At 67.8% G+C, this 57,671-nt stretch carries 46 protein-coding genes (2 of these 46 cut by a window edge); 25 read left to right on the top strand and 21 right to left on the bottom strand.

Features of this window, described 5'->3' with window-relative positions:
- The 11 genes from DKG74_RS16440 to DKG74_RS16390 form a co-directional block, all read left to right on the top strand.
- Window positions 1-29 carry the end of a DUF3576 domain-containing protein gene (locus tag DKG74_RS16440; protein ID WP_109907266.1) on the top strand. It extends 523 nt beyond the left edge of the window, so the window shows 29 of its 552 coding nt (coding positions 524-552); its start codon lies off the left edge, out of view; it ends in the stop codon at window positions 27-29.
- 156 nt (window positions 30-185) lie between these two features.
- Window positions 186-2,756: a leucine--tRNA ligase gene (gene leuS / locus DKG74_RS16435; RefSeq protein WP_109907265.1), complete on the top strand. Its 2,571-nt coding sequence runs from the start codon at window positions 186-188 to the stop codon at window positions 2,754-2,756.
- A gap of 4 nt (window positions 2,757-2,760) precedes the next feature.
- Window positions 2,761-3,309: an LPS assembly lipoprotein LptE gene (gene lptE, locus DKG74_RS16430; RefSeq protein ID WP_109907264.1), complete on the top strand. Its 549-nt coding sequence runs from the start codon at window positions 2,761-2,763 to the stop codon at window positions 3,307-3,309.
- Between the two features lie 9 nt (window positions 3,310-3,318).
- Complete coding sequence (holA, locus tag DKG74_RS16425; protein WP_109907263.1) at window positions 3,319-4,356, top strand: DNA polymerase III subunit delta; 1,038 nt, start codon at window positions 3,319-3,321, stop codon at window positions 4,354-4,356.
- A 229-nt stretch (window positions 4,357-4,585) separates the two neighbouring features.
- Window positions 4,586-6,517, top strand: coding sequence for a hydantoinase/oxoprolinase family protein (locus tag DKG74_RS16420; RefSeq protein ID WP_109907262.1), 1,932 nt, complete (start codon window positions 4,586-4,588; stop codon window positions 6,515-6,517).
- 11 nt (window positions 6,518-6,528) lie between these two features.
- Window positions 6,529-6,969, top strand: coding sequence for an acetone carboxylase subunit gamma (locus DKG74_RS16415; RefSeq protein WP_109907261.1), 441 nt, complete (start codon window positions 6,529-6,531; stop codon window positions 6,967-6,969).
- A 5-nt stretch (window positions 6,970-6,974) separates the two neighbouring features.
- Window positions 6,975-9,110 (top strand): hydantoinase/oxoprolinase family protein, encoded by a 2,136-nt coding sequence (locus tag DKG74_RS16410; protein WP_109907260.1) that lies wholly within the window; start codon window positions 6,975-6,977, stop codon window positions 9,108-9,110.
- An 18-nt stretch (window positions 9,111-9,128) separates the two neighbouring features.
- Window positions 9,129-11,399, top strand: coding sequence for a hydantoinase B/oxoprolinase family protein (locus DKG74_RS16405; protein WP_109907259.1), 2,271 nt, complete (start codon window positions 9,129-9,131; stop codon window positions 11,397-11,399).
- A gap of 4 nt (window positions 11,400-11,403) precedes the next feature.
- Window positions 11,404-12,216 carry a hypothetical protein gene (locus DKG74_RS16400; protein ID WP_133251613.1) on the top strand — a complete coding sequence of 271 codons (813 nt, stop codon included), beginning with the start codon at window positions 11,404-11,406 and terminating at the stop codon, window positions 12,214-12,216.
- Between the two features lie 14 nt (window positions 12,217-12,230).
- Window positions 12,231-14,237: an acetoacetate--CoA ligase gene (locus DKG74_RS16395; RefSeq protein WP_207779386.1), complete on the top strand. Its 2,007-nt coding sequence runs from the start codon at window positions 12,231-12,233 to the stop codon at window positions 14,235-14,237.
- 222 nt (window positions 14,238-14,459) lie between these two features.
- Window positions 14,460-17,186: a winged helix-turn-helix domain-containing protein gene (locus DKG74_RS16390; protein ID WP_165837726.1), complete on the top strand. Its 2,727-nt coding sequence runs from the start codon at window positions 14,460-14,462 to the stop codon at window positions 17,184-17,186.
- Between the two features lie 10 nt (window positions 17,187-17,196).
- On the opposite strand, the gene DKG74_RS16385 is transcribed toward DKG74_RS16390, so the two are convergent.
- Window positions 17,197-18,006 (bottom strand): glucose 1-dehydrogenase, encoded by an 810-nt coding sequence (locus DKG74_RS16385; protein ID WP_109907256.1) that lies wholly within the window; start codon window positions 18,004-18,006, stop codon window positions 17,197-17,199.
- Window positions 18,007-18,149: 143 nt separating this feature from the next.
- Between DKG74_RS16385 and DKG74_RS16380 the strand changes: the two genes are divergently transcribed.
- Window positions 18,150-18,614 carry a DUF3237 domain-containing protein gene (locus DKG74_RS16380; RefSeq protein WP_109907255.1) on the top strand — a complete coding sequence of 155 codons (465 nt, stop codon included), beginning with the start codon at window positions 18,150-18,152 and terminating at the stop codon, window positions 18,612-18,614.
- A 49-nt stretch (window positions 18,615-18,663) separates the two neighbouring features.
- On the opposite strand, the gene DKG74_RS16375 is transcribed toward DKG74_RS16380, so the two are convergent.
- The 3 genes from DKG74_RS16375 to DKG74_RS16365 form a co-directional block, all read right to left on the bottom strand.
- Complete coding sequence (locus DKG74_RS16375) at window positions 18,664-19,713, bottom strand: NADP-dependent oxidoreductase (RefSeq protein WP_109907254.1); 1,050 nt, start codon at window positions 19,711-19,713, stop codon at window positions 18,664-18,666.
- Window positions 19,714-19,813: 100 nt separating this feature from the next.
- Complete coding sequence (locus DKG74_RS16370) at window positions 19,814-21,094, bottom strand: HAMP domain-containing sensor histidine kinase (RefSeq protein ID WP_109907253.1); 1,281 nt, start codon at window positions 21,092-21,094, stop codon at window positions 19,814-19,816.
- The gene (locus DKG74_RS16365; RefSeq protein WP_109907252.1) at window positions 21,091-21,777 is read right to left on the bottom strand and encodes a response regulator transcription factor; all 687 of its coding nucleotides are present in this window, start codon (window positions 21,775-21,777) and stop codon (window positions 21,091-21,093) included. Before DKG74_RS16365 ends, DKG74_RS16370 begins: the two co-directional genes overlap by 4 nt.
- 168 nt (window positions 21,778-21,945) lie before the next feature.
- Between DKG74_RS16365 and DKG74_RS16360 the strand changes: the two genes are divergently transcribed.
- From DKG74_RS16360 to DKG74_RS16350, 3 genes are read left to right on the top strand one after another with little or no spacing between them, the layout of a single operon-like run.
- A complete protein-coding gene (locus tag DKG74_RS16360; RefSeq protein ID WP_109907251.1) occupies window positions 21,946-23,148 on the top strand; it encodes an efflux RND transporter periplasmic adaptor subunit in 1,203 nt (400 codons plus the stop codon).
- Between the two features lie 2 nt (window positions 23,149-23,150).
- A complete protein-coding gene (locus DKG74_RS16355; RefSeq protein ID WP_109907250.1) occupies window positions 23,151-25,130 on the top strand; it encodes a MacB family efflux pump subunit in 1,980 nt (659 codons plus the stop codon).
- Window positions 25,131-25,134: 4 nt separating this feature from the next.
- Window positions 25,135-26,487, top strand: coding sequence for an efflux transporter outer membrane subunit (locus DKG74_RS16350; protein WP_109907249.1), 1,353 nt, complete (start codon window positions 25,135-25,137; stop codon window positions 26,485-26,487).
- A 10-nt stretch (window positions 26,488-26,497) separates the two neighbouring features.
- On the opposite strand, the gene DKG74_RS16345 is transcribed toward DKG74_RS16350, so the two are convergent.
- Both DKG74_RS16345 and DKG74_RS16340 read right to left on the bottom strand, forming a co-directional pair.
- A complete protein-coding gene (locus tag DKG74_RS16345; protein ID WP_207779384.1) occupies window positions 26,498-27,304 on the bottom strand; it encodes a formylglycine-generating enzyme family protein in 807 nt (268 codons plus the stop codon).
- Window positions 27,301-29,697, bottom strand: a complete 2,397-nt coding sequence (locus DKG74_RS16340; protein ID WP_109907247.1) for an arylsulfatase — start codon at window positions 29,695-29,697, stop codon at window positions 27,301-27,303. The genes DKG74_RS16345 and DKG74_RS16340 overlap by 4 nt, the downstream gene beginning before the upstream one ends.
- A 106-nt stretch (window positions 29,698-29,803) precedes the next feature.
- On the opposite strand from DKG74_RS16340, the gene DKG74_RS16335 reads away from it, so the two are divergent.
- The gene (locus DKG74_RS16335) at window positions 29,804-30,901 is read left to right on the top strand and encodes a glutathione S-transferase C-terminal domain-containing protein (protein ID WP_109907246.1); all 1,098 of its coding nucleotides are present in this window, start codon (window positions 29,804-29,806) and stop codon (window positions 30,899-30,901) included.
- Here DKG74_RS16335 and DKG74_RS22080 read toward each other — a convergent pair whose 3' ends face one another.
- The 4 genes from DKG74_RS22080 to DKG74_RS16315 form a co-directional block, all read right to left on the bottom strand.
- Window positions 30,902-31,531, bottom strand: a complete 630-nt coding sequence (locus DKG74_RS22080; protein ID WP_109907245.1) for a TetR/AcrR family transcriptional regulator — start codon at window positions 31,529-31,531, stop codon at window positions 30,902-30,904.
- Window positions 31,532-31,632: 101 nt separating this feature from the next.
- Entirely contained in the window at window positions 31,633-31,971 is a 339-nt protein-coding gene (locus DKG74_RS16325) for an acyl-CoA thioesterase (protein WP_109907278.1), read from the bottom strand.
- A 147-nt stretch (window positions 31,972-32,118) separates the two neighbouring features.
- Complete coding sequence (olsA, locus tag DKG74_RS16320; protein WP_109907244.1) at window positions 32,119-33,051, bottom strand: lyso-ornithine lipid O-acyltransferase; 933 nt, start codon at window positions 33,049-33,051, stop codon at window positions 32,119-32,121.
- Complete coding sequence (locus DKG74_RS16315) at window positions 33,048-33,518, bottom strand: Fur family transcriptional regulator (RefSeq protein ID WP_109907243.1); 471 nt, start codon at window positions 33,516-33,518, stop codon at window positions 33,048-33,050. Before DKG74_RS16315 ends, olsA begins: the two co-directional genes overlap by 4 nt.
- A 248-nt stretch (window positions 33,519-33,766) precedes the next feature.
- On the opposite strand from DKG74_RS16315, the gene DKG74_RS16310 reads away from it, so the two are divergent.
- Window positions 33,767-34,936 (top strand): 2OG-Fe(II) oxygenase, encoded by a 1,170-nt coding sequence (locus tag DKG74_RS16310; RefSeq protein ID WP_109907242.1) that lies wholly within the window; start codon window positions 33,767-33,769, stop codon window positions 34,934-34,936.
- Window positions 34,937-35,009: 73 nt separating this feature from the next.
- Here the strand turns inward: DKG74_RS16310 and DKG74_RS16305 are convergent, their stop codons facing one another.
- From DKG74_RS16305 to DKG74_RS16285, 5 genes are all read right to left on the bottom strand, one after another.
- Complete coding sequence (locus tag DKG74_RS16305; RefSeq protein WP_109907241.1) at window positions 35,010-35,438, bottom strand: Ros/MucR family transcriptional regulator; 429 nt, start codon at window positions 35,436-35,438, stop codon at window positions 35,010-35,012.
- Window positions 35,439-35,842: 404 nt separating this feature from the next.
- Entirely contained in the window at window positions 35,843-36,295 is a 453-nt protein-coding gene (locus tag DKG74_RS16300) for a GNAT family N-acetyltransferase (RefSeq protein WP_109907240.1), read from the bottom strand.
- Between the two features lie 3 nt (window positions 36,296-36,298).
- The gene (tsaB, locus tag DKG74_RS16295; RefSeq protein ID WP_109907239.1) at window positions 36,299-36,955 is read right to left on the bottom strand and encodes a tRNA (adenosine(37)-N6)-threonylcarbamoyltransferase complex dimerization subunit type 1 TsaB; all 657 of its coding nucleotides are present in this window, start codon (window positions 36,953-36,955) and stop codon (window positions 36,299-36,301) included.
- Window positions 36,956-36,981: 26 nt separating this feature from the next.
- A complete protein-coding gene (locus DKG74_RS16290; RefSeq protein ID WP_109907238.1) occupies window positions 36,982-37,572 on the bottom strand; it encodes a malonic semialdehyde reductase in 591 nt (196 codons plus the stop codon).
- Between the two features lie 50 nt (window positions 37,573-37,622).
- Window positions 37,623-38,177: a NifU family protein gene (locus DKG74_RS16285; protein ID WP_109907237.1), complete on the bottom strand. Its 555-nt coding sequence runs from the start codon at window positions 38,175-38,177 to the stop codon at window positions 37,623-37,625.
- Window positions 38,178-38,290: 113 nt separating this feature from the next.
- On the opposite strand from DKG74_RS16285, the gene DKG74_RS16280 reads away from it, so the two are divergent.
- Window positions 38,291-39,592, top strand: a complete 1,302-nt coding sequence (locus DKG74_RS16280; RefSeq protein ID WP_109907236.1) for an adenylate/guanylate cyclase domain-containing protein — start codon at window positions 38,291-38,293, stop codon at window positions 39,590-39,592.
- A gap of 6 nt (window positions 39,593-39,598) precedes the next feature.
- Here the strand turns inward: DKG74_RS16280 and DKG74_RS16275 are convergent, their stop codons facing one another.
- Window positions 39,599-40,087 (bottom strand): universal stress protein, encoded by a 489-nt coding sequence (locus DKG74_RS16275; RefSeq protein ID WP_109907235.1) that lies wholly within the window; start codon window positions 40,085-40,087, stop codon window positions 39,599-39,601.
- A 64-nt stretch (window positions 40,088-40,151) separates the two neighbouring features.
- The gene (locus DKG74_RS16270) at window positions 40,152-41,126 is read right to left on the bottom strand and encodes a DUF2333 family protein (RefSeq protein ID WP_109907234.1); all 975 of its coding nucleotides are present in this window, start codon (window positions 41,124-41,126) and stop codon (window positions 40,152-40,154) included.
- Window positions 41,127-41,494: 368 nt separating this feature from the next.
- Between DKG74_RS16270 and DKG74_RS16265 the strand changes: the two genes are divergently transcribed.
- Complete coding sequence (locus DKG74_RS16265) at window positions 41,495-42,220, top strand: HigA family addiction module antitoxin (RefSeq protein WP_109907233.1); 726 nt, start codon at window positions 41,495-41,497, stop codon at window positions 42,218-42,220.
- A gap of 41 nt (window positions 42,221-42,261) precedes the next feature.
- Here DKG74_RS16265 and DKG74_RS16260 read toward each other — a convergent pair whose 3' ends face one another.
- The gene (locus tag DKG74_RS16260; RefSeq protein WP_109907232.1) at window positions 42,262-42,930 is read right to left on the bottom strand and encodes a sulfite oxidase-like oxidoreductase; all 669 of its coding nucleotides are present in this window, start codon (window positions 42,928-42,930) and stop codon (window positions 42,262-42,264) included.
- Window positions 42,931-43,394: 464 nt separating this feature from the next.
- On the opposite strand from DKG74_RS16260, the gene DKG74_RS16255 reads away from it, so the two are divergent.
- Window positions 43,395-46,901 (top strand): beta strand repeat-containing protein, encoded by a 3,507-nt coding sequence (locus tag DKG74_RS16255; protein ID WP_109907231.1) that lies wholly within the window; start codon window positions 43,395-43,397, stop codon window positions 46,899-46,901.
- A gap of 48 nt (window positions 46,902-46,949) precedes the next feature.
- On the opposite strand, the gene smpB is transcribed toward DKG74_RS16255, so the two are convergent.
- On the bottom strand, window positions 46,950-47,435 hold the full coding sequence (gene smpB, locus DKG74_RS16250; RefSeq protein ID WP_109907230.1) for an SsrA-binding protein SmpB: 486 nt from the start codon (window positions 47,433-47,435) through the stop codon (window positions 46,950-46,952).
- A 7-nt stretch (window positions 47,436-47,442) separates the two neighbouring features.
- Window positions 47,443-48,336 (bottom strand): 4-hydroxy-tetrahydrodipicolinate synthase, encoded by an 894-nt coding sequence (gene dapA / locus DKG74_RS16245; RefSeq protein WP_109907229.1) that lies wholly within the window; start codon window positions 48,334-48,336, stop codon window positions 47,443-47,445.
- Window positions 48,337-48,598: 262 nt separating this feature from the next.
- Here dapA and DKG74_RS16240 point away from each other — a divergent pair, with 262 nt between their 5' ends.
- From DKG74_RS16240 to DKG74_RS16220, 5 genes are all read left to right on the top strand, one after another.
- Window positions 48,599-49,804, top strand: coding sequence for an efflux RND transporter periplasmic adaptor subunit (locus tag DKG74_RS16240; RefSeq protein ID WP_109907228.1), 1,206 nt, complete (start codon window positions 48,599-48,601; stop codon window positions 49,802-49,804).
- A gap of 5 nt (window positions 49,805-49,809) precedes the next feature.
- Window positions 49,810-52,971 (top strand): efflux RND transporter permease subunit, encoded by a 3,162-nt coding sequence (locus DKG74_RS16235; protein ID WP_109907227.1) that lies wholly within the window; start codon window positions 49,810-49,812, stop codon window positions 52,969-52,971.
- 136 nt (window positions 52,972-53,107) lie between these two features.
- Window positions 53,108-55,147 (top strand): lytic transglycosylase domain-containing protein, encoded by a 2,040-nt coding sequence (locus tag DKG74_RS16230; RefSeq protein ID WP_165837725.1) that lies wholly within the window; start codon window positions 53,108-53,110, stop codon window positions 55,145-55,147.
- A gap of 151 nt (window positions 55,148-55,298) precedes the next feature.
- Window positions 55,299-56,159: an alpha/beta fold hydrolase gene (locus tag DKG74_RS16225; protein WP_109907225.1), complete on the top strand. Its 861-nt coding sequence runs from the start codon at window positions 55,299-55,301 to the stop codon at window positions 56,157-56,159.
- A 7-nt stretch (window positions 56,160-56,166) separates the two neighbouring features.
- A complete protein-coding gene (locus DKG74_RS16220) occupies window positions 56,167-56,922 on the top strand; it encodes a hypothetical protein (protein ID WP_109907224.1) in 756 nt (251 codons plus the stop codon).
- A 9-nt stretch (window positions 56,923-56,931) separates the two neighbouring features.
- Here DKG74_RS16220 and trpS read toward each other — a convergent pair whose 3' ends face one another.
- Window positions 56,932-57,671: the 3' portion of a tryptophan--tRNA ligase gene (gene trpS, locus DKG74_RS16215; RefSeq protein ID WP_109907223.1), read on the bottom strand. Its footprint extends 259 nt past the window's final position; the window shows 740 of its 999 coding nt (coding positions 260-999); its start codon lies beyond the right edge, outside the window; it ends in the stop codon at window positions 56,932-56,934.

Raw genomic sequence — 57,671 nt, 5'->3', positions numbered from 1 at the left:
AGCTCCGCGTGCAGAGCCTCGGCCAGTAACAGCGCCTTATAGATAAGGTATCGGCATCGTGGCGCCCGGCGGCATTCACGCCGCCGGGGACAGACCGCTTGCCAGCGGCGAAGCCCTCGCCCTATATCTCTGTCTCCCGCGAGACCACCGCTGCCCGGCAGCGCCAGAAAGCCGATAGTTTTCCCATGTCGAACGAGCGTTACAACCCGCGCGCCGCCGAGTCGAAATGGCAGGCCGCCTGGGCCGCGGCCGATGCCTTCCGCGCCGGGGAAGACCGGTCCCGCCCGAAATATTACGTCCTCGAGATGTTCCCCTATCCGTCGGGGCGCATCCACATGGGCCATGTGCGCAACTACGCCATGGGCGACGTCATCGCCCGCTACAAGCGCGCCGCCGGCTTCAACGTGCTGCACCCGATGGGCTGGGACGCCTTCGGGATGCCGGCGGAAAACGCCGCGATGGAGCGCCACGTCCACCCGGCCGACTGGACCTACAAGAATATCGACACGATGCGGGCCCAGCTGAAGTCCATGGGGCTGTCGCTGGACTGGAGCCGCGAGATCGCGACCTGCCATCCCGAATATTACCGCCATGAACAGAAGCTGTTCCTCGACTTCCTGCAGGCGGGCCTGGTCTACCGCAAGGAATCCCTCGTCAACTGGGATCCGGTCGACAACACGGTGCTGGCCAACGAACAGGTGATCGACGGCCGCGGCTGGCGCTCCGGCGCCCTCGTCGAGCGGCGCAAGCTGTCGCAGTGGTTCCTGAAGATCACCCATTTCGCCGATGACCTGATCAAGGGCCTCGACTCTCTGGACCGCTGGCCGTCCAAGGTCCGCCTGATGCAGGACAACTGGATCGGCCGCTCGGAAGGCGCGCGCCTGTCGTTCCGCTTCAAGGGCGGGGCGCCGGCCGAGGCGATCGACGTTTATACCACGCGGCCGGACACGCTGTTCGGCGCGGCTTTCGTCGCCATCGCCGCCGATCATCCAGTCGCCGCCGCCCTCGCCAAGGCCGATCCGGTACTGGCCGCCTTCTGCGACGAATGCCGCCGCGGCGGGACTTCCGAGGAAGAGATCGAGAAGGCGGAGAAGCTCGGTTTCGATACCGGCCTCGAAGTCCGCCATCCGTTCAAGCCGGACGAGACCCTGCCGGTCTATATCGCCAACTTCGTGCTGATGGATTACGGCACCGGCGCCGTCTTCGGCTGCCCGGCGCATGACCAGCGCGACCTCGACTTCGCCCGGAAATACGGCCTCGAAGTGACGCCGGTGGTGTTGCCGCCCGGCGCCGACCCGGCGACTTTCGCCGTCGGCACCGAAGCCTATACGGGCGACGGCAAGCTCTATCAGTCCGGCTTCCTCGACGGTCTCGGCACCGTCGACGGCAAGGCCGCGGCGATCGCGAAGATCAGGGAACTCGGCGCCGGCGAAGGCACCGTCACTTACCGCCTGCGCGACTGGGGCGTCTCGCGCCAGCGTTACTGGGGTGCGCCCATTCCGGTCATCCATTGCGAGGCCTGCGGCATCGTGCCGGTGCCGGCGGCCCAGCTGCCCGTGACCCTGCCCGAGGACGTGACCTTCGATCTGCCGGGCAATCCGCTCGACCGCCATCCGACCTGGAAGCATGTCGACTGTCCGACCTGCGGCAAGCCGGCCCGGCGCGAGACCGATACGTTCGACACCTTCATTGATTCGTCCTGGTATTTCGCCCGTTTCTGCTCGCCGCGCAGCGACGAGCCCTTCGAGCGCGAGGCGGTCGATTACTGGCTGCCGGTCGACCAGTATATCGGCGGCATCGAACACGCGATCCTGCATCTGCTCTATTCCCGCTTCTACACGCGGGCGATGGAGGCGACCGGCCACATCGGCATCGACGAGCCCTTCGCCGGCCTGTTCACGCAGGGCATGGTCAATCACGCCACCTATCGCGCGGCCAGCGGCGAATGGCTGAACCCCGCCGACGTGACCACCGACGCGGGTGGCGCCCTGGTGCGCAGCGGGACCGGCGAGCCGGTCACCGTCGGCCGGGTCGAGAAGATGTCGAAGTCCAAGAAGAACGTGGTGGACCCGGACGACATCATCGAGCGTTACGGCGCCGATACCGCGCGCTGGTTCATGCTGTCCGACAGCCCGCCGGAGCGCGATCTGGAATGGACCGAGGGCGGCATCGAAGGTGCCTGGCGCTTCACCCAGCGCCTGTGGCGCATGGTGTCCGAGGGGCTGGAGCGAATCGGCCCGGCGGGCGATTCGGCCTTCGGCGCCGAGGACGCGCCCTTGCGCCGCGCCACGCACAAGACCATCGCGGGCGTCACCGCCGACATCGAAGCCTTCCACTTCAACAAGGCGGTCGCCCGGCTCTACGAATATGCCAACGCGGTGCAGGATGCCGCCCTCGGCAAGACCGGGGCGAGCCCGGCGGCGACGCGCGAGGCGCTGGAAACCATCGTCCAGCTGGTCGCGCCGATGATGCCGCATCTTGCTGAAGAGCTGTGGTCGCGACTTGGTCAGGGCACCATGCTGGTCGCCACCGCCTGGCCGACGGCCGATGCCACCCTCGCCGCCGATGACGAGATCACCATCGCCGTCCAGGTGCAGGGCAAGCTGCGCGGCACGCTGGTCGTTCCGGCCGATATCGACCGCGCGGCACTGGAGGCCCAGGCCCTCGCGCTTGAAAGCGTGCAGAAAGCGATTGACGGCAGGCCCCTGCGCAAGGTCATCGTGGTGCCCGGCCGTATCGTCAATCTGGTGGTCTGATCCCATGCCGCGCACGCCGTCGACCCCCCTCGCCTCCGGGCTGCACCGTCTCGCGGCGGCCTGGGTGCTGGGCGCCGCGCTGGCGCTCGGCGGCTGCGGCTTCCAGCCGATGTACGGCAGCCATTCCACCTCGGCCGAGGCGGAAAATCTGCTCGGCTCGGTCGCCATCGGGCCGATCGGCAAGGATCGCACCGCCCAGATCCTGCGTAACGATCTGATCGACAAGATTTCCGCTGGCCGTTCGGCGCAGAATCCGCGCTTCCGCCTCGACGTCCAGCTCGAGACCATCGAACTGGGCGGCCTGATCCAGACCGATTCGTCGATCACCCGCTATACCGTGACCATGCGCGGCAAGATTTCGCTGGTCGATCTTGGCTCCGGCCAGATGGTGATGAACGAACTCGCCCGGGCGACCACGGCCTATAACGTGCCGCAGTCCGAATATGGCGCCATCGCCGCCCAGCAGGACGCCTATCGCCGGGCTTCGGGCCAGCTGGCGGACGAAATCCGCTCGCGCATCGCAAGCTATCTCGAAACCCGCCCGAGAAACTGAGCCCCGGCCGTGAAGCTGGCCGGCGCCGCCATCGACCGCTTCCTGGCGAAGCCCGATGCGGCCGTGCGCCTCGCGCTGATCTTCGGGCCCGACAACGGTCTGGTGCGCGAACGCGCGGCCCGGCTCGCCCGCAGTGTGGTCCCTGACCTGAACGATCCGTTCCGTGTCGCCGAATTGACCGGCGCCATGCTCGACGACGACCCGGCCCGCCTCGCGGACGAGGCGGCGGCCATTTCCATGATCGGCGGCCGCCGGGTGATTCGCCTGCGCGAGGTCGCGGACAAGCACGCCAAGCTGATCGCCGGCTTTCTCGAAGCCCCGGCGGGCGATGCCCTCGTCGTCGTCGAGGCGGGCGATTTGCCGAACAAGCGCAGCACCCTGCGCACGGCGGTCGAGGAGGCGGGCAACGGCGCCGCCATCGCCTGCTACCCGGACGATGCCGCCGGGGTCGACGACCTGATCGACGCCGTGCTGAAGAAGGCCGGTCTCGCCATCGAGCCGGCGGCGCAAAGCTGGCTGAGCGAGCGCCTTGGCGCCGACCGCGCCCTCTCGCGCGGGGAACTCGACAAGCTCGTCCTTTACATGGGGACCGAAGCGAAGACGGTCACGCTCGACGATGTGCGGGCGGTGGTCGGCGATGCCTCGGAAATCGGTATCGACGATGTCGTCTCCGCCTGTCTCGTCGGCGACATGTCCCGGCTGGAGCGCAGCCTGGAGCGCTGCCGCCAGGCCGGGGAAAACGCCATCACCATCCTGCGCGCCGTCAGCCGTCAGGTGCTGCAGCTGCAGGCCGCCCGCGCCCTGATGGACGAGGGGTTGCAGCTCGACCGTGCCCTCGCCGCCATGCGCCCGCCGATTCGCTTCCCCCGCGACCGCGCCTTCAAGGCCCAGCTGCCACGCTGGAGCGCGCAGCGCCTGCTCGACGCCGTCGACCTTCTGGTCGAGGCGGAACTCGACTGCAAGACCACCGGCAATCCGGCGGATGCCCTGACCGCCCGCGCCCTGATGCGCATCGCTGGCGTCGCCGCCCGCGCGGGCCGGCGCTAGGGGGGCTTCCCGCCCCCCTGACCGCCCCCTAACCCCCTCCCCCCGATCGGGGGGATATGGACCGGGGTCCCCCGCCGAAAATAGCGTCAACGAAAACGAGGAAACGTCAGGTTGAGCATGTCTTCCCCCGCGCGGGGCCGGGCCACAGGCCCCGGCGCCGGGCGACGGCGAAGCCTTGCCCGACGCCGGGGTCACCCACTGGCGCTTCCCCCAAGACGCGGGAGAGGGCATGGGTCTGCTCATCAATATCGACAACGGCGGCACGCTGACGGACATCTGCGTGATCGACGGGGCGAAGGTCCATCACACCAAGACCATCACGACGCCCTATGACTTGTCGAAATGCTTCTTCGAGGGTCTGAAGAAAGCCTCCGTCGCCGTTTACGGCGAGGAAAAGCTGCTCGACCTGCTGGTCGCCACCGACCACATCCGCTACTCGACGACGCAAGGCACCAACGCCATCGTCGAGAAGAAGGGACCGCGCCTCGGCCTGATCCAGTCGGCCGGTGACGATCCGGCCGCCCTCGCCGCCACGGCCGAGGCGAAGGCCATGTTCGACGTCCTCGTCGGCGACCGGGTCCAGGCGGTCGACCTTTCCCTCACCGGCGATGCCTTCGACGGCGCGCTGGTCTCGGCGATCAATGCCCTGACCAACAATGGTGCCAACCGCATCGTCATCAGCCTGGGCGGCGGCGATTACCGGGCCGATGAGAAGCGGCTGAAACAGGCGATCCTGCGCAAGTTCCCGCGTCACCTCCTTGGTGTCGTGCCCGTGCTCTGCGCTTCGGAGCTGGTCGACGACGGCGACGCGGCGCGGCGCGGCTGGTCGGCCCTGATCAACGCCTTCCTGCATCCGGCGATGGAAGGCTTCCTCTACAACGCGGAAGCGATCCTGCGCGAGTGGAAGCACCAGAACCCCCTGCTGATCTTCCGTAACGACGGCGACAGCGCCCGCGTCGCCCGCACCGTCGCGGTGAAGACCTATGGCTCCGGCCCGCAGGGCGGCATGGAAGGCGCCCGCGCCCTTGCCGCGCACTATGGCTTCAAGCGCCTGCTGACCATGGACATCGGCGGCACCACGACCGATATCGGCCTTGTCGAGAACGGCGCCCCCCGGGCGCTGCGCCGGGGCGAGATCGAGAATATCGAAATCTCCTTCCCGCTCTCGGACATCGTCTCGGTCGGCGTTGGCGGCTCTTCCATCCTCAAGGTCGAGAACGGCGCGATCGTGGTCGGGCCGGAATCGGCCGGCGGCGCGCCCGGGCCGGCGTGTTTCGGCCTCGGCGGCACCAGGCCGACCATCACCGATGTCTTCCTGCTGACGGGCCTGATCGACCCCGCGACCTATTTCGGCGGGGCGATGAACCTCGACCGCGCGCGGGCCGAGGCGGCGGTGCGTTCCGCCATCGCCGAACCCCTCGGCCTCGATCTGCCGGCGGCCCTCGCCGCGGCGGAAAAGGCCTGGGTCGGCAAGATCGCCGACAGCCTGAAGGCCTTCACGACGATCGACGCGGACACCACCCTCGCCGCCTTCGGCGGGGCCGGGCCCTTCGTCGTCTCGGCGGTGGCCGAGGCGGCCGGCATCGGCCAGGTGATCATCCCGGGCCTCGCCGCTGTCTTCTCGGCCTTCGGCATCGGTTTTTCCGATATCGCGCAAGGTTACAGCCGTAACGTCGGCGCGGGTTCGGCCGAAGCCCTCGAGGCGGCGGCGTCGGAGCTGGTCGACCGGGCGAAGCGCGACATGTTCGCCGAGGGCTTCGACCTCGCCGACTGCCGCCTCGACTGGTCGCTGACCAGGGACAGCGCGGGCGCGGGCGAAGCCATCGCCTGGAGCCGGGGCACCGCCCTGCCCGCTGCCCTCGCCGGGGCGGGCGACATCGTCGTCGAGCTGCGGGCGGTGCGCCCGATCAACCACGCCAAACTGGTGAACGGCGCGGCACCCGCCGCGTCCGCCGCCGGGATCGCCGGCCAGCGCCGCCTGTCGGTGCCGGGCGAAGGCGAGGTCAGCCTCGCCGTGCATCGGCTCGAAGACCAACCGGCGGGCGCGAGCGCGGCCGGTCCCTGCATTCTCGAAGAAGCCTTCTTCACGGCCCGCATCGGCCGGGGCTGGCGGTTCAGCGTGAATTCCAACCGCGACACCCTGCTCGCCCGCGACCATTGAGGAGACCTTACGTGAAAGTCCTCGTCACCGAATACCTCCGCCTCGACCTCACGCGCGAGACCTGGGAATGCCGCCGCTGCGATCACGAGATCGCCAGCGCCCGCGAGAATTACAAGACCGGCCTGCTGATCCACGACCGCGAGCCGTCCGAGATCCACAAGCCGATGCTGGACCCCAAGCGTTACGACTTCACCTTCGCGCCCAATCCGCGCTGGTGCCGCATCCTCGAATACTACTGCCCGTCCTGCGGCACGCTGGTCGAGACCGAATATACCGTGCCGGGCCATCCGCCCACCCATGACATCGAATTCGACATCGACGCCCTGAAGGCGCAATGGGCCAACCGCAAGCCGGTCGTGGAGCGCACCCCGGGCAAGGACCTGCCCCGGCCCGAGGGGCATCACCACCACCACCATCATCACCACCACGATCACGAAGCGACGAAGGGCTGAACCAGATGAAGCGCGTTTCTGTCGATATCGGCGGCACCTTCACCGATTGCTTCGTCATCTGGGGTGACCGCTACGTCCAGTCCAAGGCCCTGACCACCAAGCATAATCTCGCCCTCGGCTTCAACGAGGCGCTGGACTATGCCTGCCGCGAGGTCGGCACCTCGCGCGAGCAGATGCTGGCCGAGGTGGATTCGGTCCGCTACGCGACCACCCTCGGCACCAATGCCCTGATCGAGCGGCGGGGGCCGCGCATCGGCCTCATCACCACGGCGGGCTTCAAGTCGACCGTGCCGCTGTCGCGCGGCCGGGGTTACGGCGAAGGCCTCTCGATGGAGGAACAGCAGGATATCCCGAACGCCGCGCGGCCCGAGCCGATCGTGCCGATCGAGATGATCCGCATCGTCCGCGAGCGCATCGACTACAAGGGCGAAGTGCTGATCGAACTCGACGAGGACGATCTGCGCCGCCAGATCCGCGACCTCGTCGACGCGGGCGCCGAAGCCCTGGTCGTCGCCTTCGCCAATTCCGTGGTCAATCCGGCGCACGAGCTGCGCGTCCAGGAAATCTTCGTCGAGGATTATCCCGAACACATGCTGGGCGCGGTGCCCTTGCTGCTGTCGCATCAGGTCGCCGGGCGCAAGGGCGAATACGTCCGCTCCATGTCGACGATCATGGACGCCTTCCTGCACAAGGTGATGTATTTCGGCCTCTCCTCGCTGGAGCGCAATCTGCGCGCCTCGGGTTACGTGAAGCCGATGCTGGTCGTGCATAATTCGGGCGGCATGGCGCAGCTGAATTCGACCGACGCGCTGCAGACCGTGCACTCCGGCCCGGTCTCGGGCATCGCCGCGGCCGAGCATCTGGCGAAATGCGCCAAGCTCGGCAATGTCGTCGCCACCGACATGGGCGGCACCTCCTATGACATCGGCCTCGTCGTCGACGGCGGCGTGAAGTTCTACGACTTCCAGCCGACCATCGAACGCTGGCTCGTTTCCGTGCCCATGGTCCATCTGGCGACGCTCGGCTCGGGCGGCGGCTCCATCGCCCAGCACAACCGCATGTACGACACCGTGCAATGCGGCCCGACCAGCGCCGGCTCGGACCCCGGCCCCGCCTGCTACGACCGTGGCGGCATGAAGCCGACGGTGACCGATGCCGACCTGTTGCTCGGCTATCTCGATCCCGCCAATTACGCCAATGGTTACATCAAGCTGAATCCGCGCCGCGCCCGCCAGGTGATCGAGGACCAGCTGTGCGACCCGATGGATCTCGACCTCATCGAGGCCGCGAAGCTGATCAAGCGCACCGTCGACCTCGACATGGCCAACGGCGTCGCCACCGAACTGCGCACCTTCGGCTACGAGCCGAGCGAATTCACCCTGCTGACCTATGGCGGCAACGGCCCGCTGCACGCCTGCGGCATCGCCCGTGGCCTTGGTATCGGGCGCATTCTGGCGCCGCCCTTCGCCTCGGTGTTCTCGGCCTGCGGCGCGGGCAACCTGTCCCAGCTGCACATCCACGAAATGTCGACCTTCACCGTGCTGTTCGACAGCATGACGAAGCAGCTCTTCACCGATTTCGCCAAATTCAACGCGATGGTCGAGGAGCTGGAGCGCCGGGGTCGCGAGGATCTGCTGCGGCAGGGGATGCCGGTCGACAAGATCGGCTATCGCCTCGAACTCGACATGCGCTATGGCAACCAGCGGGTCCAGACCACGGTGGTCACCGACCTGACCCGGCTCGAGACGCTGGCCGACGTGGTGAAACTGATCAACCAGTTCCACACCTCCTATGGCGATCGCTTCGGCGAAGGCAGCCAGGCGGCGGAAGCGGGCGTGCGCATCAACACGATCCGCGTCTGCTCCTATGTCGAGATCGACGCGGTCGATTTCGCCGACATCCATCCGGGCCAGAAGCGCGTGCCCGCGCCCGCCCCGGTGGGCAGCCGCAAGTGCCATTTCGTCGATCACGACGGCGCCATCGAGACGGCGGTCTATGACGCCGCCGCGCTCGAGCACGGCGTCGTCATCGACGGGCCGGCGGTCATCACCACCAGTCACACCACCTATCTGGTCGAACCCGGCTGGCGCTTCGAGGCCGCGGCCCAGGGCGCGGCCTGGTTCACCCGCATCGACGCCTGACGAAAAAGGAACGCAACCATGAACGTCATGCCCGGGATTGCCACCCTCAGCGTCGGCGACCGCAAGCTGCTGCAGGATTTCGTCGACGAGCATCAGCTCTTCTACGGACCCGACCCCGCGATCATGCGCAACCACAAGCTGGAGCCGCGCACGGCCGCCGAAGACGCGGCGATGAAGAAACACGACGATCCGCATCTGCTGAACCAGGTGCGTGGCCGCGTCGTCTCGGCCCTGTCCGAGAGCTTCCGCATGGTCGAGCAGATGGGCGCCGCCCCCGGCGCCAAATGGGGCGACCTCGTCACCGCCATCTTCTCGGCCAGCGGCGACCTGTCGGAAATCTCCCCGGCCGGCATCGTCACTTTCGCCGGGGTCTGCCAGTATCCGATCAAGTTCGTGAACAAATACTGGACCAACGATCCGTCGGTGGGCGTCCGTCACGGTGACGGCTTCATCCATAACGACTCGCGTTACGGCGGCATCCACAACACCGACCAGTCGATGATGATGCCCGTGTTCCACGAGGGCGAACTGGTGTGCTGGGTGTCCTCGACCATTCACGAGGGCGAGAACGGCGCGATCGAGCCGGGCGGGATGCCCGCCAAGGCGGAATCCCGTTTCGACGAGGGGCTGAAGATGAGCCCCTTCCGCATCGTCGAGAATTTCCAGGTGAAGCGCGACATCCTCACCTTCCTGCAGAATTCGGTGCGCGATCCGAAGCTGCAGTTCGAGGACCTGAAGGTGAAGCTGCACGCCTGCCTGCGCCTGATGGACCGGGTGCGTTCGGTGATCGCGGAATTCGGCAAGGATGCGCTGATCGCCTATCTCCGCCGTAATCTTGAAGATACCGAAGCCGAGGTGCATCGCCGCATCGCCGAGCTGCCGGATGGCGTCGTCCGCTTCAACACCTGGATCGACTCGACCCTGCGCGAGCCGGCCCTGCTCAAGGTCGCCTGCGCCGCGCGGGTGAAGGGCGACCGCATGACCATGGACTTCCGGGGCACCTCGCCCCAGCTGTCCAACCGTTCGGTCAATGCCGTCATGGGCTCGACCAAGGTCTGCTTCCTCACCGGCGTTCTGCAGAACATCTGGCCGGACCTGCCGCATAACCAGGGCGTGCTCGCCGCCTTCGATTTCGAGTCCGACGCCAATTCCCTGCTCGACGCCAACAATGACGCGCCCTGCGCCATGAGCCTGCTGCCCATGTTCAGGACGATCACGGTGGCGACGGTGTCCTTCCCGAAGTTCATCTACGGCCTGCCCGATGGCGCCAAGGCGCGGGCGACCGTGACCCTTGCCGCGCAGTACAACCAGCCCGCCACCTTCGTTTACGGCGGCCTGACCCAGCACATGGAAGTGACGGGCAACTTCTGCGCCGACATCAACGGCAACGGCCAGGGTGCGCGCGAGAACAAGGACGGCGAACACGGTGTCTCGCCCCTGTTCGGTTTCATGTGCGACACCGGCGAATATGAACTCGCCGAGGAAGAACTGCCCATGGTCCGGCTGATCGCCCAGCATCTGGCGACCGACCGGGTGGGCTGGGGCAAGTATCGCGGCGGCCTCGGCTACGAGCAGATGGTGACGGCGCGCGGCACCTCGATGTGGGGCTTCATGACCGGCCAGTCCGGCTCGTGGTTCTGCTCCGCCCCCGGGCTCTTCGGCGGTTACAGCTGCCCGGCCTATCCGATCGCCAAGGTGAAGGACTCGAACGTCTTCGACTGGTTCAAGGAGAAGGGCAACGCCGCCCGCTTCCCCTATGACATCGTCGAGCTGATGAACGAGCAGCCGATCGAGGCCGGCCGCTATGTGACGGCGGACGCCGGCATGACCTTCGAGATGGTGCAGGAAGGCGAGATCTACATGATCTGCCAGGGTGCCGGCGGCGGTTACGGCGACGTCCTCGAGCGCGAGCCCTCGGCGGTGATGAAGGACCTGAGCGAGGGCCTGATCAGCCACGAGAATGCCTTCGACATCTATCGCGTCGTCTACGACCGGCGCACCCTGATCGTCGACGAGGCCGGCACCAGGGCGGCGCGCGACGCCGAACGGGCCGCCCGCAAGGCAAGGGGCAAGCCTTACGCCGATTTCGTCCGCGACTGGGTACGGGACGAACCGGACGCGGACCTGCCCTATTTCGGTTCGTGGGGCGACAACGGCCGGATCATCGCCGGCAGCGGCAAGACCCGGCAGATCATGGAGGCGGGCGCCCTCCAGCCGGTGTTCATGGCCGACCCGCGCGAGCTGCGCATCGCCGCGCTCGAGGCCCGCGTGGCCGAACTCGAGGGCTAAGGGCATGGGGGCGTTTCGCGATCTCCTGATGCGGGGCGGCCGGCGGCCGCGCTGGATCGACCACACGGACTATTGCGGGCGCCTCCTCGCGGCCGGCGACATTCCCTTCGGGGATGTCGCCCGCTTCATCGACTGGCACCGCAAGGCGCAGGGCCTGCTGCGGCCGGACGTGGCGGCCCTGCCGCTCGTGCCCCTGCTCGACTTCTGGCTGGCGGGACACGGCGATCTGGTGTCGGCCATGGCGGGGCGAAAGCGTCTGCTCTATCCGCTGAAGGTGCTGCTGGCCGACGAGGACCTGCGGGGTCACATCCGCGCCCTGCTCGAGGGTCTGCGCCTGACCTATGGCGGCCAGCCGCTCGCCTTCGTCATTCCCAGCCCGCGCGCCTTCATCCTCTATGCCGCGGCGAAGGCGGGCTTGCCGGATGACGACGAGGTGACGCTCGACGATGTCGACAGCGCCGCCATGTATATGGCCGACTTCCTGCGCGCCTTCGGCGACACCGGGATCGACGTCCTCCTGATGGAGGAAGTGCCGGGCATCGCCGCCGGCGACGACGACCTCGCCGCCTGTCAGGCGGTCCTCAACATCGCCGGGCACTATCGCTGGGATGTCGGCCTGCGTCTCGACGATGGCGCCGAGCTTTCCGCCGTCGATTTCGTCATCGCGCCCGCCGGCAAGGCTGCCGGCATTCAGCTGCCGCAGGCCTATTGGCGGGGCGAGGGTGCCGCCGCCGAGGGCGGACAATTCATTTACGCGCGCATTCCGCCGGATGCGGAGCCGGAGGCCGTGCTCGGCCGTCTGGCGGCCTTGCCTTGAAAGGATTTCGAGACGTGACCACCGTGAAGGAAGGCGAACTGCTCTGGACCCCGACGAAGGACTTCGTCGAGAAATCCAACGTCACCCAGTTTCTGACCTGGCTGCGCGACCGTCGGGGCCTGAACCTCGCCGATTACGATGCCCTGTGGCACTGGTCGGTGACCGAGATCGAAGCCTTCTGGGGTGCCCTGTGGGATTACTTCGAGGTTCAGTCCTCCACCCCCTACAGCCGGGTGGTCGACCGGCTGACCATGGGGCCGGGGGTGCGCTGGTTCGAGGGCTCCCGGGTCAATTTCGCCGAACACATGCTGCGCTATGAAGGCAATGTCGACGAGCCGGGTTTCTATCATCTGTCCGAGACGCGGCCGCTCGGCACCCTGTCGCGGCGTGAGCTCGGCGCCCAGGTGCGCATCCTCGCCACGCAACTGCGGGCGCTTGGCGTTGGCCCGGGCGACCGGGTCGTCTCCTACATGCCCAATATCGTCGAGACCGCCGTCGCCATGCTGGCGACGGTCGCCATCGGCGCGGTGTGGTCGAGCGCGGCGCCGGAATTCGGCGTGAAGACGGTGATCGAGCGTTTCTCGCAGATCGAGCCCAAGGTGCTGTTCGCGGCCGACGGCTATCGCTTCGGCGGCAAGGATTTCGACCGGCTGGAAGAGGCCCGCTCGATCATCGCCGCCCTGCCCTCGCTGAAGACCGTGGTCTGGCTGCCTTACCTGCGGCCGGGCGTGGAGGCGCCGCCGGTGCCCGATGCGGTGCTGTGGCGCGAGCTGATGGACCATTCGCCGGTCCCCGGCCACCTGTTCTCCTACGAACGGGTGCCGCACGACCATCCGCTGTGGGTTGTCTTCTCCTCCGGTACGACCGGCCTGCCCAAGGCCATCGTGCACAGCCATGTCGGCGCCCTGATGGAGATGATGAAGCTCGCGCATTTCCACCTGAACCTGAAGCCGGGCGGGGTCATCTTCTTCTATACGACGACGGGCTGGGTGATGTGGAACATCATCCTCGCCGGCCTTCTGATGGGCTCGGCCGTCGTGCTCTATGACGGCAGCCCGGTCCACCCCGGGCCGGATGTCCTGTGGAAGATGGCGGCGGATACCGGCGCCACCTGCTTCGGCGCCAGCCCGACCTATATCCAGATTCTGGAGCGGAACGGCATCGAGCCCGGGCGGGACTTCGACCTCTCGCGGCTGGAATCCATCCTGCTCGGCGGCTCACCATCGACGCCCGAGAATTTCGCCTGGTTCTACGACAAGGTGAAACGCGACCTCTGGGTCACCTCGCAGAGCGGCGGCACCGAGATCGCCTCGGGCTTCGTCGGGGCCTCACCCACGCTGCCGGTCCATGCCGGCGAGATCCAGACCCGGATGCTGGGCATGGATGTCCATGCCTGGACCGACGATGGCCGCGAGGTGACGGGGGAAGTTGGCGAACTCGTGGTAACCTCGCCCTTCCCGTCGATGCCCGCATTCTTCTGGAACGACAAGGGCGACAAGCGTTACCGCGAGTCCTATTTCGAGGTCTTCGACGGCGTCTGGCGCCATGGCGATTTCATCAAGATCAACGAGCGTGGCGGTTGCTACATCTACGGGCGCTCGGATTCGACGCTGAACCGCTATGGCGTGCGCATCGGCACGGCGGAAATCTATCGCGCGGTCGAACAGGTCGATGGCGTGCTGGACAGCATCATCGTCTGCTGCGAACTGCCGGGCGGCAATTTCTACATGCCGCTCTTCGTGAAACTCAAGCCGGGCCGCGTGCTCGACGAGGCGATGCGCAAGGCGATCAACGGCAAGCTGCGCCTCGACTGCAGCCCGCGCCATGTGCCGGATGAAATCCATCAGGTGCCGGACGTGCCCTATACGCTGACCGGCAAGAAGCTGGAAGTGCCCCTGCGCAAGATCCTGATGGGCTGGGCGCCCGAAAAGGCGGCGAGCCGGGACGCCATGGCCAATCCACCGGCGATCGACTGGTACATCGGCTTCGCCGAAGAGCGCAAGCAGACGGCTGTCGCCTGAATGTGAACGCGATTGGGAATAAGTTCTATGGCGAGCTGTCTCACATTTTGCATAATCGGGGGCGAACGGTAGGGAGGAATGTCGGTAAAACCGGCAAAAAGGCAACCAACAGGTGCCATACCGTTCAAGGCGCAATAATAACGAGAACCGAAGCTACTTCGGATTGGTGCCGCGATGCTGGTTAGAACCAAATTTCTGCCGCCAAGTTTGTTGACCAATCTTGTGCGTCGCAAAAACCTGGAAGATTACTTCGAGAATCTTCCGGCCCATACGGTGACGCTGGTCCGGGCGCCAGCCGGCTTCGGCAAGACGACCTTGCTGGCCGACTGGCGCAAACGCCTGCTGATGGACGGCGGCAAGATCGCCTGGCTCAGCCTCGACGAACACGACAACGAGCCGTCGCAATTCCTCTCCTACCTGCTCGGCGCCCTCGATCAGGCTTTCGAGGGCGACCGGCAGGGGGCCACGTCTTTCCTCTCGGCTTCCGGCAACCTCGCGCCCTTTCAGGTCGCGGGCTTCATCGTCAACGAGGTCCAGCAGCTCAGCGACGATATCTATATCTTCCTCGACGATGTGCACGAGCTGAACTCGGCGCCGGCCCTGTCGATCCTTTATGACCTGTTCCATTACGCCCCGCCCAACCTGCATTTCGTGCTGGCGGGGCGTCCGGCGACCTGGCTCGGCCTGTCGCGGCTGAAGGTGCAGGGCCGGGTACAGGAAACCGGCATCGGCGAGATGCGCTTCGACATCGCCGAAGCGATCGAATTCTTTCGCCTGCGTGGCCACGACCTCTTGCGCCTGACCGATATCGACACGCTGAACCAGGCGACGGAAGGCTGGGTCGCCGGTCTCTGTCTCGCCAGCCAGTCGCTGGCGCGCAAGCGCAATGTCTCGGAATTCGTCGAGACCTTTTGCGGTGAGACCAAGGAAATCACCGAATACATCCGCGAGACCGTGTTCCGCCCGATCGACGAGGACGACCGGCGCTGGCTGGTGCAGGTCTCGGTCGTCTCGCGCTTCTGTCCGGCGCTGTGCGACGAAATGCTGGCGACCACGGATTCGGCGACGCGCATAAGGCGCCTGGTCGAGGAAGTGCCCTTCATCATCCCGCTCGAAGGCACCGAGGGCTGGGCGCGCCTGCACCCTTTGCTGCGCGAATTTCTCGCGGGTGAGGTGCAGCAATTGCCGGCCGAGGAATTGACCGGCCTGCACCGCCGCGCCGCGCGCTGGTTCACCTCGCGCGGGGAAGTGTCGGAGGCGATCCACCACGCGATCGAGGAAGGCAACGCCGCCTGGGCGGTGGAACTGATCGCCAAGCAATCCCGCCGTCTGGTCGAGACGGCGCAGATCCTCCTCCTGATGAGCTGGTACGAGCGCCTGCCCAAGGCCCTGTTCGAGGAGAGGCTGGACCTGTCGGTCGATGTCGCCTGGGCGCTGACCCTGTCCATGCGCATGGACGAGGCGACCAAGACCATCGCCGATGTCGAGGCGGCGCTGGCCCGGCGCGACGTGCCCGATCGCAAGCTCGAACTCGAGCTTCAGGCGCTGAAGGCAGCGTTCTTCACCCTGAACGACCACACGGCCGAGGGCCTGCGCCAGGCCGAGCAATGGCTGGCGCAGGGTCCGCGCGACGACCAGTTCAAGATCGGCGCCCTCGCCAATGTCGTCACCTACAACAAGCTGCTGGCCGGGGAATATGATGCCGCGCTCGAGGCGCAGGTCATGGGCGAAAGCTGGGCCGCGCCCGAGCGCAGCCGCTTCACCATGATCTATGCCGCCTGCGTCACCGGGGCGGTGCACGAGCAGCGCGGCGATTTCGACAAGGCGATCGAGTCCTACGAGGAGGCGCTGCGCCTCGGCGAGGAGGCGGGCGGGCGCCGCTCGGTGCCGGCCAGCATGCCGGCCTCCTGCCTCGCCGGTCTGCTTTATGATCTCGATGATGCGCTCGGGGCGCAGAAGCTGCTGGCCGGGCGTTTCGACATCGTCTGTTCCCGGACGCCGCCGACCTTCTCGTGGCGGGGGCCGATCTCGCTCGTCCGGCTGCACGCCGCTGAAGGCGACATGAAACGGGCGATGGAACGGCTGGACCGGCTGGAGGCGGTGACCAACCGGCTGAACTTCACCAGGGTCGTTGCCGCCTGCGTGGTGCAGCGGTTGCATTTCGCCCTGCAATCCAACGACTGGCGTCAGGTGCGCCACCTGCTGAACCGGCTGGAGGGCCTGCGTCAGGCGGAAGACCCCGCCCACGGCCGGACCGCGACCACGGTCACCAACGAGATCATCCGCCTGGGCGAGGCGCGCGCCGACATCATGCTGGGCGAGGCGCGCCGCAGCCTCGACTATCTCGAAACCTATGTCGCCGACGCGGAGGCCATGGGCCGTTTCGGCGACACGATCAGCGGTCTCATCCTGCTGGCCGCCGCGCAATGGGCGACCGGCGATCATGGCGGTGCCATCGCCAGCTTCCGCCAGGCCCTCGCCTCCGCGCTGCCCCGACGGTACTTGCGGGTGTTCCGGGACCAGCGGCTGTATCTCCTGCCGTTGCTGAAGGGTCTGTCGGCCAGCCCCGCCCTCGTCGAGTTGCCGGTGGCGAAGCAGACGTTCATCGCCGAGTTGCTGACCGGCGCGCGCGAGCCGCAGGGCCAGCGCCGGGCGGAAGTGGTCAGCTTCGCCGACGCGGGCAAATCGCAGGCCCGGGCCCAGCCCACCCACATGCTGGCGACCCGGGAGGAAGACCCGCCGGATCAGACGCTGTACCAGCAGCTGACCGGGCGGGAGCGCGAAGTCCTCGCCTGCATGGCGGAAGGTCTGACCAACAAGGAAATCGCCGGTGCCCTGACCATCACGCCGGAGACGGTGAAATGGTATGTGAAGCAGATCTTCATCAAGCTGGGCGCCAACACGCGGACCCAGGCCGTGCGCCAGGCACGGCGGGCCCGCGTGCTGTAACCGCTGGGGGTCAGCCGTTGGCGAAGCCGCCGTCGACCGAAAGTTCGGCGCCGGTGACCCAGCCCGCCGCATCGCTGGCGAGATAGAGCACGGCCTCGGCGATATCCGACGGTTTGCCTTCGCCGTAAGGCTGGCGCGCCGCGAACATGGCGGCGACCGTCGCCTCGTCCGGTCCGAGGCCGGCGGCGACGAAATGGCCGAGCAGGGCGGTGCCCATGTCGGTCGCGATCAGCCCGGGGTGCAGCGAATTCACGCGGATGCCGTAACCGAGCGCCGCGCATTCCATGGCCACCGCCTTGGTCATCAGCCGCACCGCACCCTTCGAGGCGCAATAGGCGGTGACGCCCGGAAAGCCGCGCAGGCCCGCGATCGACGACAGGTTGACGATGGCGCCGCCCTTGCCGGCCGCCCCGCCCGGCTTCATCGCCGCGACCGCAGCCCGCATCCCGAGGAAGGTGCCGGTCGAATTCACCCGCATCACCCGCTCGAAAATCTCGGGCGTCGTGTCCTCGATCCTGTGGACGACCTCGATCCCGGCATTGTTGACGAGGATGTCGAGGCCGCCGGCCTCGGCGACGGTCGCGGCGACGGCGGCGTCCCAGTCGGCCTCGCTGGTCACGTCCTGACGGCGGAAGAAGGCCTTGAGGCCGGCGGCCTTCAGCGCCTCGGCGGTGGCGCGGCCCTCCGCCTCAAGGACGTCGGTCACCATGACGGTGGCGCCGGCCGCGCCCAGGACGCGGGCGGTTTCGGCGCCCAGGCCGCGCGCGGCCCCGGTGATCAGCGCGACCTTGCCGTCCAGTCGGTGCGGATTGGCGGTCATTCACTCTCTCCCTGAAAATTGTCGTGCCTTGTTTCCGGCCCCGCCATCTTCGCGGATTCCGTTGCCGCCCTTCCCCCCCGAGGACGGGGGGTGGCCCTGCTTTGCGAAAGGCCGACAGTCGGGCAAAACAAGGGGAGACGCGCATGGCACCGGAAACCGAATTCCTGTTCACCACCCACATCAATCTGCAACCGGCGATCGACGGCGGCCCGACGCCGGCCGGCCACATGCTGACGGTCTATGTCACCGGCGGCAGTTTCGAAGGGCCCGGGTTGCGCGGCAAGGTGCTGGCGGGCGGTGGTGACTGGCTGCGCCTGCGTGCCGACGGCTCGGGCGCCATCGACGTCCGCATCTGGCTGGAAACCGACGATGGCGCGCGCATCTACATGACCTATGGCGGCCGGCTGGTGGTGCCGCCCGATCTGCTGGCGCAGGCGATGGATTTCGACCATGCGCAGGCGGTCGATCCCTCGCTCTATTATTTCCGCACGCAGCCGCTGTTCGAGACCGGCCATCCGGCTTACCAGCACCTGAACAATCTGGTCGCCATCGCCACCGGCCGGGTCGGCCATGGCGGCGTGACCTATGACGTCTATGCCGTGAAGTGACGAGGGGCGATCCCGGCGGCGCTGCCCTGCCGCCGGGATCCGACGCGGATCAGGGCTCGGCGCCGATCCGCACCATCAGTTTGCCGGAATTGCCGCTGTGGTACATCGAGCGCAGGGCATCGACCGCGTGGTCCAGCCCCTCGGCGATATCGAGGCGGAATTTCAGCTGGCCCTGCTGCAGCCAGGGGATCAGCTCGGCCCAGGCCTCGGCATAGCGCGCGAAATAGTCGAGGACGACGAAACCCTCGATGCGCAGGCGCTTCATGATCACGTTGTGGAACATCTTCGGTCCCGCCGCGCCGATGCCGCCGTTATAGGTCGAGATCAGCCCGCAGACGACGACGGTGCCGTTCTGTGCCATGTGAGTCAGACTGGCGTCGAGGATGTCGCCGCCGACATTCTCGTAAAGCACATGGATGCCCTCGGGGGCGAGGCGGCGCAGCGCCTGTTCGACATTCTCGGCCTTGTAGTCGATGACGGCGTCGAGCCCGGCCTCGTTCTTCAGCCAGGCGCATTTCTCGGCGCCGCCGGCAATGCCGATGACGCGGCAACCCTTCAGCCTCGCGATCTGCGCGGCGCAGGAACCGGCGGCCCCGGCGGCGGCGCTGACCACGACGGTCTGGCCCGGCTTGGGCCGGCCGACATCGAGGAGGCCGAACCAGGCGGTCGGCCCGGCGATGGCGAGAACGCCGAAGGCGAGCGGCAGCGGAATCCCCGCCGGCCGGTCGAGGGCGGTCCAGCCGGCGCCGTCGGTCACCATGTAGTCGGACCAGAAGCCAAGGCCCATGGCCAGCTGCCCGGGCTTGAAGCCGGGATTGCGACTGTCCATCACCTCGGCCAGCAGGAAGCCCAGCATCGGCGTGCCCAGCGCGACGGGGGGCATGTACATGCCCTCGATATCTTCCATCCACAGCCGGTTGGTGGCGTCGAGCGAGAGGTAGATCGCCCGCATCAGGACCTGCCCCTCGGCCAGCGGGGCGATGGGCATGGTCTGCATCGACAGGCAGCCGTCTTCGATTTCCACCTCGGGCCGGCGGTCCAGCCGCCAGTAGCGGGCCGAGGTCACGCTGCCCGGCTCGATCTTCTTTGCCGCTTCCATGGAATCTCCCCGATTTTTATGAATCGGCGCGCTCACGCCGGTGCCGGGCATTGTGGCCGTGGAAGCGTGGCCATCGTCCCCCCTGAATGGGCGGGTTCGCTCAGGTCGGGGCGACCGGGAGCTCGATCCGCACCTCGAGTCCGCCGCCCGGCCGGTTGTGGCCCTCGATGGTGCCGCCGTGGGACAGGACGGCGCGCCGCGCGATGGCGAGGCCAAGGCCGAAGCCGCCCTGATGGGCGCCAGCGCCGCGCACGAAGGGCTCGAACATGCGGGCGAGATCGGCTTCCGCCATGCCCTTGCCTTCGTCGGCGATGGCGATGGCCACGCGGTCCGGCCCGGGGGTGATATCGACGCTGACGGTGCTGCCGGCGGGGGCGTGGCGGATCGCGTTGCGCAGCACGTTTTCGAGCGCCCGGCGCATCAACTCGGCATCGCCCGCGATCAGCACGTCTTCCACCCGCCCAGCGTCCAGATTGCTGGCGATGGTCAGGCGGGCGGGTTCCGCCTCGAAACGGGCGTCGCCGATCACCGCGAGGGCGAGGCTGTTCAGGTCGAAATAATCGTCACCCGGCGGCGGGCCGGCTTCGGCCCGGGCGAGGCTCAGCAATTCGCCGACCATGGCGTCGATGCGCCGTGCCTCGTCCTCGATCCGGTGCAGCACGGCGTCGAAGCGCTCCGGGTTCTGGCGGGCGAGACCGATCGAGACCTGGAGCCGGGCGAGCGGCGAGCGGAGTTCGTGAGAGACATCGTTCAGCAACTGGTCGCGCTGGCTGACCAGGGCTTCCAGCCGTTCGGCCATGGCATCGAAATCCTTGGCGAGATCGGCGATCTCGTCCCGCCGCCGCCCCATGCGCGGCGCCAGCCGGACGGCCAGATCGCCGCCGGCGAGGGTGGCGAAACCGCCGCGCAGCCGGATGATCGGCCAGGTCAGATAGCCGGCGAGGCCGGCGCTGAACACAAGGCCGCCGATGATGCCGAGGTAGATCATGGGCGGCGGGACGTCGAGCGGGCCGGGGCGGACGCGTGGCACCGGCGTCGCGTCATAGCTTAAGGTCCAGCGGCTGCCGTCGGCGGCGACCGCTTCCCGTGTCAGGGTATTGTCGGCCATGGGCAGGGTCGCCCCCGCGCCCCACAGGCCGAAGCGGGCGCGAAGAGCGGCCGGCCAGTCGGCCAGCAGCGCGTCGAGCCCGGCCATGCCGCTTTCTTCCAGCGCGAAGGCGGCGTCCGCCAGTTGCGCCTCGGCGACGAGGCGGCTTTGCGCGATTTCATGCTCGCGCGGCGGGGCGTCGCGCAGGGTGAAGATCAGCCACACCCCTTCGATGATCAGCAGGAAGGTGATCCAGAAGCCGATCAGGATTTTCCAGAACAGACGGCGGGTCATGCCGCGGCGCCCCGTCCCAGGCGGTAGCCGATGCCGCGCACCGTCTCGATGTGCAGGGCGTCGCCCGCGGCGGCGGCCAGCTTCTGGCGCAGGTTGCTCATATGCACATCGACACTGCGATCATAGGGCTGGCGCTTGCGGCCGAGGGCCTTTTCCGACAGCTCGTCCTTGGTCGAGACCCGCTCGCCCGCCGCCAGCAGCACCTCGAGCAGGGTGAATTCGGAAGCCGTGAGGTCCAGCGCGCGGCCGGCCCAGGTCGCCTCGTGGCGGCCGGGCGACAGGTTGAGGGCATCGAGGCGCAATGTGTCGTCTGCGGGCGTGGCGCCGCCTGTCCGGCGCAGCACCGCGCGCAGGCGGGCGACCAGTTCACGCGGGTAACAGGGCTTGGGGATATAGTCGTCCGCCCCCATCTCGAGGCCGATCACCCGCTCGATATTGTCGCCCTTGGCGGTCAGCATGATGACCGGCACCCGGCTTTTCTCGCGCAGGCGGCGCAACACCTCGATCCCGCCGAGGCGCGGCATCATCACATCCAGCACGACGGCGTCGTAAGGACCGGCCAGCGCCGCCTCCAGTCCCGCCTCCCCGTTCAGGGCGACGGTCGTGGCGAAGCCTTCGGCGCCGAGATATTCGGTCAGCATGGCGGCCAGTTCGGCGTCGTCGTCGATCAGCAGGATATGCACGGGTCTTCTTCCGTCCGCTTGCGCATGGCTGCAGACGATACGCGAACGCGGGCGTCCGCAAGGGTCTTTGCACTTTCCTGACGATTGCCTGGCGAAGACTTGACCCAAGGCAGGCAAGGCGCGCTCTAGACTGCCCCTCATGAACCCCGGTCTCCGAGAGTTTCCGTCATGCGCCTTGTCCGTTTCCTTCGCGTCGTCGCCCTGCTGGCCATCGCCGGCGCGGCGCTCTGGGGGGCGAAACTGTGGTTCTTCCCGGCCGAGACCGAGGCGCCCCGCTATCTGACGGCGACCGCGGCGCGGAAGGATATCGAACAGGTGGTGCTGGCGACCGGCGCCCTCGAAGCCTTCAAGCAGGTCAGCGTCGGCGCCCAGGTCTCGGGCCAGATCAAATCGCTGAAGGTCGATTTCGGCAGCGTGGTCAAGGCCGGCGACCTGATCGCGGAAATCGATTCCAAGACCCAGGAAAACGACCTGAAGAATGCCGAGGCCCAGCTCGCCAATGTGAAGGCGCAGCGGACGGCCAAGCAAGCGACGCTGAAACAGGCGGAACTCGCCTTCGCCCGGCAGAAGAAGATGCTCGCCGCCAATGCCGCCCCGCGCGAGGATTACGAGACGGCGGAGGCGACCCTCGCCGCCACGCGGGCCGAGATCGACGCGCTGGACGCCCAGATCGAACAGGCCGATATCCAGGTTTCGACCGCCCGGCTGAACCTCGGTTACACGCGGATCGTCGCACCGATCGACGGCACGGTGGTCGCCGTCGTGGTCGAGGAAGGCCAGACCGTCAACTCGAACCAGACCACGCCGACCATCGTCAAGATCGCCCGGCTGGACACGATGACGGTGAAGGCCGAAATCTCGGAAGCCGACATCATCCGGGTCAGCGACGGCCTGCCGGTCTATTTCACCATCCTCGGCGACGCAGATCACCGCTATGACGCAACCCTGCGCATGATCGAGCCGGCGCCGACCTCGATCAATTCCGACACCAGCAGCTCCTCGTCTTCGTCCTCCTCCTCGTCCAGCAGCACCTCGACCGCGATCTATTACAACGGCATCTTCGACGTGCCGAACCCGGACGGGCGCCTGCGCATCGACATGACGGCGCAGGTCTCCATCGTGCTCGGCGCGGCCAGGGGCGCGGTCACCATCCCGACGACGGCCCTCGGCAGCCGGGATGCCGACGGCGGTTACACGGTGCAGGTGGTCGATGCCACGGGCGCGATCGCCCCCCGCAAGATCCGCACCGGGATCGAGGATGAAACCGATGTCGAGGTGAAGGAAGGCCTCGCCATCGGCGACAAGGTCGTGCTGGGCGATGCCGCCGCCGGAACCTCGATGCAGATGCGCATGCCGCGGATGGGCCTGTAATCATGGGTGTGCCGCTTCTCGAACTCTCCGGCATCGGGCGAAGTTTCCCGGCGGGGGACGAAAGCATTACCGTGCTCCACGATGTCGATCTGGTGGTCGAGCGGGGCGAGATGCTGGCGATCATCGGCGCCTCGGGCTCGGGCAAATCCACCCTGATGAACATCCTCGGCTGTCTCGACCGGCCGAGCGTGGGCACCTACCGCGTCAACGGACGCGAGACGGCGAGCCTCGACGCCGACGAGCTTGCCCATCTGCGGCGGGAATATTTCGGCTTCATCTTCCAGCGTTACCACCTGCTGGCCGATCTCGATGCCGTCGCCAATGTCGAGGTGCCGGCGGTCTATGCCGGCGAGCCGCGCGGCGCGCGCCATGCCCGCGCGACCGAGTTGCTGACCCGCCTCGGCCTTGCCGAGCGGCTGACCCATCGCCCCGGGCAATTGTCCGGCGGCCAGCAGCAGCGCGTCAGCGTCGCCCGCGCGCTGATGAACGGCGGTCAGGTGATCCTGGCCGACGAGCCGACCGGCGCCCTCGACAGCCAGAGCGGCCAGGCCATGCTCGCGCTGCTGCGCGAACTGCATGGTCAGGGCCATACCGTCATCATCGTCACCCATGACGCCGCGGTCGCCGCCATCGCCGACCGCCGTATCGAAATCCGTGACGGAGCCATCGTCAGCGACCAGCGCCGAACCCCCCCGGTCGGCGCAACGGTCACTGACGTAGTGCGGGAAGTGTCACCCCCCGGCGCTTCCCGCACGCCCCCTGCCCTCGCCCGGCTCGGCGCCGGTCTCGACCGGTTCGGCGAAGCCTTCCGCATGGCGCTGCGTGCCATGGCCGCGCACAAGCTGCGCACCTTCCTGACCATGCTCGGCATCATCATCGGCATCGCTTCGGTGGTGTCGGTGGTGGCGCTGGGCGAAGGCTCGAAGCAGCGCATCCTTGCGGATATTTCCTCGATCGGCACCAACACGGTCGAGGTCTTCCCCGGCAAGGGTTTCGGCGACCGGGACAGCGCCAAGATCGAAACCCTGGTCGCCTCCGACGCCGAAGTCCTCGGCCTGCAGGGTTTCGTCGACAGCGCGACGCCGTCGGTCGCGGCCAGCAAGGTCCTGCTGTGGCGCGATCAGGCGCTGACGGTTTCGGTCAATGGCGTCGGCGAACAGTTCTTCCGGGTGAAGGGCTACACGCTCGCCGCCGGCCGCGGCTTCGACGCGGGCGAAGTGAAGGCCATGGCCCAGCTCGCGGTGATCGACAGCAACACGGCGAACAAGCTGTTCCCCGACCGGACCAGCGCCCTCGGCCAGGTGATCATCCTCGGCAATGTGCCGTGCCGGATCGTCGGCGTGCTCGATCCCGTCACCAGCGGTTTCGGCGCCTCGGACACGCTGAAGATCTATATCCCCTATACCTCCGCCCTGCACCGGATGCTGGGCCAGTCCTTCCTGCAAAGCATCACCGTCCGGGTCGACGACGCGGTGTCGAGCGATGCCGCCGAACAGGGCATCATCCGCCTGCTGACCCGCCGCCATGGCGCCAAGGATTTCTTCATCGTCAACACCGACACGATCCGCGAGACGATCCAGAAGACGACGCAGACCATGACTGTGCTGATCTCGATGATCGCGGTCATCGCCCTCGTCGTCGGCGGCATCGGGGTCATGAACATCATGCTCGTGTCGGTGACCGAGCGGACCAAGGAGATCGGTGTCCGCATGGCGGTTGGCGCGCGTCAGGGCGACATCATGCGCCAGTTCATGATCGAGGCTGTGATGGTCTGCCTCGTCGGCGGCGTGCTCGGCATCCTGCTGGCGTTGTCCTTCGGCGCGGTGTTTTCCAGCCTGTCGTCGTCGTTCCGCCTCGCCTTTTCGGTGCCGTCGATCGTGCTCGCCGTCTTTTGCGCCTCGCTCATCGGCATTGTCTTCGGTTTCCTGCCGGCGCGCAGCGCCGCCCGTCTCGACCCGGTCGAGGCCCTGTCGCGCGAGTAACCTCATGAAATACAGCCCGCTTCTGCTCGCCTTCGCCCTCGCCGGCTGCGGCGCGCTCGACACGCCTTACCGGGTGCCGGAAACCGTGACCGCCGCCACCTGGGCCGAAGCCGCCACCGGGGGGCAGGCGCTGGGCACCGACTGGTGGAAGGCGTTCCACGATCCCGCGCTCGATGCCCTGATCGGCGAGGCGCTGGCCCGCAACAACGATCTCGCCCTCGCCGCGATCCGGGTGAGCAAGGCGCGGGCGACGGCGGGCATCGCCGACGACCAGCGCCTGCCCCAGCTCTCGGCCAGCGCCAGCATGGAGGGTAGCCGGACCCTGTCCGATCCCCGCGCGACCGCGCGCCAGTCCGGCGCCTCGGCCGCCGCCACCTGGGAAATCGACCTGTGGAACAAGCTGGGCCGCGCGGCCGACGCCGCCCATTTCGAGGCGGCGGCGACGGAAGAAGACCTGAACGCAGCGGCCCTCAGTCTCGTCGGCACGGTGGCCGATCTTTACTGGACCATCGCCTATCTGAACGAGCGGATCGAGCTTTCCCGGCAAAGCATCGCCTATGCCGAAAAGACCCTTGCCCTCATCGACAGCATGGTTTCGGCCGGCGGCGCTTCCGACCTCGAACGGGCCGAGGCGCGCTATAATCTCGAAAACCAGCGGGCCAGCCTGCACAGCCTCCTCCAGCAGCGAACGGAACAGCGCAACGCCCTCGCCATCCTGTTCGACGGCCCGCCCGAAGCGGTAAAGCCCGAGACCCTGCGCCTGCCGCGCGAAGCCCTGCCCGTCATCGACGCCGGCCTGCCCGCCAGCCTGCTGGGCCGGCGGCCGGATTTGCGCGCGGCGGAATTGCGCCTGCGCTCCACCCTCGCCAGCGCCGACGCGACGCGCCTGTCCTATTATCCCGGCTTCAGCCTGACCGGCAGCCTCGGCACCGGCAGCACCAGCCTGATCGACGTCCTCGAAAATCCGGTGGCCAGCCTTGGCCTTGGCCTCGTGCTGCCGTTCCTGAACTGGGACCAGACGCAACTGAACATCGAGGTCTCCAAGCTCGATTACGAGGAAGCGGTGGTCGGCTTCCGCCAGAGCCTCTATCAGGCGCTGGGCGATGTCGAAAACGCCCTCGCCTCCCGCCGCCATTATGCCGACGAGGTCGCCGACCGGGAAAAGGCCCTGGCGGCGGCGCAGATGGCCGAGAGTCTCTATGAAAGGCGCTTCCGCGCCGGCGCGGTCAGCCTGCAATCCTGGCTCGATTCCCAGGAATCCCGGCGCAGCGCCGAAAGCGCGCTGGCGCAGAGCCGATTGAGCGCGCTGTCCGCCTATATCGCCCTGTGTCAGGCGCTGGGCGGCGGCCCGGGCTGAGCGGGCGAGGTTACAGCGCGCAGCGAAAGCCGACGTTGGACGAACTCGCGTCCCGCGCGATGCCGATGCGTGCCGCCGGGCGGTAGCGCGCGCAATAGTCCCCGGCGCAGAGGAACGAGCCGCCCTTGGCGACCACCGGCCCGCCGCCGCTGCCGCAGCCACAGCTTCCCTCGCCCGCATAGGCGCTGGCGGTCAGCTCCCAGACATTGCCGATCATGTCGGAGAGGCCGTAACCATTGGCGGGATAGCGGCCGACCGCGCAGGGGCCGGGCACCCCGCGCGCGAAATACCACGGGAAACTGCCGGTCCAGACATGGGCCATCAATTGCCCGTCCGGGCGAAACTCCCGCCCCCAGGCGTAAGGCGTGTCGTCGAGGCCGCCGCGCGCCGCCGCCTCCCATTCCGCCTCGGTCGGCAGGCGCTTGCCGTGGTGGCGGGCGAAGGCTTCGGCATCCTCTGGCGTTACATGGGTGACGGGAACATCCTCCCGTCCGTCGATCGTGCTGCCGGGGCCATGCGGCCGGCGCCAGCAGGCACCATCGACGAAAGACCACCATTGGCCGGGGTCGCGCAGGTCGACCGGCCCCGCCGTCATGCGAAAGACGGCGGAGCCGGGCCGCACGCAACGCTCGGCATATGTGACATAGCCGGTCTCGGCGACGAAACGGGCGAAGGCGCGGTTGGTGACCGGCGTCCGGTCGATACGAAAGGCTTCCACGCGGGCGCGGCGGGCCGGCCGTTCTTCCGGATAATGGTCGTCCGAGCCCAGCGGGTAGAGGCCCGCCGGGATCGCCACCATGTCGCCGGTCCCGCTCACACCCGGATGCCGATGCGGTCGATGAAGCGCTTGACCTCAAGCGGGCCGAAGGGCTCGTTGTCGACCTTGATCTCCACCTTCACGATCTCGCCCTGGAACGGGTTGTGTCCCTCGTAAAGGGTGGAGACCCGGTTGCCGAGATCGGCGCCCAGCGAGAAACCGTCGTAGGAGGTAGAGAGCAGCACCTTGTCGTAGGTCTTTTCCGCCAGTTTCCGCTCGCCGAGGAAAATCGCGCCGCCGCCCTCGAACGGGCGGGAGGTCATGGTCTGGACATAGCGGACTTTGATCGGCCCCTCGGGCAGAAGCTCGCTCGATTCCACCCGCTCGGACCAGGGCACCATGCTTTGCTCGTAGATCAGGCGGCCGTCCTTGATGAAGAAGACATAGCCCGCGTGGCGCGAGCCATGGGCCAGCAGCACGCCGTCGCCCGCGCCCGGCTTTCGGACGAGGTCGACCACGATCTCGTGATTGAAGCCACCGACCTGGGGCGAGACATGGGCCGACAGGCGATCCATCGGCGGGCGGAACAGATAGCGCGGCTTGATCCCCCTGCGGTCGCGGTCCTGGGTCATCTTGATCACCAGATTGCGGTCGTCCATGGGGAAGACGCCGTAACGCTCGGCGGCGGCGTTCCATTTGGCGACCAGTTCGGCGACCTTCTCGGGCTTTTCCTTCGCCAGGTCGGTCAGCTCGTTCACCTCGCGGGTGAGATCGTAGAGTTCCCAGCGGTCATCGGCGTAATCGCCGCCGCGCTCGTGGCGGGTCACCAGGCGCCAGTTGCCGTCCTGATAACCGCGCTGCCCGCCCAGCTCGAAATATTGCTCGGTCCGCGTCGGCGCCTTGGCGTCGGCGAAGGTGGCGAAGACGCTGCTGCCCTCGACCGGTTTCAGTTTGGTGCCGCGATAATGCTCGGGCCGCTGCACGCCGGCCGCCTCGAGGATGGTCGGATAAAGGTCGATGACATGGACGAAGCGGTCGCGGATCGCGCCTTTCTCGGTGATGCGGGCCGGCCAGGACACGATCAGCGGATCGGCGACGCCGCCCAGATGGGCATATTGCTTGTAAAGCCGGAACGGCGTGTTCGAGGTGCAGGCCCAGCCGATCGGGTAATGGGGGAAGGTCGCGTCCTCGCCCATCACGTCATAGAGCTTGGCCGCCTCCTCGACCGGCACCGGATTGCCCAGCGCGGCGGCGAAGACGTTGGGCGTACCGGTCTGTGTTCCTTCCGCCGAGCCGCCGTTGTCGGACATCAGCACGACGAGCGTGTTCTCGCGCACCCCCAGCGTCTCCAGCGCGGCAAGGACGCGGCCGATGTTGCGGTCGAGATTGCTGATCAGCCCGGCATAGACTTCCATGTACCGGGCGAAGAGCTTTTTCTCGGTCTCGCCCAGCTGATCCCAGGCCGAGACCCCGGGGGCGAGCGGCGGCAGCTCGGTCGTCTCGGGCACGAGGCCCAGCTTGCGCTGCTTCTCCAGCCGGGCGGCCCGGATCACGTCCCAGCCGGCGTCATATTTGCCCTTGTAGGCATCGCGGTCGGCGCCCGGCACCTGCAGCGGCGAATGGGCCGCCGGGTAGCAGAGCTGGAGATAGAACGGCCGCCCGGGCTCGATGCCCTGCTGGGTGTTCAGATAGGCGATGGCGCGGTCGGTCAGGTCGTCGAGGGCGTAATAGCCTTCATTCTTCGCCGGCTCGACCGGGGCGGTGCCTTCCAGCATCTCGCCCGGGTGGAAGTAATCGGTGGAGTGGCCCTGGAACCAATAGGCGCGGTCGAAGCCGCGATGGGTCGGCCAGTTGTGATAAGGCCCGGTGGCGCCGTTGGAATGGGCGAGGTTCACGTGCCACTTGCCGACATGCAGCGTCGACCAGCCCTTGTCCTGCAAGACCTCGCTCAAGGTCGCCGCCTCGAGGGTGAGATCGCCGCGATAGCCGGGATAGCCGCTGTCGATATCGGCCAGCCAGCCCATGCCGGCGGAATGATGGTTGAGCCCGGTCATCAGTGCCGCCCGCGTCGGCGAGCACATGGCGCAGGTGCGGAAATTGGCGTAGCGCAGCCCCTCCGCGGCGAGACTGTCCAGCGCCGGGGTGGCGATCTCGCTGCCATAGCAGCCGAGATCGGCGAAGCCGACATCGTCGAGCACGATGACGACGATATTGGGCGCGCCCTTCTCGGGCCGGACCTCGGCGCCGTAAGACGGGCGCGAGTCCTGGAAGGATTCGCCGACCAGCGCCGGCCCGCCGCCCTCGACCGCCTTGGGCGTCCGCAGGCTGCGGGACTGGCGGTCGATGGTGACGAAGCCGGCCGCGCCGGCCCCCGCCACCGCCGCGCCGCCGGCCGCCCCGATCAGCAGCGAGCGCCGGTCGAGCCCGCGCCGCTTGTCGCCATTCCTGCTCATTTTCTTCTCCCTCGTTCTTGTTGTTATGGGTGATTGATTACATGGTCAGTTCGCGCCCCGGCGCGGTGGAAACGTCCTATACGCAAGAAAAACAAGAGCCGGCCTCATGAATGACATTCTGGTCGTCCATGGTCTCAACCTGTCCTATTTCACGGGCAAGCTGGAGGCTTACTTTCGGGCCAAGGGTATTGACTACCAAATGGCCGAAATGGACACGCGCGGCTTTGCCGCCCTGGGCCGGATCACGGGCGTGCGCCAGATGCCCCAGGTCGAATGCCCCGACGGCAGCTGGCTGACCGACACCACGCTGATCCTCGATCATGTCGAGCGTTTCGGGATCGAGCCGGTGCTGACTCCGCAGGACGCAGCGACCGCCTTCGTCGCCCGCCTGATCGAGGACATGGCGGACGAGACCCTGTGGCGCCCGGCGCTTTATTACCGCTGGGCCTTTCGCGACGATGCGCGGCTGAACAGCACCCGCCTCGCCCGGGGCATGTTGCGCGACGTGCCGCTGCCCCTGCCCCTGCGTCGCCAGCTCATCCTGCGGCGTCAGCGCCGCCACTTCCTGTCCCGCGACGGGGTCACGGGCAAGACAGCCCCGGCGATCGAGGCGCTCTATCTCGAGGCGCTGGCAGCGATGGAGCAGGCCCTTGCCCATGCGCCCTATGTCCTCGGCGGGCGGCCGACGGCGGCGGATTTCGGCCTGTTCGGCCCCTTCTTCCGCCATTTCTTCTGCGACCCCACGCCGGCCCGCCTGATGCGCGACAAGGCGCCCCGTACCCTGCAATGGGTCACCCGGCTGTGGGGCGCCGATCCGGCCCAGCTTGGCGCCGCGCCCCTGCCCGATCATGTGCCGGACAGTGCCGCCGGCCTGCTGCGCCTCGTCGCCGAGCATCATCTGCCCTATCTCGCGGCCAATGCCGACGCGGTCGCCGCAGGGCGGGCTCGGGTGCGCTTCGAGGATGGCGGGGCGGTGTTTAGCATTCCGGCCAGTCCTTATCGCGCCTGGTGTCTCGACCGGCTACGGCTGGGCGCTGCCGCCCTCGGCCCCCTCGCCCGGGCGCGGATCGACGATCTGCTGGGTCCGGCCGCCGGCATCCTGCGCCAGCCGCGACAGGCTTGCGGCGCCTTCAAGCCGCCGGCCCTGCCGATTGCGCCGGGGGCCGCGGCGCGGGCGGTCGACCGGGCATGGCGTCCGGCCTGATCATTCATCGGCCTTCGTCTCCGCCAGCAGGCCCCGGCGGATCGCCCGGCAGCTTTCGATGGCGGCGGTCTGGAACGCCTCGGCGGAAAAATGCGCGCCGCTGGCCTGGAGCCAGCTCGCCAGCAGGGCGACCGTGACCTGAAGCATCAGGCCGGCGGCGAAGCCCGCCTCGGCCCCCGGCGGCGGCGGGACATGGCGGTCGAGGGCGGCGATCATCAGGCTCATGCCCGGCAGGGGCAGCGACTGGGCCGCGGCGGCGATGCTGAAGCCCGGACGGGCGCAGAACTGCCGCAGGAAGCGGACGTGATCGGCCCCGCCCTCGCCGTGCAGCGCCTCCTCGACCAGCGGCTCGACCAGCGCGCGCAGACAGCTCGACAGGTCGGGCCGCGCCGCGCCGCTACCCCGGGGATCGAGAATGGCGAGGCGCCGGGCGTCGATCGTCTTCAGCCGCTCGACGACGATGGCGCGGTACAGCCCCTCGCGCGAGCCGAAGTGATATTGCAGGGCTGTCTGGTTGCGCTGACCCGCGCCTTCGAGGATTTCGGTGGTCGGCACGCCGTCGAAACCGCGTTCGCCGAACAGTTTCAGGGCCGAAGCGAGGATGGCCTCGCGCGCGTCGATCCGGCTCATGCGCCCTCCTCTAGCGTCGTTCTGGCTTCGAATATAATGCCAGACATTAAATTTGCCAAGTGAAAGCAACGGTGCGGGGAAAGCAGACGGATGCGCCGGGGTCAGCTCCTGGGCGGCACCGGGCGCGACTTGCCACTGGCGTCGATGGCGACGAAGGTGAAGGTGGCTTCGGTCACCTTGAAGGTTTCCTCGCTGTCGCGGCTGCGGCGCCAGGCGGCGACGTGGATCTTCATCGAAGTGCGGCCGACGTCGACGATCTCGGCATAGAGGCTGACCTCGTCACCGACCGCGACCGGGCGCAGGAAGGCCATGCCCTCGACCGCGATGGTGGCGCAGCGACCGCGCGCCCTTCGCGCGGCGGCGCTGCCGGCGGCCAGGTCCATCTGCGCCATCAGCCAGCCGCCGAAAATGTCGCCCGCCGGGTTGGTGTCGGCCGGCATGGCGATGGTGCGGATGGTCGGCTCGCCCACGGGGGGCTGTTCATTGGCTTTGACGGGCAAGATGGCAACCTTCGACGGCGGGGTGATTTCGCGCAGTCTAACGGGCTTGCAAGCCCGCGTCGACGCGACGTCAACCCACGGCCGGGGTTACTCCGAACGGCCCTGGATCTGGCGGGCGTGGCCAGCGCGGATCACCGTCTCGCAATGGCGGGCCAGGGATTTGCGGCTGCCCGCCTCGGTCACCGTCAGCGGGGCATGGAATTCGATCTCGGCGGTGATCGGCCCGAAGCTCAGGGCCTGCAGCAGGTGGGGCGCCAGTTCCATGTCGCCGAACCAGGTGAAGAAGGGCCGGTAGTCGCGCCCCATGGGCATGCCCTGCAGCTGGGTGTAACTGACCGTGACCGGCTGGACCACCACGGGGCCAAGACCGCCGCCGCGCCGTGGCACCTCGATCTCGGCCGCGCCGAACAGCGCGCTCTTGAACGGCAACACGCGGCAGCCGTCGGACGAGGTGCCTTCCGGAAACAGGATCAGATTGTCGCCGCCGCGCAGCCGGTCGACGAGGACATCGCGGCTTTCGGCGGTGCGGCTGCGCTTCTCGCGCTGGACGAAGACGGTACGCTGCAGCTTCGCGAGAAAGCCGAAGATCGGCCAGCCCTCGATCTCGCTCTTGGCGACGAAGGAGCCGGGAATGACCGCCGACATCACCGGAATGTCCAGCCAGGACGAGTGATTGGCGATATAGAGCACGGCGCCGCGCTTGTGCCGGCGGCCATGGACGACCAGCTTCACGCCCAGCGCCCGGCACAGCATCTTGTGAAAGAAGAAGGGCACAGCGACGGCAAGCTTGCGGTCGAGGAGCAGCGCCAGCAACTGCACCGGCACCATGAGCACCAAAAGCGCGACAAAGACCGACAGGCGCGAAATCGCCCGCAGCCGCCCGAGGCGCGACTGTCCGGGCAGGTCCGGCGCCGGCAGGTCCGGCCATTCGCCGGCCTCGAACTGGAAGGGATCGCGCCGGCGCGAGCGGCCGGCGAAGCGCCGGGAGGCGCTGCGCGTCTCGGGCGCGGCGGCGGTCATGGCCGGCGCATGGCCCGGGCGAGGATATCCGCCGCCTTCTCGAGACCGTCGCGGTCGGCGCGGTCGAGCGGCACGCCATAGAGTTCGAGCCGGTGGTCGACCAGCCGGAAGCCCAGCTCGCGGGCGACGAATTCCTGCAGCTTCTCGATATCCTCGTTGCGGAATTCGATCACCTTGCCGGTCGCGAGGTCGATCAGGTGATCGTGGTGCGAATCCGGCACTTCCTCGTAACGCGAACGGCCGTCGCGGAAATCGTGCCGTTCGAGAATGCCGGCCTCCTCGAACAGGCGCACGGTGCGATAGACGGTGGCGATCGAAATCTTGGGATCGAGGGCGATGGCCCGGCGATACAGCTCCTCGACATCCGGGTGGTCGGCCGATTCGGACAGCACGCGCGCGATCACGCGGCGCTGATCGGTCATGCGCATACCCTTGGCCAGGCAGATATTCTCGATTCGATCGGACATCGGGCTCAGTCTCGGACCATTTCCGGGGGCTGGATCGCGGGGCCCATGCCCCGACAGGTCATCGCAATTCGCCGCAGTATGCCGCGCCGCGCAAGCGCCGTCACCCCGGGCAAGGCAAAAAAAGCCGATCATCCGGCGTTCGGCCACGCTTGTCGGTGGTAAGGACGCCAAGAGGGCTTCCGCCGGTCGTCCGGTCCGCTATCATCCGGAACGCGGCCGGTCCGCCGCAGAAAGCCGGAAAGCGCCGCATGACGAAATCCGATCCCGCCGCTGCGACGGCAAACCCCGCCGCCGGGTCGACACTGCGCTATGCCCGGCTCGGACCCGGCGATCCCGCTCCCTGGTTCAAGCAGCGCAGCACCAGCAACCCGCTTTATTCTTTCGACACGGTCGGCGGGCGCCATGTCGTGATGCTGTTCTTCCTGTCGGCGGCGGATGCGCTGTCGCGTTCGGCGCTCGAGGCCGTCCAGCGGAACCGGGCACTGTTCGATGACGAGACATGCTGCTTCTTCGGCATTTCGGCCGACCCCGCCGACGAGCGCGAGCGCCGCGTCGCCGAAAGCCTGCCGGGGCTGCGTCATTTCTGGGATTTCGACGGCGCGATCGGGCGCGCATACGGCGCCCTGCCGCTGGACACACCACCCGGCGGCAGCCAGCCCGGCCGGCGCTTCTGGGTGGTGCTCGACCCCCTGCTCCGGGTCGAGCGGATCGTTCCGATGCTGCCCGACGGCAGCGAACAGGCGGCGCTGTTCGATCATCTGGCCAGGCTGCCACCGGTCGCGGCCTGGGCCGGCCGACCGGTGCAGGCCCCCGTCCTGTTCCTGCCCCGGGTGTTCGAGCCCGACCTGTGCCAGCGCCTGATCCGCCATTACGAGACGGTGGGAGGCCGGGAAAGCGGCTTCATGCGCGAAATCGGCGGCGTTACCCGCCTGGTTGCCGACCCCATGCACAAGCGCCGACGCGATGTCGAGGTCGTGGACGAGGCGCTGATGGCCGAAACAAGGGCCCGGGTCTATCACCGCATCGCGCCGCAGATTCGCAAGGCCTATCAGTTCGAGCCGACGCGGATGGAGCGTTACCTGATCGGTTGCTACACCGCCGAGGACGGCGGCCATTTCCGGCCCCATCGCGATAACACGACCAAGGGCACGGCTCATCGGCGTTTCGCGGTCTCGATCAACCTGAACGACGATTTCGAAGGCGGCGACATCTTCTTCCCCGAATTCAGTCCCGAGGGGCTGGTCCCGCCGCCCGGGGGCGCCGTGGTCTTTTCCTGCGGCCTGCTGCACAGCGTGCGGCGCGTGACCCGGGGCCGGCGCTTCGCCTTCCTGCCCTTCCTCTATGACGAGCCGGCGGCGCAGCTGCGGGCGGATAATCTGCGCTTCCTCGAAGGCGGCGCCGAGGTCGAGGGCGGCTGACCCGAAAGGCAAAGGGGCGGGCAAACAAAAAGGGCGGCCACGAGGGCCGCCCCATCCTGTCCGATGCGGAGATTCAGGACCGGCGGCCGCGCTTGCGGCGCGCGGTGCCGAGGCCGATCTTCTTGGCCAGATCGCGGCGCTGCTCGGCGTAATTGGGCGCGACCATCGGATAATCCGGCGGCAGATCCCAGCGGGCGCGGTATTCGTCCGGGGTCATGTTGTAGGCGGTCATCAGATGCCGCTTCAGCATCTTCAGCTTCTTGCCGTCTTCGAGGCAGATCAGATATTCGGGCGTCACCGACTTCTTGACCGCCACTGCCGGCTGCGGCCGGGTCGGCGCGGGTTCTTCCTTGGGCGCGCCGATGCCGGCGAGCGTCGCGTAAACCTGCTGGATCAACTGGGGCAGCTCGGAGAGCGGGACCGAGTTATTGGAGACATGGGAAGCGACGATATCTGCCGTCAGGGACAGAAGCTCGCTATGTACGGCCTTTTCTTCGCTCATTTGTTGCCCTTTCCACGCGCAATGCGGGTAATGCCGAAGCCTTGGCCCCGGCGAATGTATCGACCTGTCGCACGAAGCGGGGACTACCCACTTGCCGTCGATTTCCGGATTGCCCCCCGTACCGTCCATTCCGATTTCGTCTGCGCGAGACCTTGATCAGGTCGCGGCAAATTGGCCGAAGCGACAGCAACGACAAGCGACAGTTCATCTTCGTGCCGACTGAATTCGATCTATAAGGCGCTCGTTCAGGGAAATCAATTGATCTCTATATTGCGATAGAAATTGGCAAAGTGACGTGTAACGAAAAACACAGCGATGCGACCAAGGAATGCAGTCTCCCCCGACTGCATCATCGAATTGCACCCATTGTTTTGAATAGTCGGCTTGTTGGTGACAAAAACCGATCAAGCGGCCAGCGACCGGGCAAGGACCAATGCGTCGACCGGGCTGGCCTGGGGCCGGTGATAATAGTTGCGTCGGCGGCCGACCTCGGTGAAGCCCGCCTCGCGGTACAGCGCGATGGCGGCGATATTGTCGATCGCGACTTCGAGAAAGGCGGTGGTGGCGCCGGCTTGCGTCGCCCGCCCGAGGCCGGCGGCGAGCAGGCGCCCGCCGATGCCGCGCCGACGCCACCCGGGATCGACGGCAAGGGTGATCACCTCCGCCTCGTCGGCGGCGACGCGCAGCAGGATGAAGCCCCCCGGCACGATCAGGGCGATCGCGCCGGGCGCGAAGGCCAGCGGGCGCAAGGCGTCGGCGTCCCAGGGATCGTCGGGAAAGGCCGCGCCGTGAAGCGCGGCCAGCGCCGGCAGATCGGCTTCGTCCGCGTCGCGCGGGAAATCGCCCGTCGCCGCCATGGCTCAGGCGCTGGCCGGCAGTTTGGCGTCGGGCGCGCGCAAGTAAATGGGCTCGGGCGACGGCGTGCCGAAGACGGCGCTCATCTCCGCCACCAGCGCCGCCAGCACCGCGGCATCGGGCGCGAGGAGGTCGGGCACCAGGGTCAGGTCCGGCCGGGCCAGCCGCTCGGCGACAAGGGTGGCGCCGCTGCCGGCAAGGCGCAGCGGCCCTGCGGGCAGATGTGTGCCGATGCCGTCGAGCGGCAGGGCGAGCGGCCCCGCCATGGCCTTGCCATCGGCGCCGAACAGTTGGGCATAGACTTCGCCCCGCTTCGCGTCGACGGCGACCAGGGTCGGCCGGTCCGCGGGCAACAGGGCGGCGGCCATAACCTCGAGACTGGACAGGCCGAAGACCGGCCGGTTGATGGCGAGGGCGAGGCCCCGCGCCGCGGCCAGCGCGATACGCACCCCGGTGAAAGAGCCGGGGCCGAGGGTGACGGCGATACGGTCGACGGCGACGGGGGCGATGCCGGCTTGCTGCAGCACCGCCCCGATCAGGGGCACCAGGCTTTCGGCCTGGCCCTGGGGGCGGGCGTCGTCCGCCCGCCCGGCCAGCGTGCCGTCCCGCCACAGGGCGACCGAGGTCGGGCCGGTCGCGCAATCGAAGGCAAGGACGATCATGGGGTCAATCGGCTTTCACCCCGCCCTCAGGCGATGGTGACCGCCTCCTCGAACGCGAGGCGCGGGCTGCGCGGGAACAGGCCGGCCGGATCGCCATAGCCGAGATTGACCAGGAAATTCGACTTGATGCGGGTGCCGGCGAAGAAGGCTTCGTCGACCTTGGCATTGTCGAAGCCCGACATCGGCCCGGCATCGAGGCCGAGGGCACGGGCCGCCAGGATCAGATAGGCGCCCTGCAGCGTGCCGTTGCGGAAGGCCGTGGCCTGTTCGACGGCCGGCGCGGCGAACCAGTCCTTGGCCCCCGGCGCATGGGGGAACAGGACGGGCAGCTTCTGGGCGAAATCGAGATCGTGGCCGACGATCACGGTGACCGGGGCGGCCAGGGTCTTGTCCATGTTGCCGGCGGACAGCGCGGGCTTCAGCTTTTCCTTGCCCTCGGGCGTCGTCACGAAGACGAAGCGGGCGGGCGAGGCGTTGGCGCTGGTCGGGCCCCATTTCACGAGATCGTAGAGCGCGCGCAGCGTCGCCTCGTCGACCTTCCTGTCGGCCCAGGCGTTATGGGTACGGGCCGACCGGAACAGCTGGTCGAGGCTCGCGTCGTTCAAAGCAGCACTCATGATCTTCCTCTGTCTCTCGAGGGGTTGTCCTGGCCCGAAACCCGTATTCGTCAGACCGCGCGCACTTCCGTCACTTCGGGAATGTAATGGCGCAGCATGTTCTCGATGCCCGATTTCAGGGTCGCGGTCGAGCTGGGGCAGCCCGCGCAGGAGCCCTGCATGTGCAGATAGACGACGCCGTCCTCGAAGTCGTGGAAGGTGATGTCGCCGCCGTCCTGGGCGACCGCCGGGCGCACCCGCGTCTCCAGCAATTCCTTGATCTGCTCGACGATCTCGGAATCGGGGCCGGTCGCTGCCGCTTCGGCGGGCGCCGCCGGGGCATCGGCCAGGATCGGCTCGCCGCTGGCGTAATGCTCGACGATGGCGCCGAGGACGCCGGGCTTCAGGTCGTCCCAGCCGGTCGCGCCATCCTTGGAGACGGTGATGAAATCCGCGCCGAAGAAGATGCCGGTCACGCCGTCGAGGGCGAACAGACGCCGGGCGAGGGGCGAACGCTCCGCCGCGACCGCGGTCGGAAAGTTCACCGTGCCCGCGGTCATCACGTCCCGGCCGGGCAGGAATTTCAGCGTCGCGGGGTTGGGAGTCGCTTCGGTCTGGATGAACATCGAATGGTCCTCTCTATATCCGGTCAAGGCGGACAAGATCTGGTCAATATTTAACTCTACATGGCCGAAGCCTCGCCTAAGATCAAGAAATCAGGAACCCGCGCAACGCAGCCATGTCGAAGCCCGATCTCGCCGACCTGCCTCCCGACCAGATCTGGGACGAAACCCTCGCCATCGCGGCCGAAATCCGCGACCGGCGGCCGCTGGCCCCGCTTGGCCCGCCGCGGCCGCTGCGCGGCGACGCGGTGGCCGCCTTTCTGCTCTCGCCCGCCGCGGCGCGGCTCGATCCGCCCGGCCTCGTCGCCGCGGTGGGGGAACATCTCCTCGCCGAGGGCCTGCCGATGCGCCGGGTCACCTCCGGCCTTCTCGCCATGCACCCGCAGATTTTTGCCCGCACCTTCGTCTGGGACCGGGTGGAGGGCATGGCCGATCTTGCCCGGGGCTTCGAGATCGAACAGTCGGAATTCTATCGCGCCAGCCCGGTTCGTCTCATCCACCTGGGTGCGCCCGGCTTCCGTCGCCGCCTCGAAGGGCCGGCGGCGGCCGATGATTTTCCGGTGCTGGCCGATCTGCGGGCGGCGGGCGCCACCGACTATCTGATCCGGCCGCTCGATTTCGCCGCCGTGCGCCGCTCCTTCGTCGCCTTCGCCACCGACCGGCCGGGCGGTTTCAGCGATGGGGAAATCGCCCGGCTGGACGATCTCGTGCCGATCCTGTCGCTGCGCTTCGAGACGGCGATGCAGCGCCAGCTGCTCGACACGCTGCTCTCGCTCTATCTCGGGCAGGACGCGGCGCGCCGGGTGGCGACCGGGGCGGTGCGCCGGGGCGATGGCGAAACCATCCGCGCCGCCATCATGACCTGCGACATGCGCGGCTTCACCCGCCTGACCGACCGCGCCAGCGCCAGTGAAGTCATCGCCCTGCTCGACGCCTATCTCGATGCCGTCACCCTCGCGGTGCATGGCGAAGGCGGCGAAGTGCTGAAATTCATGGGCGACGGCTGTCTGGCGATTTTCCCCGCGGACGAGGGCACGGGCACCGGCACCGCCGGGCGTGACGCCTGCCGCCGGGCGCTGGCCGCCGCCTGCGCCGCCCTGACGGCGATCGACGGGATCGAGAACCTGCCGCCCGCCCTTGGCCCGTCGGGGCTGAAGGTCGGTTTCGCGCTCAATTTCGGCGATGTCGTCTATGGCAACATCGGCTCGACCGAGCGGCTGGATTTCACCGTGATCGGCCCCGCCGTCAACGAAGTGGCCCGGATCGAGGCGCTGTGCAAGGTGCTGGACCGCAAGCTGCTGACGACCAGCACCTTCGCCGACGAACTCGATCTGCCGGATGCCCTGCGCAGTGTCGGCCTCCACGTCCTGCGCGGCCGGCGCGAGCCGACGGAAATCTATACGACCGACGAGGATTGAGCCGCCTCAGGCGAGGTCGTCGACCTCGGCCGGGGTCAGCTTGCCGGGCACGAGGGTGATCGGCACCCGCAGGCTGCCGGACATCTGCCCGGCGAGGGCAGAGACCAGCGGCCCCGGCCCTTCGCCGCCGGCCCCGGCGCCCAGCACCAGGATGCGGATGGTCGGATCTTCCTCGATCAGCTTCAGCAATTCCTCGCGCCGGATGCCTTCGCGGATGATCAGCTCGGGCGTCAGGCCGGCGATACGCTGCACGTCGTCGGCGAGATCGTGGAGGATCGACTCGGCCTCGTCATAGGCCTCGTCGCGCATGATGTGCTGAACCCCAAGCCACTGCGGCACGTCCGATGGCTCGATGACATAGAGCAGGGCGACCATGCCCTTGGTCTTCAGCGCCCGGCGCGAGGCATAGCGCAGCGCCAGCCGGCATTCCGGGGTATCGTCGACCACGACCAGGAACTTGCGCACCTGATCGGGGCGAGGGGTGATTTCGCTCATCTCGGACCGGGCCTTCGGTGGATGACCGATGGTGCCACCGCCCGCCCCCGCTTGTCGAGACCGCTCACTTCAGCAGGATGTCGGCGATCTCGTACAGCTGGCTGCGGGCGCGCAGCAGGAAGAAGCCTTCGCTGACCAGATGGTTGGGCATCAGCTGGCCGTCGACGCCGCCGTTCCAGACGATGAGGGGCGAGAGCGAGCCGACCTCGGCGAAACCGTCGACCGCGGAATCCCACAGGGGGCCCAGATGCCGTTCCTCGATGATGGGGGCGAAGTCGCTGCGCAGGGCCTTCAGGATCAGGTAATAGGCATAGGCCGTGCCCTTCACCCGGTAGAACAGATCGTCGCAGGTGAAGTCGAGCAGGCTGCCCTCGTTCTCGCGGATCTGCTTGTCGAGGGCAGCCGAAAGCGAGCCGACGTCGAGGGCGATGCGATTGATCACAGCCTGCAGATTGTCGGCCCGGCGGTCGTAGGCGGCGGTGCCGGCGGCGACCCCGGCGTTATAGGTCTCGAGCGCCTTGATGCCCTTGCGGTATTGCGCCTCGGAGGTCGCGGTCGGCAGGATCGAGACCGACAGGTCGAAGACCCATTTGGTGCCCGAATACTGCATCGAGCTGAGCGCCTCGTCGAGGTTCTCGTCGGCCTTGCTCGAGCCCCTCATGCGACCGAGGTGGTCGCGCAGCTCGATGGTGAAGGTCGAGACCGCGTCGACGATGCCCTGCTGGAAATTCGGCATGTTGTCGAGGGCGCCGGACGGCATGAAGAAGGGATCATTGGCGACCCAGCCGTTGCGGTTCACCTCGCGGTCGACCATGGCGGCGGCGATGGCGACCGCCGCGCTGCCGCCTTCCGGGACGGCAGATGTTGCAACCGCGAAGGAAAGATCGTCGTCGATCTTGTTCGCGACGATCATGCCGATCGGATAGTAGAGCAGGACGATGGCGGCGACGATGGCGGCCGCGGATCGCCACACCCAGGGCCGGCGCCAGAACGCCCGACCGTCGGTGGATTCGCCGAGGAAAATCTTGCTGCCGGCCATGGTCCGCTCCTGATTGCAGTCGCCGTGTAAAGACCTGCGGGGCCGAACAATGTCCCACAGGGATGTATCGAGGCAAGCGATTACTTGTGTAACTCAAATGGTCTATGCAGGCCGCGTGATTTGTGGTTACTATAGCGTGCCGCGTGACAGGCGGCGAGCCGGCTGCTCCGCGTTCCGTCCCGCTTGCGTCCATCCTGAGCGTTCCGCGCGCGTCCGTCGGCCCCTGTGAGTTCAGATGCGCATCTGCTTTGCGCACGTCAAGAAACCCGCGCACCGCGAGGATGCGCATCCGATAACGGTGGCCACCCGTCGGTGCGCCGCCACCCTGACGGGATCGCCGTCGGGTCGCCAAGAAGGGCGCGAGAACAATGGCCGCTAAAGGCAAGACCGTCGCAACGGGTCCCGCACATCCCGGCGTTTCCATCGCCGAAACCGTCCTCGAGAAACTGGGCCTGACCCAGGACCAGCTCGCCAAGCTGACCGGCGTGTCGCGCCGGACCATCAACCAGCTGGTGAACTTCCGCCGCAACCTGACCGCCGACATGGCGCTGCGCATCGCCAAGGTGACGGGCACCAATGCCCGCGAATGGCTGGAGCAGCAGATCGCCTACGACCTGCATCAGACCGAGGCGGCGCTGGCCAAGATCCTGTCCAAGATCCCGCACGCCGCCTCCAAGCCGGCAACCCCGGCGCCCAAGGCCAAGGCGGCCCCGATGCCGAAGAAGGTCGAGGCCAAGCCGGCCGAGGCCGCAGCGCCCGCCAAGGCGCCGAAGAAGGCCGTGGCCAAGAAGGCGGCCGAGAAGCCGGCGGTCGAAAAGGCCCCGGCCAAGAAGGCGGCCGCGCCGAAGAAGGAAGCGGCCAAGAAGGTCGCCGCCCCGAAGGCCGCTCCGAAAAAGGAAGAGGTGAAGAAGCCGGCGCCGAAGAGGGCAGCCAAGGCCGCCGCGGTCGAGCCGGCTCCGGTCGCCGCCGCCGCGCCCGCCCCCGCCAAGAAGGCGGCCGCGCCGAAGAAGGAAGCGGCCCCCAAGAAGGAAGCGGCGAAGAAGCCTGCGGCCCCGAAGAAGGCGGCCCCCGCCAAGGCCGCGAAGAAGAAGTAATCGACCTTGCGATCCCGGCGGCCCGCTGCGGCCGCCGGGGTTCAGCTGTAGCGGTCTTCCTTCCAGGGATCGCCTTCGTTGTGATAACCCCGCACTTCCCAGAAGCCGGGTTTGTCGTCGGCGCGGAATTCGATGCGCTTCAGCCATTTGGCTGATTTCCAGAAATAATATTGCGGCACGATCAGCCGCACCGGGCCGCCATGCTCGCGGCTCAGCGGCCGGCCTTCCCAGCCATGGGCGATGACGACATCGGGCGCCGCGAAATTCTCCAGCGTGACATTGGTGGTATAGCCGTCATAGGCGTGCAGCACGACGTGGCGCGCCTCGGGCCGGGGCTGCACAAGGGCGAGCAGATACTGGGCCGAGACCCCGGTCCAGCGGTTGTCGTAGCGCGACCAGGCGGTGACGCAATGGATGTCCGAGACATCGTCGACCTGCGGCTGGGCCATGAACTCCTGCCAGCCCCAGGACAGCGGGTTGACCACCGCGCCGTCGACGTCCAGCCGCCAGACATCGGTCGGCACGGAAGGCTGAACGCCAAGGTCCAGCACCGGCCAGTCCTTGACCAGGCGCTGGCCGGGCGGCAGGCGCTCGCTCCGCTCCGCCGCCTGGCCGGTCAGCAGGCGACCGTCCTTCGCCCACTTCTCCTTAGTGGCGATGAGCTTTTCCTTGATGGCGCCGATGAGGCCGGGTTTGTCGTCGTCGGTCATCGCGATCGTTCCGTTCGAGTGAGAGTGACAGTCTAACGCCGAGCGCGCCATCCCGCATCTGGCGGTCGAGGGCGATGAATCGGATGGAGTTGGGGACATGGTCCAGGCCGCCGTGTTCATCACATCGCGCGCTTGACGCCCCTGTGGCCACAGGGCGCGCGGATTCACACGCATATGCGGGATTGGGCTGGCAGGGTATGGCTATGTTGACGGGCACCCCGGCCGGGGACGATTTCTTCAACGGCGACGACCGGCTCGGCGGTTGTTCGCCTTCATGACGCGGGACTTCTGCCGCGCCCAATCCCGTTTCTTCTCGGTCTCGCGCTTGTCGTGCAGTCCCCTCGGCTGCATGAAATGAGGTCGAATTTCATCCATTATGGGTGATTTATTAATTTAGTTCATTAAAATGCCCCGGGATTTGACGGAGGCGGAAGGAAGTCCGCCATCAACAGGGGGCGAGTACAGTGGCTTCGATCACGGGAACGGACGGCGCGGAACGGCTTGTAGGCACAGCCGGGGCCGATGTCATCGACGGTCTGAAGGACAACGATCAACTCTTCGGCCGCGGTGGTGACGACACGCTGACCGGCGGCGGCGGCGACGACCGGCTGGATGGCGGCGCCGGGGCGGACATGATGACGGGGGGCACCGGCAACGACAGCTATGTCGTCGACGACGCTGGCGATGTCGTGGTCGAACTGACCGGTGAAGGCCGCGACAAGGTGACGGCTTCCGTTTCCTACACGCTGTCGGCGACGGCTGAGATCGAGCGCTTCGTCGCGGCCACCGGCACGGCGGCGATTGACCTGACCGGCAATCTTTTCGCCAACCAGATCTTCGGCAACGACGGCGCCAATGTCCTGATCGGCGGCGGCGGCGGGGACAAACTCTATGGCCGGGGCGGCGACGACACGCTGACGGGAAGCGCGGCGGACGACCTGCTGGACGGCGGCGCGGGCGCCGACGCCATGGCGGGTGGCGCGGGCGACGACACTTATTTCGTCGACAATGCCGGCGACACCGTGACCGAGGCGGCGGGCGAGGGGAATGACCGGGTCAACGCCGCGGTCAGCTTCGCTCTCGCTCTGGGGGCCGAGGTCGAGCAACTCGCGGCCAGGGGCGGGGCGGCACTCGACCTGACCGGCAGCGACAGCGCCAATCAGATCACCGGCAATGATGCGATCAACGCGCTGAGCGGGCTCGGCGGCGACGACCGGCTGAGAGGAAAGGGCGGCAACGACACGCTTTCGGGTGGCGACGGCGCCGACGTGCTGATCGGCGGCACGGGTGCCGACAGCATGATCGGCGGCGCAGGCGACGATACCTATTATGTCGACGACGCCGGCGACACGGTCACGGAGACGGCGGGCGAGGGCGCGGACCGCGCTTTTGTCGACGCGACCTGGACCCTGGGCGTTGGCCAGTCGGTGGAGAGCCTGATCCTGCGGGGTGCGGCCGACATAGATGTGACCGGCAACGACCTCGCCAACACGATCTACGGCAACAAGGGCGGCAACACGCTCGACGGCGGCGGGGGCGACGACACGCTCTATGGCTCGGGCGGCGATGTGCTGATCGGCGGCACGGGCGCTGACAGCTATGTAATCTCCGCGGCGCAGGGCGGCGAGATCACGGTACGGGGCGAAGCCGTCGACAGCCTGTCCAGCAGCGACACGGGCTGGCTGTCGGCGGGGGTCTCGCTCCTCGGCGGCGCTCGTGCCATGCAGTTCGTTCAAGGGACCACCAGCCTTTCCGTCACCGGCGGTGTGGATCTCACGGGGCTGCAGACCGCGCCCGTGTTCGGCACCACCACGCTCGTCGGCGGCAACGAGCGCCAGTTGATCGACAGCGTTTCGCTCGATCCGGATCGCGGCTTCGTCATCATGGGCGACAGCGCGGGCGATTCCCTGGGCTGGACCGTTTCATCGGCAGGCGACATCAATGGCGATGGTTATGACGACCTGATCGTCGGTGCTCGCTATGGCGACGACGGCGGCAGCGCGGCCGGCGAAGCCTATGTCGTCTTCGGCACCGCCGACGGCATCGGCACGGTCGACGGCTCGGGCCGCAAGGTACTGGACATGACCACGCTTTCACCGGCCGCGGGCTTCATCATTCAGGGTGATGCGGCGGGCGATCAGGTTGGCTCAACGGTCTCTGGCGCGGGGGATGTCAACGGCGACGGCTACGACGACCTGATCGTCGGCGCGCGTTTTGGCGATGATGCCGGCACCAACACGGGGGAGGCCTATATCGTCTTCGGCGGGGCGTCGGGGCTCGGCACGGTCGATGGCTCCGGCCGTGCCGTGATCGACCTTTCCACGCTCTCGGCGACGCAGGGCTTCATTGTCGACGGCGATCTCAATGGCGACTTTCTGGGCTGGGCGGTCTCGGAAGCCGGCGATGTCAATGGCGATGGCTTCGCCGATGTCGTCATCGGCGCGCGCTCGGGCCAATACGGTGGCATTCCCGCAGGCGAAGCCTATGTCATCTTCGGTACGTCGTCGGGCTTCGGCACGGCGGATGGCGCGGGCCGTCAGGTGATCGACACGACGAGCCTGAGCGCGGCGCAGGGCTTCATCATCGTGGGCGACCAAAATGGCGACCAACTGGGCTCCAGCGTCTCCTCCGCTGGCGACATCAATGGTGACGGCTTCGACGATGTGATCATCGGCGCCCCTCGGGGCGACGACGGCGGCGATCAGGCGGGCGAAGCCTATGTCATCTTCGGCTCGTCGTCGGGCTTCGGCACGGCAGACGGCGCGGGTCGTCAGGTGATCGACACCGCGAGCCTGAGCGCGGCGCAGGGGTTCGTCATCCAGGGCGCCAGCGCGCAAGTCCTCACCGGCTACAGTGTCTCCTCGGCGGGTGACGTCAATGGCGACGGCTATGACGACCTGATCGTCGGCGCGATTTATGACAGCGCGAGTGTCAGCTTCGCTGGCGCGGCCTATGTCGTCTATGGCGGCGCGGGCGGTTTCGGCACCGACGTCGGCGGCCGCCAGGTGCTCGACCTGGCGAGTCTCCCGTCCAGCCAGGGCTTCGTCATTGGGGCCAACGCGATGTATGATCGCTTCGGATTCAGCGTCTCCTCGGCCGGTGACGTGAACGGCGACGGCATCGACGATCTGATCATCGGTGCCGACTTCAACGATGGCGGCGGTACCGCCGCGGGCGCGGCCTATGTCGTCTTCGGCACGACCGATGGCCTGGGCACCGACATCGGCGGCCGCAGTATCCTGAATGTGCGGGATCTTTCCCCCGACCTTGGCTTCACGATCCGCGGTACGAGCGGCGACCATTTGGGTCAGTCGGTCTCGGCCGCCGGCGACGTCAACGGCGACGGCTTCGCCGATCTCGTCGTCGGCGTGCCCCTGGCCGATGGCGATGGATTCAACGTGGGTGCGGCCCATGTGATCTATGGTGGGCCGGAAGGTTTCGACCTCGTCCAGGTCGCGGGCGACGATACCGACAACAGTCTGACCGGCACGGCGGCGGCGGAGAGGATCGTCGGCGGGCGCGGCAACGATACGTTGATCGGCGGCGGCGGAGCCGACGTCTTCCTCGCCGGCTCGGGCGACGACGTGATCGACGTCGGCGCGGGCAATCTGTTCCGCGTCCATGGCGGGACCGGCTTCGACACGCTGAAGATCGCGACCGGTTTCGATCTCGGCACGCTCGACGGCTTCGTCTACGACATCGAAGCGATCGACCTGACCGGCAACGGCAGCCAGACGGTGACGGTGGCGGCGCTCGACGTCCTCGCTCTCGGCGCCGCCGACAGCGACGTGCTCGGGACGGGTTACGACAACGTCCTGGTCATCACGGGCGACACGGAGGACCGGATGGCACTCGTCGACCTGGGTCCGGTGGTCAGCGTCGCCAGCCATGGCGGCGTCGATTACGACCTCTATGCCATCGGCGGCCAAATCGCGCTGGCCGTGGACCAGGATATCCAGATCCTGGTGTGAGCCGGCATTCCCACTGGCGCCCGAAAGAGCGCCGGTGGGGCCGTGGGATCAGCGGTTGTTCGCCTTCATGACGCGGGACTTTTCCCGCGCCCAATCCCGTTCCTTCTCGGTCTCGCGCTTGTCGTGCAGCTTCTTGCCCTTGGCGAGGCCGAGTTCGATCTTGGCCTTGCCGCGATCGTTGAAATACATGGCGAGGGGCACGAGGGTCATGCCGCCGCGCGTCACTTCCTGGTGCAGGCGGGCGATCTCGCGCTTGCGCAGCAGCAGCTGGCGCGGCCGGCGCGGCTCGTGGTTCTCGCGGTTGGCTTCGCGGTATTCCGGGATATAGGCGTTGTAGAGCCAGAGGCCGGCGCCCTGGTTGGCGCCGGCGTAGCTGTCGCCGATATTGGTCTGGCCGCCGCGCAGCGCCTTCACCTCGGACCCCTTGAGGATGATGCCCGCCTCGATCCGGTCCTCAATGAAGTAGTTGTGCCGGGCCTTGCGGTTTTCGGCGATGTACTTCTTCGCTTCGTCGCGTTTCTTGTCGGCGGCCATCACACCCTCAGTTGACGAGACCGGCCCGCTTCAGCGCCGCTTCCATGCGCTCGGCGGTGGCGGGGCCGATGCCCAGCATGGGCAGGCGCAGATCGGGTTCGCAGATGCCGAGCCGGCCCGCCGCCCATTTGACCGGGCAGGGATTCGGCTCGAGGAACAGGGCTTCGTTCAGCAGGGTCACCCGGTCCTGAAGGGCGAGGGCGGCGGTGAAATCGCCCGCCATCAGGGCGTTCTGCAGATCGGCATAGAGGCGCGGCGCGATATTGGCCGCGACCGAGATGCAGCCGACGGCGCCATTGGCCGAGGCCGCGACGGCGAGACTGTCGTCGCCCGCGAGCTGCAGGAACTCCGGCCCGATCAGCTCCCGGTGCTTGGCATAGCGGGCGACGTCGCCGGTCGCTTCCTTGACGCCGATCACGGTCGGCAGCTTCGCGATGCGCGCCATGGTCGCCGGGGTGATGTCGACGACGCAGCGGCCGGGGATGTTGTAGACGATGATCGGCAGATCGACCGCCTTCGAGATCGCCTCGAAATGCGCGAACAGCCCGTCCTGCGTCGGCTTGTTGTAATAGGGCGTGACGACGAGGCAGGCATCGGCGCCCGCCGCCTTGGCATGGGCGGCGAGGGCGATCGCCTCGGCGGTCGAATTGGAGCCGGCGCCGGCGATCACCGGCACGCGGCCGGCCGCCGCCTCGATCACCAGATCGACCACGCGGTGATGCTCTTCATGGCTCAGGGTCGGGCTCTCGCCCGTGGTCCCGCAGGGCACGAGGCCATGGGTGCCCTGTTTGATCTGCCAGTCGACGAACTCCTGCAACTTTCGCTCATCCACCTTGCCGTCGCGGAACGGGGTGATGAGTGCAGGGATCGAGCCGCGAATGCGGGCGCGAACGTCGGACATGACAGGCCTCTTCCAGTGGAGCCGCAGACCATAGCGGGCAAGCGTGCCCGCTTCAACATCTGCCGGCGCAGGCCAACCATGACCGCGCGGAGGCGTCAAGGCCTCGCGAATGCCGCATTGCACAAACGGTTGGTCTGCCTTGTCCTTGGGTATGATTGACGGCGAAGGCAATATCCGACCACGCTGCTGGTCTATTCAGGCCTCCCCCGTGCCGAAAGCGGGCGGCGGGGCGCCGCACCCTGCTGCCATCCGGGGCTTCATCATGATTTCTGCGGCCAAGCGCCATTCCTTCGTTCTCGCCCTCGGCCTCGCGCTGGGGCTCGCCGCCTGCGACAGCGGCACGGCCCCGCCCCAGGCGCCCGGACCGATGCCGGTCACCGTCGCCGCGCCGCTGGTGCGCGAGATGGCGGAATGGGACGAATTCACCGGCCGCTTCGCCGCCGTCGATTCGGTGGAAATCCGGGCCCGGGTCTCGGGTTATCTCGATCAGGTCGCCTTCGAGGACGGGCAGGAAGTCTCCGCCGGTCAGCTGCTCTATGTCATCGACCCCCGGCCCTTCGAGGCGGAAGTGGCGCGGGCGCGGGCGGATGTCGAATCGGCCAAGGCCGCGCTCGAACTCGCGGTCCGCGAGGTGAACCGCTACGCCGCGCTGCGCCAGGGCGGCAATGCCTCGCAGCAGGTGCTGGACGAGCGGATGCAGGCCCGCCGTTCCGCCGCCGCCAGCGTCGACGCGGGCGAGGCGGCGCTGCGCCAGGCCGAGCTGAACCTGTCCTTCACCCGCATCCGGGCGCCCATCGCCGGCCGCATCAGCCGCACCAATGTCACCGTCGGCAATCTCGTCTCGGGCAATGCCGGCGGCACGCTGCTGACCACCGTGGTCTCGACCGACCCGATCCGCTTCTATTTCGATGCCGACGAACAGGTCTTCATCCGTTACCAGCGCATGATGCGCTCGATCGAGCGGCCGGACCCGGCCCATGCGGTACCGGTCGAAATCGCCCTCGCCGACGAGAGCGGCTATCCCCACAGGGGCACGCTCGACTTCTTCGACAATCAGCTCGACCGCTCGACCGGCACGATCAGCGTGCGCGCCTCGCTGCCCAATCCGGACCGGGTGCTGGCGCCCGGCATGTTCGGCCGCATCCGGGTGCAGGCGGGCGATCCGGCGCCGACGGTCCTCGTGCCCGACATCGCCATCGGCACCGACCAGACCCGGCGTTTCGTCTGGGTCGTCGGCGACGATCACATGCCGCAGATGCGCCTGGTCGAGCCGGGCGGCGCGGTCGGTGGCCTGCGCATCATCCGCAAGGGTCTCGCGGCCGGGGAAAGGATCGTCGTCAACGGCATCGTCCGGGTACGCCCGGGGGTGCCGGTCACGCCCATCCCCGCCCATCTCGCCGACGACGGCAGCATCGTGCCCGACCAGCCGCCGGCGGCGCCTGCCGCCGCGCCGGCCAAGCAGGGGTAAGGCCCGTGAAGATCCCGCATTTCTTCATCGACCGGCCGATCTTTGCCGCGGTCATCTCGATCGTCATCGTGCTGATCGGCGGCATCGCCTATTTCCGCCTGCCCGTCGCGCAATATCCCGAGATCGCGCCGCCAACCGTCGTGGTCACCGCCAATTACCCGGGCGCCAACCCCGAGACCATCGCCCGCACCGTCGCCGCCCCGATCGAGGAACAGGTGAATGGCGTCGAGGGCATGATCTACATGCGCTCCTATTCCTCGAGCGACGGGCGGATGCAGCTGACCGTCACCTTCCGGCCGGGGACCAATCTCGATACCGCGCAGGTCCTGGTGCAGAACCGGGTCTCCATCGCCGAGCCCCTGCTGCCGGAAGCGGTGCGCCGCCAGGGCGTGACCACGGCGAAATCCTCGCCCGATATCCTGATGGTCATCCACGTATTGTCGCCGGACAATACGTTCGACAATCTCTATATCTCCAATTACGTCACCCTGCAGATCAAGGACGTGCTGGCGCGGGTCGACGGCGTCGGCTCGATCACCGCCTTCGGTGCCCGCGACTACGCGATGCGCATCTGGCTCGATCCCGACCGCATGGCCGCCTTCAACATCTCGACCGGCGATGTCACCTCGGCCGTCTCGGTGCAGAACAACGAGGTGGCCGGCGGCCGCCTCGGCCAGCAGCCGATCGAGACCCCGACCCCGTTCGAGATCCAGGTCCGTCTGCAAGGGCGCCTGCAATCGCCCGAGGAATTCGGCGACATCATCGTGAAAGCCTTCGGCGACGGGCGCTTCGTCCGCCTGCGCGACGTCGGCCGGGTCGAGCTCGCCGCGCGCGACTATTCGTCGAACTCCTATCTCGACGGCAAGCCGGCCCAGGCCCTTGGCGTGTTCCAGCGTCCCGGCTCCAACGCGGTCGCGACCGCCGAGGCGCTGAAGAAGACGATGGAGGACTTGTCGCGCAATTTCCCCAAGGGCCTCGAATACCGCATCGTCTACAACCCGACCGACTATGTCGAAGAGTCGATGCAAGAGGTGTTGAAGACCCTTCTCGAGGCGGTCGCCCTCGTCATCGTCGTCGTCTTCCTGTTCCTGCAGAGCTGGCGGGCGACGATCATCCCGATCATCGTCATTCCGGTCGCCCTGATCGGCACTTTCGCGGTCATGGCCGCCCTCGGCTTCTCGCTGAACACGCTCTCGATGTTCGGCCTCGTCCTCGCCATCGGCATCGTGGTCGACGATGCCATCGTCGTGGTCGAGGCGGTGGAGCATCACATCGCCGAAGGCCTGTCACCGCGCGACGCCGCGCGCAAGACCATGGACGAGGTCTCGGGCGCGCTGATCGCCATCGCCATCGTGCTGGCGGCGGTGTTCCTGCCGACCATCTTCATCCCCGGCATTTCCGGCGCCTTCTATACCCAGTTCGCGGTCACGGTCGCCGTGGCGACGGCGATTTCCGCCTTCAATTCGCTGACCCTCAGTCCGGCGCTGGCCGCCCTGCTGCTGCGGCCGAAGCGGGTCGGCTCGCGCGGGTTCCATCCGGTGCGGCGCTTCTTCGGCGGCTTCAACGCCGGCTTCGACTGGACCTCGAAGCGTTACGGAAAGCTCGTCGGCGGCCTGACCCGGCGGGCGGTGGTCGTGCTCGTCGTCTATGGCGGGCTGATCGGCCTGACTGTCTTCGGCTTCTCGCGCCAGCCGACGGGCTTCATCCCGATGCAGGACCGCGGCTTTCTGATCGGCGTCCTGCAGCTGCCGCCCGGCGCCTCCCTCGCCCGGACGGACGAGGCGGTGCACCGCGCGGGCGACATCGCCCTGCAGGTGCCGGGCGTCGCCCATGCGGTGATGATCGCCGGCTTCTCGGGCGCGACCTTCACCGCGGCGACCAACGCGGCGACCATCTTCCTCATCCTCGACGATGCGGGCGAGCGGGCGGCCAAGGGCCTGACCGCGGCGGCGGTGACGGCGGAATTGCGCAAGCGCCTGTTCGCCATCCAGGAAGCCTTCGTCCTCGTCATTCCGCCGCCGCCGGTCTCGGGCATCGGCAATGCCGGCGGCTTCTCGATGCAGGTGCAGGACCGCTCCGGCGCCGGCATTGCCGCGCTGAAGGCGGCGGCCGACGGATTCGTCGGCGCGGCCTCGAAAATTCCCGGCCTGACCTCGGTCTATACCCCGCTGCAGACCGGCACGCCCCAACTCTATGTCGATATCGACCGGGCGCGGGCGCAGATCCTGAATGTCGCGCCCGACGCGATCTTCTCGACCCTGTCGACCCTGCTCGGCTCGTCCTACATCAACGACCTCACCCTGTTCGGCCGCTCGTACCGGGTGACGGCGCAGGCGGATTCCCAATACCGCATCTCGCCCGACGATATCGCGCGGATGCGCGCCCGCTCCAACGACGGCGTCATGGTCCCGCTCGGCTCGGTCGCGACCTTCAGCGACATCGCCGGGCCGGACCTCGTCGTCCGCTACAACCAGTATACGTCGGCGCCGGTCACCGGCTCGCTGCTGCCGGGCATGTCGTCGGGCACGGCCATGGCCCAGCTGGAGAAACTGGCGGCCGACAATCTGCCGCCGGGCGTGAACTTCGAATGGACCGAGCTGTCGTATCAGGAGCGGATCGCCGGTAGCGTCGCCTTCCTCGTCTTCCCTCTCGCCGTGCTCTTCGTCTTCCTCGCCCTTGCCGCGCAGTACGAAAGCTGGACCCTGCCGCTCGCCATCATCCTGATCGTGCCCATGTGCCTCCTGTCGGCGCTGGGCGGGATCATGCTGCGTGGGATCGACAACAATATCCTCGTGCAGATCGGCTTCGTCGTGCTGATCGGCCTTGCCTCCAAGAACGCGATCCTGATCGTCGAATTCGCCCGCCAGCTCGAGGGGCGGGGCCTCGACCGTTTCGCCGCCGTGCTCGAGGCCAGCCGGTTGCGTCTGCGCCCCATCCTGATGACCTCGCTCGCCTTTACCCTCGGCGTGGTGCCGCTGGCGATCGCGACCGGGGCGGGTTCGGAAATGCGGCAGGCGCTCGGCACCGCGGTCGCCTTCGGTATGCTCGGCGTCACCGTGTTCGGCCTGCTGTTCACCCCGGTGTTCTATACCGCCATTCGCGGCCTGTTCGGCGGGCGGCGGCGGGGCGACGCGGCGGAAACCGCGCCCGCTCAAACCCCGGTTTGACGGATCGGCCCCGGCGGCGGGTGGCGTTAAGCCGCCGCCGGGTCTATCCTGAAGACGATTGACGGCGGTGATTCGTCGAAGCGGGGGCTCGGACATGGGCTTTGACGCAAAGCGCGTTGTAGCGAAGGGTTTGGTGGTGGCGACGGTCGTGGCGGGTTTCGCCGCGCCGGGGGCCGTGTTTGTCGCGCGGCCGGCGCAGGCCGAAACCGCCGTGCGCTTCCCCGCCCTGCTCGGGGCCGCCGACCGTGCCCTTTATGCCAAGGCTTTCGCCCTCGGCGGGCGGGGCGACTGGGATGGCGCCGCCGCGCTGGCCGCCCCGGCCCGCGACCGCACCCTGGCCAAGGTCATCGACTGGCAGCGCATCCAGGCGCGGGAAAACGGCGCCAGTTTCGACGAGATCGCGGCGTTCATCGAACGCAACCCGGGCTGGCCCCGCCAGTCCACCAGCCTCGCCCGGGCCGAGGCGGCGATCACGGCCAACACCGGCCCGGCCCGCCTGGTCGCCTGGTTCCAGAAGTTCCCGCCGCAGTCGGGCATCGGCAAGCTGCGCTACGGCGCCGCCCTGATGGCCAGCGGCGAGCGGGCGCGCGGCGCCCTGTTGCTGCGCCAGGGCTGGGTCGAAGCCAGCACCGACAGCGATACCGAGGCCGAGATTCTGGCCAATTACGGCAAGGTCCTGACGGAAAGCGATCATATCGCCCGCATGAACCGCCTCCTCATGGACGAGGACGTGACCGAGGCGCGGCGCCTGCTGCCCTGGCTGCCGGCGGATTACCGGGCCGCGGCCAATGCCGCCATCTCCTTCATCATGAAGGCGGGCAGTGCGTCCCGCGACCTCGCGGCGGTGCCGGCCGCAAGGGCGAATGAGCCGGGCCTGCTCTATGCCCGGGTGCGCTATCTCCGCTCCCTCGATCTCGACGATCAGGCGGTCGAGCTGATCGCGCGGATGCCGGAAGGCACGGTCGCGCAGAACCCCGGGCGCTGGTGGCCGCACCTGAATTACGCCGCGCGCCGCCTGATCGCCGCCGGTCGTTATGCCGACGCCTACAAGGTCGCGCGCAACAACGAATTGTCCGACGGCACCGATTATTTCGAGGCGGAATGGACCGCGGGCTGGATCGCGCTGCGCTTCCTGCGTCAGCCCGAGGCCGCCCTGCGCCATTTCTCGGCCATGTCGGAAAAGGTGCGGACGCCGATTTCGGTCAGCCGGGCCAATTACTGGGCCGGTCGCGCCGCCGCCGCCCTCGGCCGCGGCAGCGATGCCCGGCGCTGGTACGACCGGGCCGCCGGCCAGTCCCAGACGTTCTATGGCCAGCTCGCCGCCTTCGAGCTGGGCGAGACCAGCTCGCGCCGCCTGCCGGCCGATCCCGGCATCGCCGCCGCCGACAAGACCGCCGCCGACCGCTCCGAACTCGTCCGCGCCATCCGCATGATGATCGAGATCGGCGAGGAAGAACGCATTCGTCCCTTCCTGAAGGCCGCGATGGAAGATGCCGGCGGCGATGGCGAGCGGGCCTATATCGCCGACATGGCGGCCGCGACCGGTGGCACCTATGCCGGCGTGATCGCGGCCAAGGAAGCCGCCTTCGCTGGCACCTTCCTGGTCGGCCGGGCCTATCCCGTGCTGAACATGCCGGCGGGGGCCCTGACCGAAAAGGCGCTCGCCCTTGCCCTGACAAGGCAGGAAAGCGAATTCCGTCCCGACGCGGTCAGCCCTGCCGGGGCGCGCGGCCTGATGCAGCTGATGCCGGGCACGGCGAAACTCGTCGCCAAGGACCTCGGCCTGCGTTTCGATGCGTCCAAGCTGACCACCGATCCCTCGTACAATATGACCCTGGGCGTCGCCCATCTGGACGAGCTGCTGGACGATTTCGGCGGCTCCTACGCCATGGTCGCCGGGGCCTATAACGCGGGCGGCGGGCGGATCGACACCTGGATCGAGCGTTTCGGCGATCCCCGTTCGTCCTCGGTCGACGTGATCGACTGGATCGAACAGATCCCCTTCAGCGAGACGCGGAACTACGTCCAGCGCGTGCTGGAAAATACCCAGGTCTATCGCCAGCGCCTCAGCCCCGGTCAGGCGGTGCCGCTCGGCATCGCGCGGGACCTGTTGCGCGGCTCGGGCTCGCGCGCCTCGCCCGTGGGCGAGGTGCCTTTCAGGGCCAACGCCGGCTAGGACCGCCGCCCCGGGAAGCGCCGTCTTTCCGATCGGCATCCCGGCGCAGGCCGGGATCTCGTGACGGCAAGCGTGCCCCTTCGGGCAAAGGCTCCGGCCTTCGCCGGAGCGACGAGTGACAGAGACAGAAAACGAAAACGGGGAGTCCGTCATGGCCGGCTATGCCGCGAAACATTACACGTCGCATGACGGGTTGGCGCTCTATTACCGCGACTACGGCGATGCGGGCGATGCCCGGCTGCCTGTCGTGTGCCTGCCGGGCCTCACTCGCAATTCCGCGGATTTCGAAGCTCTCGCCCTGCATCTCGCGGCCGACGGGCGGCGGGTGATCTCGCCCGATTTCCGGGGGCGCGGCCGGTCCGCCTATGATCCGCAGTTCATGAACTACATCCCGCCGACCTATGCCGGCGACACCATGGGCCTCCTCGCCAGCCTCGGCGTTTCGCGCGCCATCTTCGTCGGCACCTCGCTCGGCGGCATCGTCACCCAGCTGATCGCCCTCGGCCAGCCGGCGCTGGTCGCCGGGGCGGTGCTGAACGACATCGGCCCCGAACTCGATCCCGCCGGCCTTGCCCGCATCGCGTCCTATGCCGGCAAGCAGACCGACCCGGCGGACTGGGACGAGGCCGCGGCCCAGATCCGCGAGATCAACCTGTCGCAGTTCCCGACTCTGGACGATGCCAGCTGGGTCCGCTTCGCCCGCGCCGTCTTCACCGAAAAGCCCGAAGGGGGCCTGCGTCCCGACTATGATCCGAAGATCGGCGACGCCATGCGCGCCGGGGGGCCGCCCGTCGACATGTGGCCGATCTTTGCCGGCCTCGCCGACGTCCCGACCCTGGTGCTGCGCGGGGCCCTGTCCGACCTGCTGGCGGCGGCGACGGTGCGGCGGATGCTGGCGGCGAAACACGATCTCGTCGCCATCGAGGTGCCGGAGCGCGGCCATGCCCCGCTGCTGGACGAGCCGGAATCGCTCGCCGCCATCGGCGCGCTGATCGCCCGCATCGACGCCTGAGGCCATCTTGCGGCGTATCGTATCGGCGGCCTTCGCCCTTTTGCTGCTGACCGCGGCGGCGCGGGCCGAGCCGCCGCCGCCGCCCGGTCTCGCCGCCCTCGCCCGCGACGGGGGCTTCGTCGAACGCTTCCTCGCCGCCGCGCTCGACGGCCCGCCCTATTACAATCCGCTGCTGGCGACGGTGAATCCTGGCCGCCTTGCCCGGATCGCGGACGGCCGCCGGTTGAATTATTTCGCCTGGCGCGGCTTTCCCGACGACGAACCGGCGTCGATCGCCCGCATCCGCGCCCTGACCGGCCTCGGCCCCGCGCCCGAGGTGAGCGAACCCGGCTATGACGATGCCGCCTTCATGGCGGTCGAGACGCGGGACATGCTGGCGGCCCGGCCAGTGCGGGGGCCCGGCATCGCCGCGCCCTTTTTCACCGCGAGCGCGCCTGAAACCGTGCCGGGCGCGGTCTGCGGCGTCTTCGTCCAGTCGGGCAATGTGCTGCGCCCGCGCGAGTTGTCCGACATGACGGTGCATGTCCTCGCCACGGCGCCGCCCGCCGCGCAGCAGCGTTGCCTCGCGCGGGCGGCATTGCGTGCCCTCGGCCTTGCGGGGATCGGCGAATATGCCGATGGCGTGCTGCCGGCGGCGGCCGATCCGGTCACCTTGCTGACGCCCGAGGAAGAGGGCTTCCTCTGGCTGCTCTACCGCCTGCCGGTCGGGGCTGACCGCGAGACCCTGCGGGCTGGCGCGGTGGACATCCTCGACCGGCTGTAGCGCGGCGGATCAGATGAAGCCGACGATCCGCTTGGTTTCGGCCAGGATCGGGGCGGCGATGGCGTCGGCGCGCTCGCCGCCGTCCTTCAGCACCTGGTCGATATAGCCGGGATCGGCCAGCAGACGGCGCATTTCCGAGGTCAGCGGCGACAGCTTGTCGACCGCCCGCTCGGTCATCGCCTTCTTGAACTCGGAGAACTGCTTGCCGGCGAAGGCGGCGACCACATCGGCCACACTCTCGTCGCCGAGGGCCGCGTGGATCGTGAACAGGTTCTTGGCCTCGGGCCGGGTCTCCAGCCCTTCCACCGTCTCGGGCAGGGCTTCCGGGTCGGTCTTGGCGCGGCGGATCTTCTGTTCGATGTCGTCCGGGCTGTCGGTCAGGTTGATGCGCGACTGGTCCGAGGCATCGGACTTGGACATTTTCTTGGTGCCGTCGCGCAAGGACATGACGCGCGTGGCCTCGCCCAGGATCAGCGGCTCCGGCGGCGGGAAATGCTCGATGCCGAAGTCGTGGTTGAACTTCAGGGCGATGTCGCGGGCGAGTTCGAGATGCTGCTTCTGATCCTCGCCCACGGGGACATGGGTCGCCTTATAGGCGAGGATGTCCGCCGCCATCAGGTTCGGATAGGCGAAGAGGCCGACCGAGACATTCTCCCGGTCCTTGCCCGCCTTTTCCTTGAACTGGGTCATGCGGTTCAGCCAGCCCATGCGGGCGACGCAATTGAAGATCCAGGCGGTCTCGGCATGGG

The sequence above is a fragment of the Zavarzinia aquatilis genome (assembly GCF_003173035.1).
In the GTDB taxonomy this organism is placed as follows: domain Bacteria; phylum Pseudomonadota; class Alphaproteobacteria; order Zavarziniales; family Zavarziniaceae; genus Zavarzinia; species Zavarzinia aquatilis.
Note: the sequence above shows the minus strand (reverse complement) of the source record. Positions and strands in the feature narration are given on the sequence as shown.

Coding starts and splice junctions, on each gene's coding strand:
- leuS (WP_109907265.1), top strand. CDS start 186: ATGTCGAACGAGCGTTACAACCCGCGCGCCGCCGAGTCGAAATGGCAG.
- lptE (WP_109907264.1), top strand. CDS start 2,761: ATGCCGCGCACGCCGTCGACCCCCCTCGCCTCCGGGCTGCACCGTCTC.
- DKG74_RS16420 (WP_109907262.1), top strand. CDS start 4,586: ATGGGTCTGCTCATCAATATCGACAACGGCGGCACGCTGACGGACATC.
- DKG74_RS16410 (WP_109907260.1), top strand. CDS start 6,975: ATGAAGCGCGTTTCTGTCGATATCGGCGGCACCTTCACCGATTGCTTC.
- DKG74_RS16405 (WP_109907259.1), top strand. CDS start 9,129: ATGAACGTCATGCCCGGGATTGCCACCCTCAGCGTCGGCGACCGCAAG.
- DKG74_RS16400 (WP_133251613.1), top strand. CDS start 11,404: ATGGGGGCGTTTCGCGATCTCCTGATGCGGGGCGGCCGGCGGCCGCGC.
- DKG74_RS16385 (WP_109907256.1), bottom strand. CDS start 18,006: ATGACCGCCAATCCGCACCGACTGGACGGCAAGGTCGCGCTGATCACC.
- DKG74_RS16380 (WP_109907255.1), top strand. CDS start 18,150: ATGGCACCGGAAACCGAATTCCTGTTCACCACCCACATCAATCTGCAA.
- DKG74_RS16375 (WP_109907254.1), bottom strand. CDS start 19,713: ATGGAAGCGGCAAAGAAGATCGAGCCGGGCAGCGTGACCTCGGCCCGC.
- DKG74_RS16370 (WP_109907253.1), bottom strand. CDS start 21,094: ATGACCCGCCGTCTGTTCTGGAAAATCCTGATCGGCTTCTGGATCACC.
- DKG74_RS16360 (WP_109907251.1), top strand. CDS start 21,946: ATGCGCCTTGTCCGTTTCCTTCGCGTCGTCGCCCTGCTGGCCATCGCC.
- DKG74_RS16355 (WP_109907250.1), top strand. CDS start 23,151: ATGGGTGTGCCGCTTCTCGAACTCTCCGGCATCGGGCGAAGTTTCCCG.
- DKG74_RS16350 (WP_109907249.1), top strand. CDS start 25,135: ATGAAATACAGCCCGCTTCTGCTCGCCTTCGCCCTCGCCGGCTGCGGC.
- DKG74_RS16340 (WP_109907247.1), bottom strand. CDS start 29,697: ATGAGCAGGAATGGCGACAAGCGGCGCGGGCTCGACCGGCGCTCGCTG.
- DKG74_RS16335 (WP_109907246.1), top strand. CDS start 29,804: ATGAATGACATTCTGGTCGTCCATGGTCTCAACCTGTCCTATTTCACG.
- DKG74_RS22080 (WP_109907245.1), bottom strand. CDS start 31,531: ATGAGCCGGATCGACGCGCGCGAGGCCATCCTCGCTTCGGCCCTGAAA.
- DKG74_RS16325 (WP_109907278.1), bottom strand. CDS start 31,971: ATGCCGGCCGACACCAACCCGGCGGGCGACATTTTCGGCGGCTGGCTG.
- olsA (WP_109907244.1), bottom strand. CDS start 33,051: ATGACCGCCGCCGCGCCCGAGACGCGCAGCGCCTCCCGGCGCTTCGCC.
- DKG74_RS16315 (WP_109907243.1), bottom strand. CDS start 33,518: ATGTCCGATCGAATCGAGAATATCTGCCTGGCCAAGGGTATGCGCATG.
- DKG74_RS16310 (WP_109907242.1), top strand. CDS start 33,767: ATGACGAAATCCGATCCCGCCGCTGCGACGGCAAACCCCGCCGCCGGG.
- DKG74_RS16305 (WP_109907241.1), bottom strand. CDS start 35,438: ATGAGCGAAGAAAAGGCCGTACATAGCGAGCTTCTGTCCCTGACGGCA.
- DKG74_RS16300 (WP_109907240.1), bottom strand. CDS start 36,295: ATGGCGGCGACGGGCGATTTCCCGCGCGACGCGGACGAAGCCGATCTG.
- tsaB (WP_109907239.1), bottom strand. CDS start 36,955: ATGATCGTCCTTGCCTTCGATTGCGCGACCGGCCCGACCTCGGTCGCC.
- DKG74_RS16290 (WP_109907238.1), bottom strand. CDS start 37,572: ATGAGTGCTGCTTTGAACGACGCGAGCCTCGACCAGCTGTTCCGGTCG.
- DKG74_RS16285 (WP_109907237.1), bottom strand. CDS start 38,177: ATGTTCATCCAGACCGAAGCGACTCCCAACCCCGCGACGCTGAAATTC.
- DKG74_RS16280 (WP_109907236.1), top strand. CDS start 38,291: ATGTCGAAGCCCGATCTCGCCGACCTGCCTCCCGACCAGATCTGGGAC.
- DKG74_RS16275 (WP_109907235.1), bottom strand. CDS start 40,087: ATGAGCGAAATCACCCCTCGCCCCGATCAGGTGCGCAAGTTCCTGGTC.
- DKG74_RS16270 (WP_109907234.1), bottom strand. CDS start 41,126: ATGGCCGGCAGCAAGATTTTCCTCGGCGAATCCACCGACGGTCGGGCG.
- DKG74_RS16265 (WP_109907233.1), top strand. CDS start 41,495: ATGGCCGCTAAAGGCAAGACCGTCGCAACGGGTCCCGCACATCCCGGC.
- DKG74_RS16260 (WP_109907232.1), bottom strand. CDS start 42,930: ATGACCGACGACGACAAACCCGGCCTCATCGGCGCCATCAAGGAAAAG.
- smpB (WP_109907230.1), bottom strand. CDS start 47,435: ATGGCCGCCGACAAGAAACGCGACGAAGCGAAGAAGTACATCGCCGAA.
- dapA (WP_109907229.1), bottom strand. CDS start 48,336: ATGTCCGACGTTCGCGCCCGCATTCGCGGCTCGATCCCTGCACTCATC.
- DKG74_RS16240 (WP_109907228.1), top strand. CDS start 48,599: ATGATTTCTGCGGCCAAGCGCCATTCCTTCGTTCTCGCCCTCGGCCTC.
- DKG74_RS16225 (WP_109907225.1), top strand. CDS start 55,299: ATGGCCGGCTATGCCGCGAAACATTACACGTCGCATGACGGGTTGGCG.